Source organism: Streptomyces sp. NPDC053673, from assembly GCF_055585225.1.
Map to the genome: position 1 here is coordinate 229225 of NZ_JBVJKN010000006.1, position 55587 is coordinate 284811.

Here is a 55587-nt window from a genome sequence, read left to right on the forward strand (position 1 = left end):
ACGGTGTGCGTGGTGCGGGATCTGGTCAAGACGTACCCCGCCGCGCGCGCCCGGCGAGGGACCCCCGCGACCCCCGAGGTGCGTGCCAACGACGGTATCGGCCTCGAAGTGCGGCGCGGCGAGATCTTCGGGCTGCTCGGTCCCAACGGCGCCGGCAAGTCCACGCTCGTCCGCCAGCTGACCGGTCTGATGCGGCCGGATTCCGGCAGCGTCGACGTGCTCGGCCACGATCTCGTACGCCACCCCGAGCGGGCGGCGCGGCTCATCGGCTACCTCGGCCAGGAATCCACCGCCCTCGACGAGCTGACCGTCGCGCTCGCCGCCGAGACCACCGGCCGGCTGCGCGGCCTCGGGGTACGGGAGGCGCGGGCCGAGCGGGACGCCGTGCTGGAGGAGCTCGGCCTGACCGGGCTGGCCGGCCGGCCCCTGAAGAAGCTCTCCGGGGGCCAGCGAAGGCTCGCGTGCTTCGCCGCCACCCTCGTCGGCGAGCGGCCGGTCCTGGTGCTGGACGAGCCCACCACCGGGATGGACCCGGTCGCCCGGCGCGCGGTCTGGGCCGCGGTGGACCGCCGCCGCGCCGAGCACGACGTGACCGTGGTGCTCGTCACCCACAACGTCATCGAGGCCGAGACCGTCCTCGACCGCGTCGCCGTGCTGGAACGCGGCAAGGTCATCGCCTGCGACACGCCTGCCGGGCTCAAGGAGCGCATCGCGGGCGAGGTCCGCGTCGAGCTGGTCTGGCGCGAGCGGGCCCCGCTCGACGTCCCCGAGGTCGCGGCGCTGCGCCTCTCCGCCCAGGAGTCCGGACGCCGCTGGGTCCTCCGCCTCGCCCCGGAAGAGGCCCGCGCGGCCGTGGCCGCGGTGACCGGCGGTGCCGCCTTCGCCGCTCTCGACGACTTCACGCTGGCCACGCCGAGCCTGGAGGACGTGTACCTGGCGCTCGGCGGCCATGCGACGAAGGGACTGGTGAAGGCGTGAGCTGTGAGCCCTCGCACGTACTGAACTCGCCCATAGTGAACTCGTCCGTAGCGATCTCGTCCGTAGCGATCTCGTACGTACCGATCTTGCACGTACCGATCTTGCACGTACCGAACTTGCACGTATGGAACAGGAGCAGCGCCAGGTGAGCATCGTGCCTGCGGAGGCCGTGTCCGCGAGTGTGCGGGAGGCGTCCGGCGCACCGCCCGGGGCAGCGGCCGCGCCGCTCGCGCCCCGGGCCCGGCTGATGCCCGCGCTCGCCGCGGTGTACCGCGCCCAGCTGTCCCGGGCACGGGTCGCCAGGATCCCGTTGCTCTTCGTCGCGACGTTCCAGTCCGTCGGGATCATGGTGCTCATGCGCGGTGTGGTCGACGGCGGGGCCGAGGCGCGCGCCGTCGTCGCCGGGTCTGCGGTCCTTGTCGTCGCGTTCGTCGCGCTCAACCTTCTTGCCCAGTACTTCGGGCAACTCAGGGCCGGCGGCGGCCTCGACCACTACGCGACGCTGCCCGTGCCGCCCGCGGCGGTCGTTCTCGGCGCGGCCGGGGCGTACGCCTCCTTCACCGTGCCCGGGACGGTGGTGACCGCGGTCATCGGCTCGGTGCTCTTCGGGCTGCCGCTGACGCATCTATGGGTGCTGGCCGCTGTGATCCCGCTCGCGGGCGCCGCTCTCGCCGGGCTCGGCGCAGCCCTCGGACTGCTCGCCCCGCGCCAGGAACTCGCCACTCTGCTGGGGCAGTTGGGCATGTCCGCAGCGCTGCTCCTGGGCGTACTGCCGGCCGGCCGGCTCCCGGAGCCGATCACGTACGCGCGCGATCTTCTGCCGTCCACGTACGGCGTCGAGGCTCTCGCCCGCAGCTTCGACGCGCAGCCGCAGTGGCCGGCCGTCGCACTGGACCTCGCCGTCTGCGCGGCCGTCGGCGTGGTCTCGCTGGCCGTCGCGACCTGGGCGTACCGGCGGGCCGCGGTCCGGTGAGGCGTCCCACGGGGACGTTTGGCACGATGTCATGGTGACCGCACCCCTGACCCCGCCTCACCAGCCGCCGTCGCACGACGCGACCCCGTACCACCCGTATCCCGTCCCGCACCCGGACGGAGAAGGGCAGGACATGAAGAAGGAGGCCCGGCAGGCCGCTGTCGTGCTGCTGGCCGTGGCGCTCGCGGGGATCGTGCTCGGCCTGCTCTGGCTGTGGCTGGCGCCGCGGGTACAGCTGATCGCGACCGACAAGGCGGTCTTCGTCGCGGACACGGAGGGCGAGGAGGCCGCGGGCGCGGACGGCACGTTCGCCCTGCTGGCGCTCGGTCTGGGCGTGCTCAGCGCCGCCGTCGTCTTCTGGTTCCACCGCCGCGGAGGCATCGCGCTGGTCGCCGCGCTCGCCGTGGGCGGCGTGCTCGGCTCGGCCCTGGGCTGGGGCATCGGCTACTGGTTCGGCCCGGCCCACGACGTCGTCGCCCATGCCCGGGCGGTCGGCCCGGGTGTCCCCTTCGACGCCCCGCTCCAGCTCCGGGCGAAGGCCGCGCTGCTGGCGTGGCCGGTCGCCGCGATGGTGGTGCACCTGGCCCTGACCGCGCTCTTCGGCCCTCGCGACCCGGAGCCGGACTGGGCGCCCCCGCTGCCCTACGACGACCGGGGCTGACGCGCGGGCCCGGCCGGTCCGGGTCGGCCCCGACCGGCCCGGCCGTGTGGTTCGGGCCAGCCGCTGCGCCGTGTCCGGGTCCGCCCCTTGCCGCTGTGTCGATGTGCGACTCGGCCGCGTGGGGGGCTGCCCCCCGACCCCCCCGCCTCAGTCGCCGGACGGGCTCCACTGGAGGGGGCCGGGCCCCGCTCCTCGCTACGCCGGCCGGCGGCCGTGGTTCGCGCGGCGCTTCCGGAGCCGCCATTTGCGTTTGCGCGTGCGCTTCGACATACGGGCGCCCCCTCGGATCGGGATGTCCTTCGGTCGTAGCCGAGGAAGGGACCGCCGTCGAGGTCCCGCGCACGCCCTGTTACGCGCGACCGATCGGCGCCAGCACCGCGCCCGTGAGTGCCGCGAGGTCCGCGGGGGACAGCTCGACCTCCAGTCCACGGCGTCCGGCCGAGACGCAGATCGTCGGGTGGGCCGAGGCCGAGGTGTCCAGGACCGTCCGCAGACGCTTGCGCTGCCCGAGCGGGGAGATCCCCCCGCGCACGTATCCGGTGGTGCGCTCGGCGGCCGCCGGGTCGGCCATCGCGGCACGCTTGCCGCCGACCGCCGCGGCCAGGGCCTTCAGATCGAGCTGTCCGGCGACCGGGACGACCGCCACCGTCAGTTCGCCGTCCACGTCCGCGACGAGGGTCTTGAAGACCCGGTCGGGAGCGACACCAAGAGCCTCCGCGGCCTCCTCCCCGTACGAGGGAGTCGCCGGGTCGTGCTCGTACGCGTGGACGGTGAACGCCGTTCCCGCGGTCGTCAACGCCACCGTCGCCGGGGTGCCGCCCTGCTGCTTCCTGGACTTCTTCGCCAAGGTCTCGGTCCTCGAACTGGTCGGTGTGCACCGCACTCGTCGAAGCGCTTCCGGTTCATCGGTGCGCTTCGGGTTCATCGGTGCGCTTCGGACTGGTCGGACGGGTCAGACCAGTTGGGGCTAGTGCCCCTCCCGGCACTAGTTGGGGCTCGTCGGAGCGCGCGTCAGGTCGACTGCGGGCAGCGACGGAAGATGCCGTATCACCGCGGTCTCGGAACGCAGCAGCTTCAGCTCCTCGCGCAGCCGGGTCGCGGTGTCCGGGGCCTGCAGCAGTCGCTGCTTCGACGGGGTGTCCAGCACGGCCGCGGCGGCCACCAGGTACGACACCACGGACGGCTCGTCCGGCAGCTCCGCGCCCGTGGACAGCGAACGCTCGCGCGCGCCCGCCAGCCGCTTCTGGTAGTTGCGGAAAGCCCGCAGCACGCCTTCGGCGAGTGCGCCGGCGCCGTCCCCCGACTCCTCCGGGATCTCTTCGAGTTCGGCCGTGAGGAAGGGGCCGCTCGCGTCGACGGAAAGCAGTTTGACCCGGCTCGTGCCGGTGGCCAGCACCTCGTAGCTGCCGTCCGCGCGTTCGCGGATCGTCGCCGCATCCGCGATGCATCCGACCCGGTGGAACGCCTGGATCGGGTCGGTGCCGAAGCCGGCGGCGGGGCCCTTCTCGGGCAGCGCGGTCTGGTCGGGCAGCCCGGGAGCGGTCGGCGCGACCTCGCGGCCGTCGCGGATGGCGACCACGGCGAAGCGGCGCGGCTCGGACTCGTCGGTCTTCAGCAGCTCGCGCATCATGGCGCGATAGCGCTCCTCGAAGACGTTCAGCGGCAGGACGAGGCCCGGGAAAAGCACCGCGTTGAGCGGGAAGAGAGGCAGGCGAGCGGTGGTCACAGCGGTTAAGCGTAATGGCCGCCGGAGGGGCTGCGTCCGGCCGCCTGCCCGTGACCCGTACGGAGCTGTCCGATCCGGCGCCCGCGGCGGATCGGTACCGAGGACGCCACCTCGATCCGGACGCCGTCGCGAGCCTCCAGGAACTGGCCCAGCGGATCGTCCGTCAGACAGTTCCACGGGAACGACGTCGCACACGGGCCGATCGTCCGGAACTGCTCCAGAGCCTCGGCCCAGCGGCCGCGTGCGATCAGCACGTACACCAGCAGATTGCGGACCTCCGCGGGCCAGGGGTCGGCCTCCCGGTAGCGCTCGGACAGCGCGATCGCCCGGTCCGCGGCGGCGTCGATGCGGTCGGCCTGTACGGAGCTGAAGGCGCCGGCCAGCAGCAGTGTGAACGCGGCCCGCACCGGCAGGGCCTGCACGAGCGAGCCGGGGAGGGAGTCCTCGGCGGCACGCTCGGCGAAGTCGAAGCACTCGCGGTGCGAGCCGTACCAGTGGGCGGAGAGGTACTGGAGCGCCGCGACATGGCAGCCGTAGTGGTGCGAGGAGCGGCGCACGGCCTGCTCCCACAGCGACTCGAAGGCGGTGTGCGTGGCGTGGGTGCCGCGCGCGTGGTCGAGTGCGACCCGCCAGGGCACGGGGTCGCGCGGATCGCCCTCGGCCGCGGCGTCGATGAGCGGGCCGACCTCGCGCAGCCGCTCGGTGCGCGCGGGCGACTCCCAGGCTCTGCGGACCGCGAGTTCGGCCTTCACGAGCAGGGCGTCGGGATCACGGGGCGAGGCCGCGAGCCACCCGGTCAGCCAGTCGTCCCGGCTGTGGGCGAACGCCGCGAGGCGCATCACATAGCGGTCCCGGTTCTCCCACTCGGCCACGTCGCGCGAAGTGGCGAGCAGCTTGGCGGCGGGCTCGTGGTCGCCGACCGCGGCCGCGACGAGTGCGGGCCCGAGCCGCTCGTCGGGGGCGTCGAGCAGTACCGCGTCGTCCGGGGGCAGCCCGTCGGCGAGCCGCGGGGTGTGCCGGACCATGCGGGCGGTGCTGATCAGAGCACGGAGCAGAGACATGGTGCGGACCATTGAAAGCCGCAGGTCGAGGGCGCGCCAGAGGGCATCTGTGAAGTTTTGGTAGCAGGTGGAATGGTTGTCCTGAGTCAGGTCAAGAAACCGCAAAGGAGCGCGTAATCGGAAGCGCGCGGGGGCGCACACCGAGCCCGCCGGGCGGTTGTCTGCCCGACCGTCGTGCGCCCCGGCCACCGGCGCGAGCGACCGGCGCGGACGGTCGCGCAAGGGACGCCGGAGCGACGGCCGTGACCGTGGTGCCGTGGGCCGCCGATACCCGTCCGGCGGGCATCCGGCGTGAACCGGCCCACCCACGGGACGCTCGCGCCCACCCCCTCGGGACGCTCGCGCGCCCACCCACGGGACGCTCGCGCCCACCCCCTCGGGACGCCCTCGCGCGCGAGGGCGTCCCGAGGGCGACCTAGGCCGTGTTTGAGAACTCCCGCCTGGCTCGCGGCGTCTGGCACGCACTCCCCCGTAGCCCTTCGGGCACGGGAGGTGCCCCCACGCCGCGTTGTCGGAGTCATCCACGTACGTCCAGTACGAGGATGATCTCCCCCAGCTACCGCTGGGAGGTGCCCCCACCGCCTTGCGATTGCACGCACCAGACGCCGCGAGCCCCGCCCTACGGGCGGACGGCGCTGGTTCTCAAACACGGCCTAGCCGCGGCGCAGCAGCCGTGACGCACCCGCCGCGACCGTCGTCGCGAGGATCCAGCCGAGCAGGATCAGTGCGGCCGCGGCCCACTGCCAGCGGCCCTCCAGGCGCCAGTAGCCGTCCTGGCCGAGATTGATCACCGGGAGGAGCAGGTCCAGGGCGAACAAGGACGGGTTCCACTCCGGGTGTTCGTCGGGCTTGATCGCCGAGGGGTCGTAGCGCGAGAACGCCACCGCGCCCGCCGCCCAGAGCACCGCCATCCACAGCGCGGCCCGGCCCGGCCGGTAGCCGTACGCCACCGTCCAGTCCTGGAGATAGCCCCAGAGCTTCGCCGCGAGCGGCAGGGTCTCGCGGCGCCGGCGCTGCTTGGCGAGCAGCACCTCGCGCGCGTCCGCGTCCTCGCCGCTGTTGCGCAGGACGGTCGCCAGCCGCTCGTACGGCTCCGGGGCGTACTCGGGGGTTGCGGCCGCGATCCACTCCAGCCGCCGGGCCAGCGGGAAGCGGCTGTACGGGACGAGGTTCTCGTACACGAAGCCGCCCATCGCCAGCCCGCCGGGACCCGGCCAGCTCGTCGACAGATCGATCAGCGTGACGATCTTCGCGCCGTTCAGCACGACACGTCCCTGCTCCGGCCGCTCCCCGTTGAAGCGCAGCTCGGGTGTGACGATCCTGCGCAGCGACAGCTCCTCGCGCCGGGCGTCCGACAGCACGAAGCGGGCCTTGTGGAAGTCGACCGCGTCGCCGAAGCGCCCGTCGTCCAGCCGTACCCCGCCATGGCATTCGAAGCGCCGCTCCTGCGCGCCGGGCGCCCGTCCGCCGACGGCGTTGGTGATGCCGAACGGGGGAGTGGTCCCCTGGTCGCCCGCCACATTCACCCACGCTCGCGTCATGTAGAGCGTGCGCTCCACCGTCAGCTGTGGAGCGTTCAGCGCGCGGCGCCCCTCCACCGCCCGCAGCCGGCTGCCGCGCAGGCTCAGCGACACGCCGACCTTCGCGCCGCGCAGGCTGACTTCGCCGTACGTGTCGATCAGTTCGGCCTGGAGGTCCTGGGCCACCGACAGTCCGTCCGCGGCGATCGCCCGGCCCCGCCGGTCCGGCCGCACCTGGATCTGGTTGATCAGCAGATCCGTGCCGATCTGCGCGTCCGTGAGCCGCATCCCGCGCTCGATCCGGCAGCGCGGCAGATGCAGATCACCCTCCGTGTGCAGCCGGGCGGCCTCCAGCCGCGGTATCGCGCAGCCGACCATGCGCAGTGTCGTGAACCGTGCCTCGGGTAACGCCAGCTCGCTCTCGAAGCGGCAGCCGGTCAGCTCGACGTACGGCCCGATCGTTCCGCCGCCGAGGGCGAGCTTCCCGGTGATGTACGCGCCGCGCAGCTTCAGCGCGCAGACCCGCCCGGGGCGCGCGGCCGGACCGCTGAGCAGCAGCATCGCGATCACATCGGCGCGCACACTGCGGTCCGGGCCCCACTCACGGCCCGAGAAGGGATCGTTCAGCAGCGGATTGCTGTCACGCAGGTCGCAGGCCCTCCCGTGCTCGAACGCGGTCCACATGGTCCGCTCTGCGGTGGTGAGATCGTCGGGCACGTCGATGCCCTGCGGCTCGGTCAATGCCGCCCCCTTGCTTCCCCGGGTTTCGTACAGCCGTTCTTCCCGCTGCGTAACGGACTGAACGCTAGTGGTCATGAACGACTTCTGAAACCAGAGGGGCGGCGCGAGAGCGCCCCAGTGAGAAGTGGTGGTCGGGAGACGTGTGGGAGTGATCTGACGCGTATCAGTCAGTGATACGAGAGACCGGCTGTCGGTGACCGTCTGCGAGAATTGACCCGTGCTGCAATCAATTTCTCTGGCTCGTATCGACCTGCGCGGCGCCGCCCTCCCTCAGGGCGGGGCCCTGCGCGATCTGCTGCCCCGTGCCGACTTCGACGTGGAAGCCGCCCTGGAGAAGGTGCGGCCGATCTGCGAGGACGTGCATCATCGCGGCACAGCGGCGCTGATCGAGTACGCGGAGAAGTTCGACGGTGTGACGCTGGAGCGGGTGCGGGTGCCCGCGAAGGCTCTCACGGAGGCGCTCGAGCAGCTGGACCCCCAGGTCAGGGCAGCACTTGAGGAGTCGATCCGGCGCGCCAGGATCGTCCACCGCGAGCAGCGCCGGCAGACGCACACCACCCAGGTCGTGCCGGGCGGCACGGTGACCGAGAAGTGGGTTCCGGTCGAGCGCGTTGGGCTGTACGCGCCGGGCGGGCGTTCCGTCTACCCCTCGTCCGTGATCATGAATGCCGTACCGGCGCAGGAGGCCGGCGTCGAGTCCATCGCGCTCGCGTCACCGCCGCAGAAGCCCCGTTTTGAAGGAGATGCAGCGGGGGGACTGCCGCACCCGACGATCCTCGCCGCCTGCGCGCTGCTCGGCGTCGACGAGGTGTACGCGGCGGGAGGCGCCCAGGCCGTCGCGATGTTCGCGTACGGGACCTCCGGACCCGACGGGTGTGCTCCGGCGAACATGGTGACCGGCCCCGGCAACGTCTGGGTCGCCGCCGCCAAGCGCTACTTCACCGGCCGGATCGGCATCGACACCGAGGCCGGCCCGACCGAGATCGCGGTCCTCGCCGACGCCACCGCCGACCCGGCCCACGTCGCCGCCGACCTGATCAGCCAGGCCGAGCACGACCCGCTGGCCGCGGCCGTCCTGGTCACCGACTCGCCCGAGCTCGCGGACGCGGTCGAGCGCGAGCTGGAGCCGCAGATCGCCGCGACCAAGCACGTCGAGGACCGGATCCTCCCGGCCCTGTCCGGCAAGCAGTCCGCGATCGTCCTGGTCGACGGCATCGAGGAGGGCCTGCGCGTCGTCGACGCGTACGGCGCCGAGCACCTGGAGATCCAGACCGCCGACGCGGCGGCCGTCGCGAACCGGGTCCGCAACGCGGGCGCGATCTTCGTCGGCCCGTGGGCGCCGGTCTCCCTCGGCGACTACTGCGCCGGCTCCAACCACGTACTGCCCACCGGCGGCTGCGCCTGCCACTCCTCCGGTCTGTCCGTCCAGTCCTTCCTGCGCGGCATCCACATCGTGGACTACACGCGCGAGGCCCTGGCCGAGGTCACCCACCACGTGGTGACGCTGGCGGAGGCGGAGGACCTCCCGGCGCACGGCGCCGCGCTGAAGGCAAGGTTCGGCTGGAAGGTACCCGAGAGCAAGTGAGCACGAAGCAAGTGGGCACGGAGCAAGTGGGCGCGGAGCAAGTGGGCGCGGAGCAAGTGGGCACGGACCACGTGAGCACCGGCGACGTCGGCATCGACGATCTCCCCATCAGGGACGAGCTGCGCGGCAAGTCCCCCTATGGCGCGCCCCAGCTCGACGTCCCCGTACAGCTGAACACCAACGAGAACCCGTACCCGTTGCCCGAACCGCTGGTGGCGCGGATCGCCGAGCGGGTGCGGGAGGCCGCGCGCGGCCTCAACCGCTACCCCGACCGGGACGCGGTCGAGCTGCGTACCGAGCTCGCGAAGTACCTGACCCGCACCGGCAAGCACCCCATCGCCGTCGAGAACGTCTGGGCGGCCAACGGTTCCAACGAGGTCATCCAGCAGCTGCTGCAGACCTTCGGCGGGCCCGGCCGTACCGCCATCGGCTTCGAGCCCTCGTACTCGATGCACGGACTGATCTCCCGCGGCACCGGCACCGGCTGGATCTCCGGTCCGCGGCGTGACGACTTCACCCTGGACGCCGACGCCGCCGCTCAGGCCATCGCCGAGCACCGGCCCGACGTCGTCTTCATCACCTCGCCCAACAACCCCACCGGCACCGCCGTCGACGCCGAGACGGTCCTCGCGCTCTACGAGGCCGCGCAGGAGGCCAAGCCGTCGCTGGTGGTGGTCGACGAGGCGTACGTCGAATTCAGCCACCGCCCCTCCCTGCTGCCGCTGATCGAGGGCCGGCCGAACCTCGTCGTGTCGCGGACCATGTCGAAGGCCTTCGGCGCCGCCGGCCTGCGCCTGGGCTATCTCGCCGCGCACCGAGCCGTCGTGGACGCCGTCCAGCTCGTACGGCTGCCGTACCACCTCTCCGCCGTCACCCAGGCCACGGCCCTCGCCGCCCTGGAGCACACCGATACGCTGCTGAAGTACGTCGAGCAGCTCAAGGAGGAGCGGGACCGGCTGGTCACCGAGCTGCGCGCCATCGGTTACGACGTGACCGAGTCCGACGCCAACTTCGTCCAGTTCGGGCGGTTCGACGGCGAGGGCGGCGCCCACGCCATGTGGCAGAAGATCCTCGACCGGGGCGTCCTGGTCCGCGACAACGGCGTACCGGGCCGGCTGCGGGTCACCGCCGGCACCCCCGAAGAGAACGACGCGTTCCTCGATGCGGTTCGCGCACTGAAGAAGGAGCAGAGCTCATGAGCCGCGTAGGACGGGTCGAGCGCACCACCAAGGAGACGTCCGTCGTCGTCGAGATCAACCTCGACGGCACCGGAAAGGTCGATGTGTCGACCGGGGTCGGCTTCTACGACCACATGCTCGACCAGCTCGGCCGCCACGGTCTGTTCGACCTCACGGTCAAGACCGACGGCGATCTGCACATCGACAGCCACCACACCATAGAGGACACCGCCCTCGCGCTCGGCGCCGCCTTCAAGCAGGCCCTGGGCGACAAGGTGGGCATCTATCGGTTCGGCAACTGCACCGTCCCGCTGGACGAGTCGCTCGCCCAGGTGACCGTGGACCTCTCCGGCCGCCCGTACCTCGTGCACACCGAGCCGGAGAACATGGCGCCGATGATCGGCGCGTACGACACGACGATGACCCGGCACATCCTGGAGTCCTTCGTCGCCCAGGCGCAGATCGCTCTGCACGTCCACGTCCCGTACGGGCGCAACGCACACCACATCGTGGAGTGCCAGTTCAAGGCGCTGGCGCGAGCCCTGCGCTATGCCTCGGAGCGCGACCCGCGCGCCGCCGGAATTCTTCCCTCCACGAAGGGCGCCCTGTAGCCGTGACCGGTCTGTCCACGATTCTGATCGTCCTCGGGCTCTTCCTGCTCGGCGGCGTGTACTCCTTCGCCAAGCAGCAGATGCCCAAGGGTCTGATCGTGCTGCTCTCCGTCGGCGCCGGCATGTGCCTCGTCGCGGGCGTCCTGCGACTGGACGTGTGGTCATGAGCGAGCGGAAGAAGGTCGTCGTCTTCGACTACGGCTTCGGCAACGTCCGCTCCGCCGAGCGCGCCCTCGCCCGCGTCGGCGCCGATGTCGAGATCACCCGTGACTTCGACAAGGCCATGAACGCCGACGGACTGCTCGTCCCCGGCGTCGGCGCCTTCTCCGCCTGCATGACCGGACTCCAGGAGGCCCGCGGGCACTGGGTCATCGACCGCAGGCTCTCCGGCGGCCGGCCCGTCATGGGTATCTGCGTCGGCATGCAGATCCTCTTCGAGCGCGGCATCGAGCACGGCGTGGAGACCGAAGGCCTGGACGAGTGGCCCGGCGTCGTCGGGCCGTTGAAGGCCCCGGTCGTCCCCCACATGGGCTGGAACACCGTCAAGGCCCCCGAGGACTCCGAGCTGTTCGCCGGACTCGACGCCGACGCCCGCTTCTACTTCGTGCACTCGTACGCCGTGCACGAATGGGGCCTGGAGATCACCAACCCGGCCATGCGCGCCCCGAAGGTCACCTGGGCGACACACGGCGAGCCCTTCGTCGCGGCCGTCGAGAACGGCGCCCTGTGGGCCACCCAGTTCCACCCCGAGAAGTCCGGCGACGCCGGCGCCCAGCTCCTCACCAACTGGATCGAGACACTCTGATCATGGCTCAGAAGCTTGAACTCCTCCCCGCTGTCGACGTCCGCGACGGCCAGGCCGTCCGCCTCGTGCACGGCGAGTCCGGTACGGAGACCTCCTACGGGTCCCCGCTGGAGGCGGCCCTCACCTGGCAGCGGGCGGGCGCCGAGTGGCTGCATCTGGTCGACCTGGACGCGGCCTTCGGCACCGGCGACAACCGGAAGCTGATCGCCGAGGTGGCCGGCGCCATGGACCTCAAGGTCGAGCTGTCCGGCGGCATCCGCGACGACGCCTCGCTGGCCGCCGCCCTCGCCACCGGCTGCACCCGGGTCAACCTCGGCACCGCCGCGCTGGAGACCCCCGAGTGGGTCGCCAAGGTCATCGCCGAGCACGGCGACAAGATCGCGGTCGGTCTCGACGTACGCGGCACGACCCTGCGTGGCCGCGGCTGGACCCGCGACGGCGGAGACCTCTACGAGACCCTGGCACGCCTCGACTCCGAAGGCTGCGCGCGGTACGTCGTCACCGACATCGCCAAGGACGGCACCCTCCAGGGCCCCAACCTGGAGCTGCTGCGCAATGTCTGCGCCGCCACCGACAAGCCGGTCGTCGCCTCGGGCGGCGTCTCGTCGCTCGACGACCTGCGCGCGATCGCCGGGCTGGTCCCCCAGGGCGTGGAGGGCGCGATCGTCGGCAAGGCGCTCTACGCCAAGGCGTTCACCCTGGAAGAGGCGATCGCGGCGGTGTCACGATGAGCGGTGCCGTCCGCCGCGTCGCCGGCAGCAGCCCCTGGGAGGAGGCCCTCGGCTACTCCCGCGCGGTCGAGCTGCCGAACGGCATGGTGCTGGTCTCCGGCTGTACGTCGGTGATCGACGGCGCGATCGTCGACGGCGGCCCGTACGACCAGGCGGTCAACTCCTTCAACGTCGCCCTCGACGCGCTGAAGGAACTCGGGCTCGGCGCCGGGGACGTGGTCCGCACCCGGATGTACATCACGCACGCCCGGGACGTCGAAGAGGTCGGCCGCGCCCACAAGGAGCTGTTCGACGCCGTCCGCCCGGCAGCCTCGATGATCATCGTCTCCGGCTTCGTCGACCCGCGACTGGTCGTGGAGGTCGAGGTCGAGGCGGTCCGGCCCGCCGGAGAATCCGCCGGAGAGAACGGAGCTTCGGAGTCATGACGCTCGCTGTCCGAGTCATCCCCTGCCTGGACGTCGACAACGGCCGGGTGGTCAAGGGAGTCAACTTCCAGAACCTGCGGGACGCCGGCGACCCGGTCGAGATGGCCAAGCTGTACGACGCCGAGGGCGCCGACGAGCTGACCTTCCTCGACATCACGGCGTCGTCCGGCAACCGCGAGACGACGTACGACGTGGTGCGCCGCACCGCCGAGCAGGTCTTCATCCCGCTCACGGTGGGCGGCGGTGTCCGCTCGGCGGACGACGTCGACAAGCTGCTGCGCGCCGGGGCGGACAAGGTCGGCGTCAACACGGCGGCCATCGCCCGGCCCGAGCTGATCCGCGAGATCGCCGAGCGCTTCGGCCGCCAGGTGCTGGTGCTCTCCGTGGACGCCCGCCGCACCCCGGAAGGCACCACCACGCCGTCCGGCTACGAGGTGACCACGCACGGCGGCCGCCGCGGCACCGGCATCGACGCCGTCGAATGGGCCCACCGGGCCGCCGAGCTGGGCGCGGGCGAGATCCTGCTCAACTCGATGGACGCGGACGGCACGAAGGACGGCTACGACACCGAGATGATCGCGGCCGTCCGCAAGCACGTCACGGTCCCGGTGATCGCCTCCGGCGGCGCGGGCAAGCTCGCCGACTTCCCGCCGGCCGTCGCGGCCGGCGCGGACGCGGTGCTCGCCGCCTCCGTCTTCCACTTCGGCGACCTGCGGATCGGCCAGGTCAAGGAGACGCTGCGCGAGGCGGGGCATCCCGTCAGGTAGCTTCGCCGCGTCCACCCTTCGGGCACACCGCCCGAAGGGCGGACGCGAGCCCGGGTCCGCAGGCGCCTCACGGCGATCGCGCGCATAGTGCGGGTATGAGACCCACCAGGTCGGCGGCGTTGCTCGCCGTCGCGACACTCATCGCCGCGAGCACCCAGGCCACGGCCGTCGCCGCGGCCGCCCCGGGCGGGAGCGACGGCTCCTGCGTCAGCTCCCCGCCGCCCCGGGGCGGACCGGCCCGCCAGGTCCTGCGCATCGCCCAGCAGGCCAAGAGCGAACTGAAGCTCAATTCGGTGGTGCTGCGTGTCTCCAAGGGCGGCAAGGAAGTCTTCACGACCGCTCTGGGCGAGTCGATGACAGGCGTACCGGCCCGGCCGGACATGCACTTCCGCGCCGGATCGATGGCGATCGTCTACATGGGCGCGGTCCTGCTGCAACTGGTCGACGAGAAGAAGGCCGGACTCGACGACCCCGTCTCCCGATGGCTGCCCGACGCGCCGCACGCCGACCGGATCACCCTGCGCATGCTCGGCGACTCCACCTCGGGGCTCCATGACTACGTCACCGACCCGAAGTTCATCGCCGCGGTGGAGGCGGCGCCGTTCCGCCAGTGGACGCCCGAGGAGCTGGTGGGCTACTCGGCCGGCCACCCCCTCTGGTACGAGCCGGGCAAGAGCTGGAACTACTCCCACGCCAACTTCGTGCTCCTCGGCGCCGCCCTGGAGAAGATCACCGGAACCCCGCTCGACGTGCTGCTGAAACAGCGCGTCATGGATCCCCTGGGGCTGCGCGACACACGTAACAGCTTCACCCCCGAGATCCCGCAGCCCGTGCTGCACGCCTTCACCTCGGAACGGGGGCGCTACGAGGAATCCACCTTCTGGAACCCCTCGTGGACCACCGCCCCCGGCGCGGTCCTGACCACCCACGTCTGCGACCTGGCCCGCTCGGCGGAGGCCATCGGGTCGGGCGAGCTGCTCTCCGAGGCCGGGTTCAGGACGCAGCTCGACCCCGGCACGGTCGGACTCGGCGGCGCAACGAAGACCTGCCCCGCGACGGTCTGCCTGGTCAACACCGAGGCCACGCACTTCGGCCTCGGCGCGCTCGTGATCAACGACTGGATCATGACGAACCCGTCGTTCTCCGGATACGCCGCCGTCCAGGCCTATCTGCCCGCCGAAGAGCTGGCCATCGCGGTCGCCACGACCAAGGGCGCGAAAACCCCGGAGGGCAACACGGCGGAGACCATCACGAACCGGATCGCCGCGGCCCTCGCCCCCGGCCACCCGACCCCATCGGTCCCGGCGGCCCCTCCGGCGTCCCCGAGTCGCTGACAAGGGTCGTGATCAATACACCCAGGGCGCCGGCCGGACCCCTGCCGCATGTCCGATGTGGCCTACAGCACGGCCGGGAGGGGCTTGACGCTCATTGACTCGGAAGTAACCATTCCGCTTACCGTTCGGCATTGTCGAACCATGATCGGCACGCCGCCAGGGAAAGGTTCCACTTCCATGCGCCTGAGATTCCCCCGCCGGATTCTGGCCGCTGCCACCACCGCAGCGGCCCTCGCCTTCGCGGGCACCGCCGCTCCGGCCCATGCCGAGGTGACCGACCTCCCGCCGGCCGGGGCCAACGACTGGTCCTGCAAGCCCGACCCGGCGCACCCCCAGCCCGTGGTCCTGGTCAACGGCACCTTCAAGACCATGGCCGAGAACTGGGCCACGCTCTCGCCGCAGCTCGCACAGGCGGGCTACTGCGTGTTCGCCTTCAACTACGGCACTGCCGCCACCGAGCCGATCGCCGACTCGGCGGCCGAGCTCCGCGACTTCGTCGGTGCCGTACTCGGTGCCACCGGAGCCGGCAAAGTGGACCTCGTCGGCCACAGCCAGGGCGGCATGATGCCCCGCTACTACGTCAAGTTCCTCGGCGGCGCGACCAAGGTGGACGACCTGGTCGGCATCGTGCCGTCCAACCACGGCACCTCGAACCCGCTGGCCCTCGCCGCCGGGGCCACCGTCTGCCCATCGTGCGTCGACCAGACCGCCGGCTCCGATCTTCTCCAGGAGCTCAACGCCGACCCCGAAGCCCCGGCCGGTCCCCACTACACGCAGATCGCCACGAGGTACGACGAGGTCGTGATCCCGTACACGAGCTCATTCCTGACGGGACGTGCCACCCAGGTGACCAACGTTCTGCTCCAGGACACGTGCCCGCTCTGCGTGACCGAGCACGACCAGGCCCCCAAGGACCGGATCGTCGCGCAGTGGGTGGCCAACGCCCTCGCACGCAAGGGTCCCGCCGACCCGGGCTTCCAGCCGGACTGCGTGTGACCGAGCCGGCGGCACGACCGGCTCCCTGAGCTCCCCCGAGGGCCGCTCTCAGGTCCCACCCATCCCCAGCTGGGCCCTTCCCACCCGGTCGACCGCTTCCTTGTCACCCTCCAGCTCCACCTTGGCCGCGTCCTGCCGGCCGAAGACGAACATCGTCAGCTCACCCGGCTCCCCGGTCACCGTCACGACCGGGGTGCCGCGGTGCGCCACCGCCGTCTGCCCGTCCGGGCGGCGCAGCACCACACCCACCGGCGACTTGCGGCCCAGCACCCGGGCCGACTTCTCCAGCCTGGACCAGAGCGAGTCCGCGAAGACCGGGTCCAGCTCCCGGGGCGTCCAGTCCGGCTGCGCCCGGCGCACATCCTCGGCGTGCACATAGAACTCGACCGTGTTCGCCCCCTCGTCCACCGGCTTGATCGTGTACGGCGACAACTTCGGCGGGCCGGTACGGATCAGCTGGATCAGCTCCTCGTACGGCTTCGCCGCGAACTCGGCCTGTACCCGGTCGAGCCGGCTCTTCAGAAGACTCAGCAGAATTCCCGCGGCCGCGTCCGGGCGGCGCTCACGCACCACCACATGGGCCGCCAGATCCCGGGTGGTCCAGCCCTCGCACAGGGTCGGAGCATCAGGGCCCGCCGCCTCCAGAAGATCGGCGAGCAGAAGTCGTTCACGCTTGGCATGTGTCGACATGCCGGTCAGCCTACGACCGCCGCGCCGCGTCCGCCCAGTGGACGCATCGCCGTTCCCGTCCCGCGGGCGCGGCACAATGACCTCATGACAGGCACGCCCGGTACGCCCAGCGCACTCGACCCCGCCATCGCCGCCCGCCTCAAGCGCAGCGCCGACGGCCTGGTCCCGGCCATCGCCCAGCAGTACGACACCGGCGAGGTCCTGATGCTCGGCTGGATGGACGACGAGGCACTGCACCGCACGCTCACCACCGGCCGCGCCACCTACTGGTCCCGCAGCCGCCAGGAGTACTGGGTCAAGGGCGACACCTCGGGCCATGTCCAGCACGTCAAGTCGGTCGCCCTCGACTGCGACGCCGACACCGTCCTCGTCCAGGTCGACCAGATCGGCGCCGCCTGCCACACCGGCGCCCGCACCTGCTTCGACGCCGACGTGCTCAGCCCGGGCCAGTAGGGTCGGACGCCATGGACCTCGAGACCTTCCGCAAGCTGGCGGCCGACCGCCGCGTCATCCCCGTCAGCCGCCGTCTCCTCGCGGACGGCGACACCCCGGTCGGCCTCTACCGCAAGCTCGCGGCGGAGCGGCCCGGCACCTTCCTCCTCGAATCCGCCGAGAACGGCCGCTCCTGGTCCCGCTACTCCTTCATCGGCGTCCGGTCGGCCGCCACCCTCACCGTTCGCGACGGACAGGCCCACTGGCTCGGCACCCCGCCCGTCGGCGTCCCCACGGACGGCGACCCGCTGAAGGCGCTGCGCGCCACCGTCGAGGCCCTGCACACCCCCCGCGACCTCGCTGCGCTGCTCGGTGGCGGCATGCCGCCCTTCACCGGCGGCATGGTCGGCTACCTCGGCTACGACATCGTCCGCCGGCTGGAGAAGATCGGCGAGCACGGCCGGGACGACCTGAAGCTGCCCGAGCTGACCATGCTGCTCACCTCGGACCTCGCCGTCCTCGACCACTGGGACGGCTCCGTCCTGCTGATCGCCAACGCGATCAACCACAACGACCTCGACACGGGCGTCGACGAGGCGTACGCGGACGCGGTGGCCCGTCTCGACGCCATGGAGGCCGATCTGGCCCGGCCCGTCGACTACCAGCCGCACGCTCTGCCGCCGTCCGAGCTGCCCCCGTACACCGGGCCCATGTGGAGCGGCGAGCAGTTCCAGGAGGCCGTCGACGACATCAAGGAGCGCATCCGCGCGGGCGAGGCCTTCCAGGTCGTGCCCTCGCAGCGCTTCCAGACCCCGTGCGCGGCGAGCGCCCTCGACGTCTACCGGGTCCTGCGGGCCACCAACCCGAGCCCGTACATGTACCTGCTGCGCTTCCCCCACGAGGACGGCGGCTTCGACGTCGTCGGCTCCAGCCCCGAGGCGCTGGTCAAGGTCGAGGACGGGCGCGCCATGGTGCACCCGATCGCCGGCACCCGCCCGCGCGGCGCCACCCCGCAGGAGGACAACGACCTCGCCGAGGAACTGCTGGCGGACCCCAAGGAGCGTGCCGAGCACCTCATGCTCGTCGACCTCGGCCGCAACGACCTGGGACGGGTCTGCGAGCCCGGCTCGGTCGAGGTGGTCGACTTCATGTCGATCGAGCGGTACTCGCACGTCATGCACATCGTCTCGACCGTGACCGGCACGGTCGCCGAGGGCCGTACCGCCTTCGACGTACTGACCGCGTGCTTCCCCGCGGGGACGCTGTCCGGGGCCCCCAAGCCCCGCGCCATGCAGATCATCGAGGAGCTGGAGCCCTCGCGGCGAGGACTGTACGGCGGCTGCGTCGGCTATCTCGACTTCGCCGGCGACTCCGACACCGCGATCGCCATCCGTACCGCCCTGCTGCGTGACGGCACCGCGTATGTGCAGGCCGGCGCGGGCATCGTCGCCGACTCCGACCCGGTCGGCGAGGACACCGAATGCCGCAACAAGGCGGCCGCGGTGCTGCGCGCCGTGCACACGGCCAACCGGCTGAACGGCAACGGAACACGTAAGGGATAGTGGGGTACGTGAGCGCTGCATCCGTATCCCAGCCCAGTACCGAGACCGCACCCTCCGCCGCGGCTGCCGGCAACGGCCGGCGCAGCCTCGCCGCGGCCCTGTTCCTCGGCGCCGTCGGCGCCGCCATGGTGCTGCTCGCCTCGGGGCAGACCTGGGCCGAGGGCACGGCCGCGGCCGGCGGCGGCAGCGTGCCCCTCGACGCCGACGGCCGCCATGTCACCGGCGTCCCCGCCGCCCTCGCCGTCGTCGGTCTCGCCGCCCTCGTCGCCGTCTTCGCGGTCCGCCGCGCGGGCCGGATGGTGGTCTCCGCGCTGCTCGCCCTGAGCGGCGCGGGCGCGGCTCTCTCCGCCTTCCTCGGTGCCTCCGACAGTGCGGCCCTCGACGAGCAGGCCCGGCGGACGACGGGCGACTCGGCCGCCACGATCGACACCCTCACGCACACCGCCTGGCCCTATGTGACGGCCGCCGCAGGGCTCTTGATCCTGCTCGCCGGACTGCTCGCCCTGCGGTACGGGACGACCTGGCCCGCGATGTCCGGCCGCTACGAACGGGAGGGCGGGGGCCCTCGCAAGGCCCGCCCGGTGGCCGATCCGGACCGGCCCGAGGAGCTGTGGAAGGCCCTCGACCGCGGCGAGGACCCCACTCGCGATCAGTGACGACCCCCACGTCCCGGCACCCTCAGGCGTACGGGACAATGGGGGCAGGAGCCTCCGGCTCACCCCACAGCGCAACACCAACGAGGAGCAACTCATGGCGGGCAGCAGCCACGGACACACCCCGGCCGCCTGGACCGGCGTCACCATCAGCTTCATCGGCTTCTGCATCGCGGGAGTCTTCATGGTGGCGGCCAACCCGCTCGGCTTCTGGGCCGGAATGGCCGTGACCCTGCTCGGTGGCGTCGTCGGCGCCGCGATGAAGGCCGCCGGTCTCGGCATGCCGGAGCAGAAGCCCATCCGGGTCCAGGCCCCCGCCCAGGCCGCGCAGCCCGTCCCGGCCGAGGCCGCGGCGGCCTCCTGACCCCGTAGGGCCTGTCCGGCGGATGGTGCTGGGCTCGCGGATCCAGCCTGATCCGCCGGACAGGCACTGGACGCTCCGAACGAGGCGCGGCCCGGCGAGCCCGGGCTGCGCCTCTCGGCATGACCGGGGGACAATCGCGACGTGGATGCCATGTCTGCCGCCACCCCTGCCCAGGGGCCGTCCCGGGCACCAGGGCCCGCACCCGCGCCGCTTGCGCGCAGGCTCGGCCCGCCACTGGCCGCCCTGGCCGGTGTCGCCGCGGCCTTCGCCTATGTCGGCGCTGTCGACCCGAACGAACCGGGCCACTACCCCGTCTGCCCGCTGCTGCGGTTCACCGGGATCTACTGCCCGGGCTGCGGCGGGCTGCGCAGCGCCCACGCCTTCATCCACGGCGATCTCGGCGCTGCCTTCGGCTCCAACGCCCTCGCGGTCCTCGGGTACGGAGTCTTCGCCGTCCTGTGGACCGTCTGGCTGGTCCGCGCGGCCAGAGCCCTGCCGGTGCGGATCGGCTTCGGGGCCTCCTGGTGGTGGGCGCTCGGCGGGGTTCTGGTGGTCTTCACCGTCGTACGGAACCTGCCCTTCGGCTCGGTGCTCGCGCCATGACGCCCCCGGCGAAGTTCCAGGTAGTGGGACCGCCGTCAACCGGATGCGGGCCCTTCGCCCTCCTCCGGATACCATCGAGACAGCTGTCAGTGATCCACGATCAACCACCCGGAAGGGGGCCGCTCGCGTGAGTGTGCTCGACGAGATCATCGAAGGCGTGCGCGCCGACCTCGCAGAGCGGCAGGCGCGGGTCAGCCTCGACGAGCTCAAGGAGCGTGCCGCCAAGGCGCCCCAGGCCAAGGACGGCGTGGCCGCGCTGCGCGGAGACGGCGTCAAGGTCATCTGCGAGGTGAAGCGCTCCAGCCCCTCCAAGGGAGCGCTCGCCGCGATCGCCGACCCGGCGGGACTCGCCGCCGACTACGAGGCAGGCGGCGCTGCCGTCATCTCCGTCCTCACCGAGCAGCGCCGCTTCGGCGGCTCGCTCGCGGACCTGGAAGCCGTGCGGGCCCGGGTGGACATCCCGGTGCTCCGCAAGGACTTCATCGTCACGTCCTACCAGCTGTGGGAGGCCCGGGCGTACGGCGCGGACCTCGCCCTGCTGATCGTCGCCGCCCTCGACCAGGAGGCTCTGGTCTCGCTGATCGAGCGCGCCGAGTCGATCGGCCTCACCCCGCTCGTCGAGGTCCATGACGAGGAGGAGGTCGAGCGGGCCGTGGACGCCGGTGCCAAGATCATCGGTGTCAACGCGCGCGACCTCAAGACCCTCAAGGTCGACCGTTCCACCTTCGAACGCGTCGCCCCCGAGATCCCCGCGGGCATCGTCAAGATCGCCGAGTCCGGCGTCCGCGGCCCGCACGACCTGATCGCGTACGCCAACGCCGGCGCCGACGCGGTCCTGGTCGGCGAGTCCCTGGTCACCGGCCGCGACCCGAAGGCCGCAGTCGCCGATCTGGTCGCCGCCGGCGCCCACCCGGCCCTGCGGCACGGGAGGGACTGACCCTCCCATGACCGCCGTCGTCCGCCGCATACCGTCCGCCCACCGGCCGAGCGTCCGTCGCCCGGCCGGTGCGGCTGCGACGGCATGCGTGCCGCACGCGCCGCTGGCGCGCGGCTGCCGCCCGCGCGGCTGCCGTGCGCCGGCCCGGCGGGTGCACGGACGCCGCGTCCGGTACGTCATCGGGGACGAACCCGGCCAGGTCAACGGCATGCGATGGCGTCGCTGAGCGAACAGCTCAGCGATCCGAACGTCATCACATTCATTTCTCTTCGGCTTTCACGCCCACGAGGAGTTCTGGCATGCCCAGCGATTACTTCATTCCCGACCCCGAAGGCCAAGTGCCGAACGCGGCCGGCTACTTCGGCGACTTCGGCGGCAAGTTCATCCCCGAGGCGCTCGTCGCCGCGGTCGACGAGGTGGCTGTCGAGTACGACAAGGCCAAGTCCGACCCCGCCTTCGCCGCCGAGCTCGACGCGCTGCTCGTCCACTACACCGGCCGGCCCAGCGCCCTCACCGAGGTGCCCCGGTTCGCCGAACACGCCGGCGGCGCGCGGGTCTTCCTCAAGCGCGAGGACCTCAACCACACCGGCTCCCACAAGATCAACAATGTGCTGGGCCAGGCCCTGCTCACCAGGCGCATGGGCAAGACCCGCGTCATCGCCGAGACCGGCGCCGGCCAGCACGGCGTCGCCACCGCCACTGCCTGCGCGCTCTTCGGCCTCGACTGCACCATCTACATGGGCGAGATCGACACCCAGCGCCAGGCGCTGAACGTCGCCCGGATGCGCATGCTCGGCGCCGAGGTCGTCCCGGTGAAGTCCGGCAGTCGCACTCTGAAGGACGCCATCAACGAGGCATTCCGCGACTGGGTCGCCAATGTCGACCACACGCACTACCTCTTCGGTACGGTCGCGGGCCCGCACCCCTTCCCGGCCATGGTCCGCGACTTCCACCGGGTCATCGGCGTCGAGGCCCGCCGCCAGATCCTGGAGCGCGCGGGCCGTCTCCCGGACGCGGCCGTGGCGTGTGTCGGCGGCGGATCCAACGCCATCGGTCTGTTCCACGCGTTCATCCCCGACTCCGGCGTACGGCTGGTGGGCTGCGAGCCCGCGGGCCACGGCGTCGAGACCGGCGAGCACGCGGCCACGCTGACCGCCGGCGAGCCGGGCATCCTGCACGGCTCGCGCTCGTACGTCCTCCAGGACGACGAGGGCCAGATCACCGAGCCGTACTCGATCTCGGCCGGGCTCGACTACCCGGGCATCGGCCCGGAGCACTCGTATCTGAAGGACAGCGGGCGTGGCGAGTACCGGGCCGTGACCGACGACGCCGCGATGCAGGCGCTGCGGCTGCTGTCCCGTACGGAGGGCATCATTCCGGCGATCGAGTCCGCGCACGCGCTGGCGGGTGCGCTGGAGATCGGCAAGGAGCTGGGCAAGGACGGACTGATCCTGGTCAATCTGTCCGGCCGCGGCGACAAGGACATGGACACGGCTGCCCGCTACTTCGGGCTGTACGACGAGAACGGCACCGCCGCGACGGACGCGGTCGTCGAGGCGGACGCGGCGGGCGAGGTCGCGGAGATCGAGGGGGACGCCAAGTGAGCGGGAACATTCAGCTGCTGAGCGACACCCTGGCAGCCGCCAAGTCCGAGAACCGGTCCGCGCTCATCGCGTACCTCCCGGCCGGCTTCCCGACCGTCGACGGCGGGATCGAGGCGGTCAAGGCAGTGTTCGACGGCGGCGCGGACGTCGTGGAGGTGGGCCTGCCGCACTCCGACCCCGTCCTGGACGGACCGGTCATCCAGACCGCCGACGACATCGCACTGCGCGGCGGCGTCAGGATCGCCGACGTGATGCGTACAGTCCGCGAGGCACACGCGGCCACGGGCAAGCCGGTGCTCGTGATGACGTACTGGAACCCGATCGACCGCTATGGCATCGCGCGCTTCACCGCCGAGCTCGCCGAGGCGGGCGGCGCGGGCTGCATCCTGCCCGACCTGCCGGTCGAGGAGTCCGCCGTATGGCGCGAGCACGCCGAGAAGCACGGGCTCGCCACGGTCTTCGTGGTCGCACCGAGCAGCAAGGACGAGCGGCTCGCCACGATCACGGCGGCGGGCTCCGGCTTCGTCTACGCGGCCTCGCTGATGGGTGTCACGGGCACTCGTGAGTCGGTCGGCGAGCAGGCCCAGGATCTGGTCCGGCGCACCCGTGCCACTACGGACCTGCCCATCTGCGTGGGCCTGGGCGTCTCCAACGCCGACCAGGCCACGGAGGTCGCCGGCTTCGCCGACGGCGTCATCGTCGGCTCGGCCTTCGTCAAGCGGCTGCTCGACGCGGACGACCACGCGGCCGGGATCGCGGCGGTACGGGCGCTGGCGGGCGAACTCGCCGAGGGCGTACGCAAGCGCTGACGGATCGGCTGACGGACCCGTTGAGGGATCACGCTCACGGATCGGGCTCGAGGGTTCACCCCGACCGATCCGGCTGACCCGATCCGACTGACGGATCCGGTCATATCGGGTCACCCGTCCGGGTGGACCTCGGACCGGGGAGGCGCATACGTGCCTCCCCGGTTCGTTGCTGTGGGCGTGAGCGAGAAGAACCAAGACGGAAAGCGGGCCGCGCGAGAGCGGCTCCTGCAGGATCGTGAGCTGCAGAGGGCGCGCGAGAAGCGACGGCGCCTGTTGATCGTGTCCGCGGCGGTGGTGGGCGTGCTCGGCCTGGCCGCGGTGGTCGGCGTGATCGCGGCGAACACCGGAGGCAAGGGCGAAACCCCCACCTCCACCGCCGGCCCGGTCACCGCTCCCAGCGGAGCCCAGGGCGCGGGGGCGCTCGCGATCCCGGCGGGCGCGAGCGACGCACCGTCCACGCTCACGGTCTGGGAGGACTTCCGCTGCCCTGCCTGCGCCCAGTTCGAGAACGTGATGAGGGACACGATCCACGAGCTGACGGACTCCGGCCAGCTGAAGGTCGAGTACCACCTCGCCACGATCATCGACAGCGGCGTGGGAGGCAGCGGCTCGCAGCGTGCGGCGAACGCGGCGGCGTGCGCGCAGGACGCTGGGAAGTTCGTCCCGTACCACGACGTGCTGTACCAGAACCAGCCCCCGGAGACGGACGACGCCTTCGCGCAGAACAGCAGACTGATCGAGCTGGCGGGCAAGGTTCCCGGCCTCGACACGCCCGGGTTCCGCAGCTGTGTGGAGAAGGGCAAATACGACAGCTGGGTCGACAAGTCCAACGAGGCATTCCGCAGCGGCGGATTCAAGGGCACGCCGACGGTGCTGCTGAACGGGCAGTCGGCCTTTCCGCAGAAGGGCAGTGAGCCGCTCTCCCCGGCGAACCTGAAGAAGTGGGTCGCCGAGGCGAACGCGGGACTGAAGCCGGGGACGCCACAGCCGAGCCCCGCGGGTTCCTGACGGACGGACCGGTTCAGGGGCGCCCGGCCGGCGGATCCACGGCGGCCTCCCGGGGCGCCGCAGCGGCGTCGGCGCGCGGCTCCGAGCGGCGCGCCGACGTGTCCCCCGGGCGGCGTCCGGTGCCGGCGCTCGGTGTCGGCCGGATGACGCGGCTCGTTACCCAGACGTTGCCCGGTCGGTTGCCGTGGTGCGGGCCCGGCAAGGTAGCGTCGGGTCTGCCATGGACCTTGCCTACATTCCCAGCCCGTCGACCGGTGTGCTCCACCTCGGACCGCTCCCGCTGCGCGGCTACGCCTTCTGCATCATCATCGGTGTCTTCGTAGCCGTCTGGTACGGCAACAAGCGCTGGATCGCCCGCGGCGGCAAAGCCGGCACGGTGGCCGACATCGCCGTCTGGGCGGTTCCGTTCGGCCTCGTCGGCGGCCGTCTGTACCACGTGATCACCGACTACCAGCTGTACTTCAGCGAGGGTGAGAACTGGGTCGACGCGTTCAAGATCTGGCAGGGCGGCCTCGGCATCTGGGGCGCGATCGCGCTCGGCGCGGTCGGCGCCTGGATCGGCTGCCGCCGCCGCGGCATCCCGCTCCCCGCGTACGCCGACGCCATCGCTCCCGGAATCGCCTTCGCGCAGGCGATCGGCCGCTGGGGCAACTGGTTCAACCAGGAGCTGTACGGGAGACCGACCGACCTGCCGTGGGCCCTCAAGATCACCGAGGGCACGAACCGCGAGGCGGGCCTGTACCACCCGACGTTCCTGTACGAGTCGCTGTGGTGCATCGGCGTCGCGCTGCTGGTCATCTGGGCCGACCGGCGCTTCCGGCTCGGCCACGGGCGGGCGTTCGCGCTGTACGTCGCCGCCTACTGCGCCGGCCGCGGCTGGATCGAGTACATGCGCGTCGACGAGGCCCACCACGTCCTGGGCCTCCGCCTGAACGTCTGGACCGCGATCGTCGTCTTCGTCCTGGCCGTCGTGTACATCGTGGTCTCCGCCCGGCTCCGCCCGGGCCGCGAGGAGGTCGTCGAGCCTTCGGCCGTGGAGCCGCAGAAGAGCGACGCTCCCGATGCCGATGCCGATGCCGATGCCGATGCCGATGCCGATGCCGATGCCGGATCCGGGTCGTCGGACGCGGCGAGTGGCGAGTCCGGCGCCGGCGCCGATGCTGACGCCGAGCTCACGCCCGCCGACGTCACGCCCGCCGAGCTCACGTCCGCGGACGTCACGCCTGCCGAGCTCACGCCCGCGGACGTCACGCCCGCGGACAAGGACCGCGGGGACCACGCGGATTCGGAGTCCGCGAACAAGAGCTGATCCCGCAGCACCCCCAGCACCCGCAGTACCCGTGCCCCAGGGCCGCCCGACTGTCGCAGTCGGGCGGCCCTGCGGCGTTTCCGGAGCGTGCGGGGACCAGGGCCGTGCGCCCCTGCCGGTGCGTGCCCGGTCCGCCGCTGCCCGCGGTGGCGGCCGGGCGCTCCCGGCACCGGCCGCGCCGGGCCGTGGGGGGACACGTCCGGGGTCATGGCACGCCGCGGCCCGCGAGGGACAGGGTGCGGTGGGCGGCCGCCACCACGGCCGCGTCGACGAAGCGGCCGTCCGGGAGGGCCAGCGCACCCGCGTCCGTCGTCGCCGCCTTGATGATCTCCTCGGCCTCCTCCACCTCTTCCGGGCTGGGCAGGTACGCCCGCTCGATGACCTGGAGCTGCCGCGGGTGGATGGCTGCCCGGCCCATGAAGCCGAGAGCGCGGCCATGGGCGCAGGAGGCCGCGAGGCCGTCCAGGTCACGGATGTCGGGGTAGACCGACTGCGTCGGCGGGGCGAGTCCGGCCGCGCGGGCCGCGACCACGATGCGGCTGCGCGGCCAGTCGAGGCCGGTGTCGTTGCGTACCCCCAGGTCCGCGCGGAGATCCGCCTCGCCGAGCGCGATCCCGCGTACGGCGGGATCGGCGGTCGCAATGGCGTAGGCGTGCTCGACGCCCCCCGCCGATTCGAGCAGCGCGTACAGCGCCGTCCCCGGTGCCAGCTTCGCCGGACCCCGGATGTCAGTGGCGTGTGCCACCTTGGGGATACGCAGAGCCGACAGGCCGGGCAGGGGGGCCAGCGCGGTGATGTCCCGCTCTGCGTGGATGCGGACATGGACCGGTACGGGCTGGGGGGAGGCGAGCAGTTCGGCGGTCGCTTCGAGGGCGTACGCCTTGCGGTGCGGTGCGACCGCGTCCTCGAGGTCGACGATCACGATGTCGGCCCCGGAGGACAGGGCCTTCTGGACGACTTCGGGCCGGTCTCCGGGGGCGTACAGCCACGTGAGCGGAAGGCCTCGGGGGTGGATGCCCCGGGGGGTGACAGCAAGGGGGGTCATAGCGCGCCTTCGCTGCGCAGGGCGGCGATGCGGGCAGTCGTGAGCCCGAGTTCGGTGAGGACGGCTTCCGTGTCCGCGCCGTGCGGCCGGCCGGCCCAGCGGATGCCACCAGGAGTCTCGGAGAGGCGGAAGAGGATGTTCTGCATACGGATCGGACCGAGTTCCGCGTCGGGGACCTCGGTGACGCTGTCCAGCGCGCGGTACTGGGGATCGTCCATGACGTCGCGGATGTCGTAGACGGGGGCGACCGCGGCCTCCGCCTTGTCGAACGCGGCGAGCACCTCGTCACGGCTGTGGCGGGCGATCCAGTCGCCCACCGCCTCGTCGAGTACGTCGGCGTGCTCCGCCCGGCCGCTGCCGGACCCGAACCACGGCTCGCGGGCCAGCTCGGGCCGGCCGACCAGCCGCACGACGCGTTCGGCGACGGACTGCGCGGAGGTGGAGACGGCGAGCCAGGTGCCGTCGGCCGCGCGATAGGTGTTGCGCGGGGCGTTGTTGCCGGAGCGGTTGCCGGTGCGCGGCTGGACGTAGCCGAGCTGGTCGTACCAGATGGGCTGCGGGCCGAGGACGGTGAGGATGGGTTCGATGATGGCCATGTCGACGACCTGGCCGCGGTCGGTGGCGGCGCGGGCGGTCAGCGCGGTCATGACGGCGTAGGAGGTGGCGAGTGCGGCGATCGAGTCGGCGAGGCCGAAGGGAGGGAGTGTGGGCGGACCGTCGGGTTCGCCGGTGATGGCGGCGAATCCGCTCATCGCCTCGGCGAGGGTGCCGAAGCCGGGACGGTGGCAGTACGGGCCGAACTGACCGAAGCCGGTGACCCTGGCCAGGACGAGACGGGGGTTGGCCGAGGAGAGCTCCTCCCAGCCGAGCTGCCACTTCTCCAGCGTGCCGGGGCGGAAGTTCTCGATGACGACATCGGCGGTGGCGGCGAGCCGGAGCAGGGTCTCGCGGCCGCCCGGCGTGGACAGATCCAGCGTGATGGTGCGCTTGTTGCGGCCGAGCAGCTTCCACCACAGGCCGACACCGTCCTTGTCGGGACCGTGACCGCGTGACGGGTCCGGTCTACGGGGGTGCTCGACCTTGATGACGTCGGCGCCGAAGTCACCGAGCATCGTCGCGGCGAGCGGACCGGCGAAGAGAGTGGCGAGATCGAGGACGCGCAGTCCGGCGAGCGGACCGTCTCCGGCGTGCTGGCGGGCGGCGACACCGTCGGCGTCGGGGTCGTGCATGGGGGCTCCTTGCGAGGCTCCTGCGGGGCTTTGCGTGGGCTCGGGGTCCGGTGCTCGTTGCTCGTGATTCGTACGGGGACAGCGGTATGGGGACAGCGGTACGGCGACCGCGGTACGGGGACCGCGGCTACCGGCCGGTCGTCACGCCCTCCGTTCCCGCGTCGATCTCGCCGCGGGTCGGCATGGAGGACGAGGCGCCCGGGCGCTGGACGGAGAGCGCGGCGGCCGCGGAGGCCCAGGCCATCGCGGCGGGCATCGGCCTGCCCTCGACGATGGCCACCGCGAGGGCTCCGACGAAGGTGTCGCCCGCGGCGGTCGTGTCGACGGCGCGGACGCGCGGGGCCGGGACCGTGACGGGTTCCGCGCCGCGGGCGGCGTAGAGACTGCCCGCGGCACCGAGGGTGATCACCACCTCGGGCACCTGGCGGAGCAGTGCCGCGGCGGCGGCGTGCGGATCGGTGGTGCCGGCGAGAGCGGCGGCCTCGTGCTCGTTCGGCACCAACAGGTCGGTGGCGGCGAGCAGTTCGGGCGGCAAGGGCTGCGCGGGCGCCGGGGTGAGGATGGTCCGCACCCCGTGGCGGCGGGCGGCCTCGGCACCGGCGATCACGCCGCTGAGGGGGAGTTCGAGCTGGAGGAGGAGGGCGTCGGCGCCGGCGATGAGGGTCTCGTCGCCGGGGCCCAGACGGGTGACGGTGCCATTGGCGCCGGGGACGACGACGATCGCGTTGCCGCCCTCGTCGTCCACGACGATGTGCGCGGTTCCGGAAGGGCCTTCGGCGGTGCGCAGCAGATCGGTGTCGACTCCGGAGTGCTGGAGCGTGTCCCGCAGACGGGCGCCGAAGTCGTCCGAGCCGACGGCGCCGATCATCGACACGTCGCCGCCGGCCCGGGCGGCTGCGACGGCCTGGTTGGCGCCCTTGCCGCCGGGGACCGTACGGAACTCGCGCCCCGTGACGGTCTCACCGCGCTGCGGGGCCTTCGCGACGTACGCGACGAGGTCCATGTTGGTGCTGCCGAGCACGACGATGCCGCTCATGGGCGCGAGTCCTCCCGCAAGGTGGTGTGGGCGAGGGTGAGGTGGGCGAGCGAGTCGAAGCCGATGCCGTCGAAGCCGCCGACGGTGCTGGCGAGGCGGTTCTTGAGCGGGGCGGTCCAGCGCTCGGGCAGCCGGTCCGGGTGGCCGGCGAGCAGCCCCGCGAGGGAGCCGGCGGTGGCGCCGTTGGAGTCGGTGTCCCAGCCGCCGGACACGGCACGGCAGATGGAGCCGGCGAAGTCGCCGTCGGCATGGGTGAGGGCGGCGCAGAGGAGGGCGGTGTTGGGGACGGTGTGCACCCAGTGGTACGAGCCGTAGGCGGAGTGCAGACGGTCCACGACGGTGTCGAAGCCGGCGTGCGCGGTGGCCGTCTCGATGCCCGAACGGATGGCCGCGGCGAGGCGGGAGCGGGGCGGTACGACGCGGAGGCCGCTGCGCAGGCACTCGTGGACGTCCGCGGTGCCCGTCGCCGCCTCGGCGAGCGCCGCCGCGATGAACATGGCCCCGTACACGCCGTTCGCGGTGTGTGTGAGCACCGCGTCCCGATGGGCCTGCTCGGCGGCGGCGGCCGGGTCGCCGGGGTGGGTCCAGCCGTGGACATCGGCCCGGATCGCGGCGCCGATCCACTCACGGAAGGGGTTGTGGTGGCGGGCGGTGAGCGGCGGCTCAAGACCGGCCAGGAGGTTGCGGTAGGCGATGCGCTCGGCGGTGAAGGTACGGCCGGCGGGGAGTTCGTCCAGCCAGAGCCGTGCGACGTCGGCAGTGCGGAAGGTCCGTCCGTACCGCTTGAGGAGCAGCAGGTTGAGGAGGGGGTAGTTGAGGTCGTCGTCCTCGGGCATGCCGTCGATGTTCTCGGCAAGAGAGGTGTTTGCGGAACGGCGGTTCCAGGGATGCGCCCGCAGGAGTTCGGGCGGGACGCCCTTCGCGGTGAACCAGGTGCCGAGGGGCCAGTTGCCGGCGGCGCGGGCGAGTGCACGGAGGGCGTGGAGGGGGAGCTTCTCGACGGGCTTGCCCAGGAGACACCCGGCGGCCCGGCCCAGCCAGGCGGCGTGGAGCCGGTGGAGGAGAGCGTCGCCGCTCACGTCTCGCGGCGAGGAGCCGCCGGGACCCGGACGGGGCCAGTCGGTGCACGTCGCCCTGACGGCCCGGAGGTCCGTCGGCTCACAGTCCGACAAAGGGCTGGGCAGCTCGGCCAGTTCGTCCAGCAGAAGGGTTGCCAGGGTGCGCAGTCGTGGGGACGCGCACGCGGGGGAGGCGCCCGCCGACGGCGGGGCGGGAGTACCGCCCGCCCTCCGCCAGCGGCGGGCGATCTGCGAGGCGTCGCGTCCGTCCTCCTCGGCCTGACGGAGTTCATGGCCGACCAGGTCCTCGGGCTGGACCCAGGTGAGGCGGAGGTTCATCGGGCGTCCGTCAGCCGGGCGAAGGCCGACTCGTGTGCCCGGCGGCGTTCCTTGTCCCGGGCGAAGACCTCGTACGTGACGTCCGTGAGTGCCCGTGCCGGGGCGTGCAGATCGAGTCGGCTGGCCTCCGCGACCGTCTTCACCCAGTCGGGCGGGATCGGCTCCTCGCCGTACAGCGCGCCTGCGATCGCTCCGGACATCGTGGCGATCGAGTCGCAGTCACGGCCGTAGTTGACGGAGCCGAGGACCGTACGGCGATAGTCGCCCTCGCCGATGAGCAGCATGCCGAGGGCGACCGGCAGTTCCTCGATGGCGTGCAGCCGGGAGGGGCGGCGGGCGCCCAGGGAAGGGGCGCGGTAGTCGGGGCCGACGGTGTCGAAGGGGGCGACGGCCTCGCGCAGCGGGCGCAGGGCGGGTTCGAAGTCGGTGTACCGGCAGGCGACTTCGGTGACCGCCTCGATCGCCGAGTGCGTGCCGTCCTTCGCGGCGGCGAGGCAGGCGTCGACGACGGTGGCGGGGGTGGCGCCGGGGGTGCAGGCCGTGGCGACCGCCACGGCGAGCACACCGGCAGCCTCGCGGCCGTACGAGGACTGGTGGGCGCCCGCGACGTCGAGGGCCTCGGCATACGCGGCGGCCGGGTTCGCGGCGTTGACCAGGCCGACGGGCGCCATGTACATCGCGGCGCCGCAGTTGACGATGTTCCCGGTGCCCGCCTCGCGCGGGTCGACATGGCCGTAGTGGAGGCGAGCGGCGAGCCACTTCTCGGCGAGGAAGACCCGCTGGAGCGGGAGCGCCTCGGCCTCCAGCTCCGGGATCCAGCGGGGGTTGGAGATCAGGTCGGGGACGAGATGGTCGGCCACGGCGTAGGCGTCGAGGTGGTCGCGCACGGTCTCGTAGACGCGGACGAGGGCGTGGGCCATCAGGGTGTCGTCGGTGACGTGGCCGTCGCCCTTGTGGTACGGGGCGATGGGGCGGGCGGTGCGCCAGTCGTCGCCGTGCCACGGGCCGACGATGCCGTGGACGCGGCCGCCGTGCCGTTCCACGATCTGCTCCGGGGTGTACCCCTCGACCGGGCCGCCGAGGGCGTCGCCGACCGCCGCGCCGACGAGGCAGCCCGTGATCCGGTCGCCGAGTGTCGTGACCGTCGGGAGCGCTGAGAGTGTCATGTCGGAATTGTCCACCCGGGGTGGGTGCGGGCGGGGAAGGCTCAGTCGGGGATTCGTATCCGGATTCGCAGGGGTCCGCGTCGGGATCCGTGTCGTGCTGCGTGTCGGGATCCGTGCCTCGGCCTGTGTCCCGATACGGGCCCGACGGGGGCGAGTTACGGGCGCACGGTGTGGGCGAGAAGACCGGCGAGTTCCACGAGATCGGTGCCGGCGAGGCGGGGGAGGGCACAGCCGGCGAGGGTGCGGCAGGCGTCGCGCCAGGCCGTGGGTACGGCCGTGCCACCGCCGAGCGCGCCGGTCAGCGCCCCGGCGAGGGCGGGTGCGGAGTCGGCGACGCGGGACAGGCACGCGGCGGCGGGGATCGCGCCGGACACCTCGCCGCGGGCGGCGGTGGCGAGGGCGAGGGCGACGGGAACGGTCTCGGCGGCGGCGATGCCGTAGCTGTAGACGTGGTCGACGATCTGATGCTCCAGGAGGGGGACGAGGGAGAAGGCGTCGGCTCCGCTGTGGACGCAGTCCCTGGCGAGCTTGACGGCGTGCCGGGCGTTGCGGCCGATCTCGGTGGCGTCCGGGAGCTGGGCGAGGGCGGCGTCGACGGCGGTGTCGACGTGCGCGCCGCCTAGGGCAGTGGCGATGGCCGCCGCCATGGCCCGGGCGCCGTGCACGCCGTCGCCGTCCTGGGTGTAGCGGGCGTCGAACTCGGCGAGGTCGGCGGCGGCCTGTGGATGCCCGGGGTGGACGACGGCGAGTACGGCGGCGCGGACGCAGGCGGCGTCGTCGAAGTAGTGCGGGTTGTCGTGACCGGTGGCGGGTGGGCGCAGGCCGGTGGCGAGGTTGCCGAGGCCGGCGCGTACGGAGATACGGGCGCGGAGGGGGAGTACGGCGGACTCGACCTCGGGGGCGCGGGCGGCGGCTGCGGCGACCTTGCCGGCCAGGGAGTTCCAGGCGAGGTCGACCGCGGCGCGCATACGGCGGCCGAGGTCGAGGCCGTCGAAGTGCTCACCGGCGCCGGTGAGCACGGTCTCGGCGGCGAAGGCGGCCCACTCGGCGTCGTCGGAGGGACCGAGGCGGAGGGGTTCGGGTGGCTGGTTGAGGGCGATGGGGACGGGGAGGGTGGTCGTCGCGTTCTGCTCGGCGAACGTGTCGAGCTCGCGCGTGAGCCGCCGCGTCCACTCGGGCATCCGCGCGGCTCGGTGCCGCGCGGCGGGCCACCCCGCGGCGTCTCCGGCGGCGAGCCCGAGAAGCAGCCCCTCGATCCGGGCGCCGGCGCGGGCGCGGGTGCGCTGGGGGCGCGGCGCCTTGCGGGCGGTGGCCGTGGCGATCGGGCTCCCGAGGGCCGCGGTGTCGGCACGAGCCTCGACCGGGTCGCGCGGCGTCCCCGGGGTGAGGTCCGGTGGGGAGTCGGGGGGTGTCTCGGTGGTGAGGTCGGGAGGGGAGTCCGGCGGCGTCGCGAGGGTCAGGTCCGGTGGGGAGCCGGGGGGTGTCTCGGTGGTGAGGTCGGGAGGGGAGTCCGGCGGCGTCGCGAGGGTCAGGTCCGGTGGGGAGTCGGGGGGCGTCTCGGTGGTGAGGTCCGGGGGGTCGGGGGTGGGGTCGAGGGGGCGGGGGGTCATGACGGGGCCTCGGTGTCGTCGTACGGGGTGAGGAGGTCCGCGATGTCGAGGACGTGGTAGCCGCGCATCGAGGGCAGGCAGCTGCCGCGGACGGGGCCGATCGCGGCTGCCCAGTCCGGGGGGATGGCGGAGGCGCCGGACATCGCGCCGGCGAGGGCGCCCGCGACCGCCGCCGTGGTGTCGGCGTCGCGGCCCATGTTGACCGCGGTGAGGACGGACGTACGGAAGTCGCCGCGGGCCGCCGCGAAGGCACCGAAGGCGAGGCCGACCGCCTCGGGCGCGAGGTCCGTCCAGGGATAGCCGCCGATGACGACGGCGGAGCGGACCGTGCGTTCGCGGCCGAGGGGGTCGGGCTCCGCCCGTTCCGCGGCGACGACCGCGCGCCGCATGGAGCGTGCGGTCCACGAGTCCATCGGGACGACGGACAGCGCCGCGCCGATGACCCCGGCGGGCCCGGCACCCGCCATCGCCGCGGCCACCCCCGCCGCCACGGCCTGGCCACCGTAGATGCCCTCGCCGTCGTGGCTCACGCAGCCGTCGATGGCGACCAGCCGCGCGGCTTCGTCGGGGCGGCCCGCCGCGAAGACGCCGAAGGGAGCCGCCCGCATGGCGAGCCCGTCGCTCCAGGCGTGCCGGTGCTGGGCCGTGATGGGGGCCGCCAGACCGCGGCGGAGGTTCTCCAGCGTCCCCCGCTCGCTGAAGCCCGCCCCCCGGAACGGTCCCTCGTCGAGGTCGGCGATCCAGTGGTGCCATGCCTTCTCGACATGCGCGACGGCCAGGGCGGACCCGTGCCGGGCGAGCAACAGCCCGGAGAAGATCGCGTACTCCGTGTCGTCCGTACCGGCCGGACTCTCGGTCACGAAGCCCTCGATCCGGCCCCACCGGCGGCGGATCTCGGACGGCCGCATGTTCTCCGCGGGCGCCCCGAGCGCATCTCCCACCGCCAGTCCGAGAAGCGCGCCGCGGGCCCGATCGCATGCAATCCACTCCAACGCGTCACCCCTTTATGAGGCTTCATGCGGCACTGGGCCTGTTCCTGGATCTCTGCCACGCGGGGCGCCGGGTGCGGCGCGGTGAACCTCCGTGTCACCCGCCTGCCATCAGGTAAGTAAAGCCTGCCTTGCTGGCGCGCCCCTTACATCGCGCGTACTTTCGAGGTGTTGAGGGGGAGCGGGGCGTATGTACGAACCCGCCCTGGGAGCAAGGGGAGAGCTGTGTCCATCATCGAGACCGAGGCGACACTTCACGCGGCGCACCGCGACAACCACACACACCGCGATGTGAACGGCGGCTGGCTGCGTCCCGCGGTGTTCGGCGCGATGGACGGTCTCGTCTCCAACCTCGCCCTGATGACCGGTGTCGCGGGCGGCGCCGTGTCCCAGCAGACCATCGTCATCACCGGGCTCGCCGGTCTTGCGGCCGGAGCCTTCTCCATGGCGGCCGGCGAGTACACCTCCGTGGCCTCGCAGCGCGAGCTCGTCCAGGCCGAACTGGACGTCGAACGTCGCGAATTGCGCAAGCACCCGGTCGACGAGATGGAGGAGCTGGCCGCGCTGTACGTGGCCCGTGGCGTCGAGCCCGCGCTCGCCCGCGAGGTGGCCATGCAGCTGTCCCGGGACCCCGAGCAAGCGCTCGAGATCCACGCCCGCGAGGAGCTCGGCATCGACCCGGACGATCTGCCGTCGCCGGCCGTCGCCGCCGTCTCGTCCTTCGCCTCGTTCGCGCTGGGCGCGCTGGTGCCCGTGCTGCCGTATCTGCTCGGCGCCACCGCGCTGTGGCCCGCGGTCCTGCTGGCGCTCCTCGGGCTCTTCGCCTGCGGTGCGCTGGTCGCCAGGGTGACCGTCCGTGGCTGGTGGTTCAGCGGGCTGCGGCAGCTCGCGCTGGGCGGTGCCGCGGCCGCCGTGACGTACGGAATCGGGTCACTCATCGGCGCGGCGGTCTGACCCCGGCGGGACCTGCGGCGACCTGCGCGGAGTCCGGTCCTGACGGTTCGGGCCCGCGCCCGGTACCCTGTGAGGTACGTCCCGGTGCCAAACCCCGGCACTCGGTGGGACACTATACGTGGCTCCACATAAGTAGCCGTTACGTTGCGGTTTCGAGTCCCTGACAACCGGGCATGAGCCGTAAGCGCCGTGGGCAATGAAGCCTGCTCTGCATCCGGGATCGCGGACACCGATCTGACGTCGACCTGTCCGTCCCGCCCCATCTGCACCGCTACCAGACCCAAGATCGCGGTGTCCGCATGTTGGAATGGGCTATCCGGTACCCGAGATTCACTCCATCATGTAACCTGCACGAAATTTCAGCGGAGGGCCAACGTCGTCCCTCGGCACCACCACATGCCACGACGACGACGGGAGAGCCGATGCGTTCCTACGCCTGGTCGCCCATGGACGGTCGCCCCGCCCCGCAGGGGATGTACGACCCCCGTAACGAACACGACGCCTGCGGTGTCGGGTTCGTGGCCACCCTCACCGGTGTTGCCAGCTATGAGCTGGTCGAGCAGGCGTTGACCGTTCTGCGCAACCTGGAGCACCGAGGCGCCACCGGGTCCGAGCCCGACTCGGGCGACGGCGCCGGCATCCTTCTCCAGGTCCCGGACGCGTTCCTGCGCGAGGTCACCGCATTCGAGCTTCCCGAGGCCGGTTCGTACGCCGTCGGTATCGCCTTCATCCCCGAGGGCGCCCAGGACCAGGCCGTCTCACAGATCGAGACGATCGCCGCGGAGGAGGGCCTGAACGTCCTCGGCTGGCGCGAGGTCCCCATCGCCCCCGAGCTCCTCGGCGCCACCGCCCGCTCGACGATGCCGGTCTTCCGCCAGCTCTTCGTCGCGGACGCGGACGGCACGGCCACGGGCATCGTCCTCGACCGCAAGGCGTTCGTGCTGCGCAAGCGCGCCGAGCGCGAGGCCGGGGTGTACTTCCCGTCGCTCTCCGCCCGCACCATCGTCTACAAGGGCATGCTGACCACCGGACAGCTGGAGCCCTTCTTCCCGGACCTGTCCGACCGCCGCTTCGCCACCGCCGTCGCGCTCGTCCACTCCCGGTTCTCCACGAACACCTTCCCGAGCTGGCCGCTGGCCCACCCGTACCGCTTCGTCGCGCACAACGGCGAGATCAACACGGTCAAGGGCAACCGCAACTGGATGCGCGCCCGTGAGTCGCAGCTGGTCAGCGACGCGTTCGGCGCTGCCGACAATGGACACAGCGAGGCGGAGAAGCTGGAGCGGATCTTCCCCATCTGCACGCCGGACGCCTCCGACTCCGCCTCCTTCGACGAGGTCCTGGAGCTGCTCCACCTCGGCGGCCGCTCCCTGCCCCACAGCGTCCTGATGATGGTCCCCGAGGCGTGGGAGAACCACGACTCCATGGACCTCGCCCGGCGCGCCTTCTACCAGTACCACTCCACGATGATGGAGCCCTGGGACGGCCCGGCCTGCGTCACCTTCACCGACGGCACCCAGGTCGGCGCGGTCCTCGACCGCAACGGTCTGCGCCCCGGCCGCTACTGGGTCACCGACGACGGCCTCGTCGTCCTCTCCTCCGAGGTCGGTGTCCTGGACATCGACCCCGCCAAGGTCGTCCGCAAGGGCCGCCTCCAGCCCGGCAAGATGTTCCTCGTCGACACCGCCGAGCACCGCATCATCGAGGACGACGAGATCAAGGCCGCCCTGGCCGCCGAGCAGCCGTACCAGGACTGGCTGGAGGCCGGGATCATCGAGCTCGGTGATCTGCCCGAGCGCGAGCACATCGTCCACACCCACGCCTCGGTCACCCGCCGCCAGCAGACCTTCGGCTACACCGAGGAAGAGCTGCGTGTCCTCCTCGCGCCGATGGCCCGCGCCGGCATGGAGCCGATCGGCTCCATGGGCACGGACTCGCCGATCGCGGCGCTGTCCGAGCGCCCGCGGCTGCTCTTCGACTACTTCACCCAGCTGTTCGCGCAGGTCACCAACCCGCCGCTGGACGCCATCCGCGAGGAGCTCGTCACCTCGCTGCACTCGTCCCTCGGCCCGCAGGGCAACCTCCTGGAGCCGACCGCCGCGTCGTGCCGCAGCGTCACCCTGCCCTTCCCGGTGATCGACAACGACGAGCTGGCCAAGCTCATCCACATCAACGCCGACGGCGACATGCCCGGCATGACGGCCGTGACGCTCTCCGGCCTCTACCGGGTCTCCGGCGGCGGCGACACGCTGGCCGCCCGGATCGAGGAGATCTGCGCCGAGGCCGACGCCGCCATCGAGGACGGCGCCCGGCTGATCGTGCTCTCCGACCGGCACTCCGACGCCGAGCACGCCCCGATCCCGTCGCTGCTGCTCACCGCCGCCGTGCACCACCACCTCATCCGCACCAAGCAGCGCACCCACGTGGGCCTGCTGGTCGAGGCCGGTGACGTCCGCGAGGTGCACCACGTCGCACTGCTCATCGGCTACGGCGCCGCCGCCGTCAACCCGTACCTCGCGATGGAGTCCGTCGAGGACCTGCTGCGCGCCGGTACGTTCATCGAGGGCATCGAGCCCGAGAAGGCCATCCGCAACCTGATCTACGCCCTCGGCAAGGGCGTCCTCAAGGTCATGTCCAAGATGGGCATCTCGACCGTCGCCTCCTACCGCGGCGCGCAGGTCTTCGAGGCCGTGGGTCTCGACGAGGCCTTCGTCGACAAGTACTTCAACGGCACCGCCACCAAGATCGGCGGCGCGGGCCTCGACGTCATCGCCAAGGAGGTCGCCGCCCGGCACGCCAAGGCGTACCCGGCCAGCGGCATCGCCCCGGCGCACCGCGCGCTGGAGATCGGCGGCGAGTACCAGTGGCGCCGCGAGGGCGAGCCGCACCTCTTCGACCCGGAGACGGTCTTCCGCCTGCAGCACGCCACGCGCAGCAAGCGGTACGACATCTTCAAGAAGTACACGGACCGGGTGAACGAGCAGGCCGAGCGGCTCATGACGCTCCGCGGCCTCTTCAGCCTCAACAGCGGACGCGAGCCGATCTCCATCGACGAGGTCGAGCCCGCCAGCGAGATCGTCAAGCGCTTCTCCACCGGCGCCATGTCGTACGGCTCCATCTCCAGGGAGGCGCACGAGACCCTCGCCATCGCCATGAACCAGCTGGGCGGCAAGTCCAACACCGGTGAGGGCGGCGAGGACCCGGAGCGCCTGTACGACCCGGCGCGGCGTTCGTCGATCAAGCAGGTCGCCTCCGGCCGCTTCGGTGTCACGTCCGAGTACCTGGTCAACGCCGACGACATCCAGATCAAGATGGCCCAGGGCGCCAAGCCCGGTGAGGGCGGCCAGCTGCCCGGCCAGAAGGTCTACCCGTGGATCGCCAAGACCCGGCACAGCACGCCCGGTGTCGGTCTGATCTCCCCGCCGCCGCACCACGACATCTACTCCATCGAGGACCTGGCTCAGCTGATCCACGACCTCAAGAACGCCAACCCGGTCGCCCGCATCCACGTGAAGCTGGTGTCGGAGGTCGGTGTCGGCACGGTCGCCGCGGGTGTCTCCAAGGCCCACGCGGACGTCGTCCTCATCTCCGGCCACGACGGCGGCACCGGCGCCTCGCCGCTGACCTCGCTGAAGCACGCGGGCGGTCCCTGGGAGCTCGGCCTCGCCGAGACCCAGCAGACGCTGCTGCTCAACGGCCTGCGCGACCGCATCGTCGTGCAGACCGATGGCCAGCTGAAGACCGGCCGTGACGTCGTCATCGCCGCGCTGCTCGGCGCCGAGGAGTTCGGTTTCGCGACCGCGCCGCTCGTCGTCTCCGGCTGCGTGATGATGCGCGTCTGCCACCTGGACACCTGCCCGGTCGGCATCGCCACCCAGAACCCGGTCCTGCGGGAACGCTTCTCCGGCAAGGCCGAATTCGTCGTGAACTTCTTCGAGTTCATCGCCGAAGAGGTCCGCGAGCTCCTCGCCGAGCTGGGCTTCCGCACGCTGCAGGAGGCCGTCGGCCACGCCGAGATGCTCGACACCGCCCGGGCCGTGAACCACTGGAAGGCACAGGGCCTCGACCTCGAGCCCCTCTTCCACGTTCCTGAGCTGCCCGACGGCGCCGCACGCCACCAGCTCGTCGAGCAGGACCACGGCCTGGCGAAGGCCCTGGACAACGAGCTGATCGAGCTGGCCGCCGACGCGCTGGCCGCTTCCTCCGCCGAGGAGGCCCAGCCGGTCCGCGCCCAGGTCGCGATCCGGAACATCAACCGGACCGTGGGCACGATGCTCGGTCACGAGGTGACCAAGAAGTTCGGCGGTGCGGGCCTGCCCGACGACACCATCGACATCACCTTCACCGGCTCGGCCGGCCAGTCCTTCGGCGCGTTCCTGCCGCGCGGTGTCACGCTGCGCCTGGAGGGCGACGCCAACGACTACGTCGGCAAGGGCCTCTCCGGTGGCCGCGTCGTCGTCCGCCCGGACCGCGGTGCCGACCACCTCGCCGAGTACTCGACGATCGCGGGCAACACCATCGCGTACGGTGCGACCGGCGGCGAGCTGTTCCTGCGCGGCCGCACCGGCGAACGCTTCTGCGTCCGCAACTCCGGCGCGCTGGTGGTCTCCGAGGGCGTGGGCGACCACGGCTGCGAGTACATGACCGGCGGCCACGCCGTCGTCCTCGGCGAGACGGGCCGCAACTTCGCGGCCGGTATGTCCGGCGGCATCGCGTACGTCATCGACCTCGACCGGGACAACGTCAACGTCGGCAACGTGAACGCCGTCGAGGCGCTGAGCGACACCGACAAGCAGTGGCTGCACGACGTCGTGCGCCGCCACCACGAGGAGACGGGCTCCACCGTCGCCGAGAAGCTGCTTGCCGACTGGTCCGCGGCCGTGGACCGGTTCAGCAAGATCATCCCGACCACGTACAAGGCAGTGCTCGCCGCCAAGGACGCCGCTGAGCTCGCCGGTCTCTCCGAGCAGGAGACCACCGAGAAGATGATGGAGGCGGCGACCAATGGCTGACCCCAAGGGCTTCCTGACCACCGGACGCGAGGTCGCCACGACCCGTCCGGTGGGCGAGCGAGTCAAGGACTGGAACGAGGTCTACGTTCCCGGCTCCCTGCTGCCGATCATCAGCAAGCAGGCCGGGCGTTGCATGGACTGCGGCATCCCGTTCTGCCACAACGGCTGTCCGCTCGGGAACCTGATCCCCGAGTGGAACGACTACGCGTACCGCGAGGACTGGCAGGCCGCCAGCGAGCGGCTGCACGCCACCAACAACTTCCCGGAGTTCACGGGCCGGCTCTGCCCCGCCCCGTGCGAGGCGGCCTGCGTCCTCGGCATCAACCAGCCGGCCGTCACCATCAAGAACGTCGAAGTCTCCATCATCGACAAGGCGTGGGACGCCAACGACGTCAAGCCGCAGCCGCCCGAGCGGCTGTCCGGCAAGACGGTCGCGGTCATCGGCTCGGGCCCCGCGGGCCTGGCCGCCGCCCAGCAGCTGACCCGGGCGGGCCACACCGTCGCCGTGTACGAGCGCGCCGACCGCATCGGCGGACTGCTCCGCTACGGCATCCCCGAGTTCAAGATGGAGAAGCGGCACATCAACCGCCGTATCGAGCAGATGCGCGCGGAGGGCACCAAGTTCCGCACGGGCGTGGAGATCGGCCGTGACATCGACGCGACGAAGCTGCGCCGCCGGTACGACGCCGTCGTCATCGCCGCCGGTGCCACGACCGCCCGCGATCTGCCGGTGCCGGGCCGTGAGCTGAACGGCATCCACCAGGCGATGGAGTACCTGCCGCTCGCCAACAAGGTCGTCGAGGGCGACTACGTGGCCCCGCCCATCACCGCCGAGGGCAAGCACGTCGTGGTCATCGGCGGCGGCGACACCGGCGCCGACTGTGTCGGCACGGCCCACCGCCAGGGCGCGGCCTCCGTCACCCAGCTGGAGATCATGCCGCGTCCGGGCGACGACCGTCCGGGCCACCAGCCCTGGCCGACGTTCCCGATGCTCTACAAGGTCACGTCCGCGCACGAGGAGGGCGGCGAGCGGGTCTACTCCGTCTCCACCACCCACTTCGAGGGCGACGAGGACGGCAACGTCCAGTCCCTGCACCTCGTCGAGGTCGAGTTCGTCGACGGCAAGCTCACCCAGAAGCCGGGCACGGAGCGGAAGATCCCGGCCCAGCTGGTCACCCTGGCCATGGGCTTCACCGGCACGGACGTCCAGAACGGTCTGGTCTCGCAGTTCGGCCTGGAGCTGGACGAGCGCGGCAACGTCGCGCGCGACGCGGACTTCGCCACCAACGTGGACGGCGTCTACGTCGCCGGCGACGCGGGCCGTGGCCAGTCGCTCATCGTCTGGGCGATCGCCGAGGGCCGCTCGGCGGCGCGCGGTGTGGACCGCTTCCTGACGGGTGCGAGCGAGCTGCCCGCGCCGATCCGCCCGACGGACCGCGCGCTGATGGTCTGAGCCCCACCCCCGAATACTGCCCGTACAACGGCGTACGGAACAGACGCGGCGCCTGCCCAGTCCCCGACCGGACAAGGGCAGGCGCCGCGGCGTGTCAGCAGTGCGGCTGCGACTCGTCACTGCGGCTGTGACGACGGCTCCGAGAGAGCCGGTTTCCTTGCGTTCGGCCGCAGCCGCCGTCCGCGGTGGCTACGCTCTGTGTGGCAGGCAAGTGCGTTGCGTGAAAGGGGCCTTGGTGATGACCGAGCCCAGGAACACCGATCCGTACACCGACCCGAGGGCCTTCTACGGCTCGGAGCTGCGACGCTTGCGCGAGACCGCGCGACTCTCGCAAGAGCAGTTGGGGGAGCGGGTGTTCTGCTCTGCCACGTACATCGGTCAGTTCGAGAACGCGACGAGACGCCCGCAGTTGGAGATGTCGAGGCACCTGGACGAGGTGCTGGGCAGTGGGGAGCACCTCCAGCGTCTGTGCCGCCTGGCCAGGACGACGAAGGTCGCCGACTACTTCGCCGACGCGGCGGAGTTGGAGCGACAGGCCAAGATGATCTGCGAGTACGCACCGGTGCTGGTGCCGGGGCTGCTTCAGACGGAGGCCTACGCGCGGGCGATCACGCGGACGGCGACGCCCTTCGCGTCACAGGCGACCGTCGAGGACCACGTCCGGGGCAGGATGGACCGGCAGCGGGTTCTGGAAGATCCAGCCAGGCCCGTCCTGTGGGCGATTCTTCATGAGGCGCTCCTCCGGACGCCGATGGGCGGACCCGGGAGCATGTGCGAGCAGCTCCTGCACATCGCCGAACGGGCCCGAAACCGGCGCGTGGTGGTTCAGGTACTGCCCTTCGCCGCGATGAACGAGGCGTTCATCGGCAGCATGGTGTCGCTGATGTCCTTCGATGACGGACCGACGGTCGTCTATACAGAGGGCGCGGGCAGTGGGCAGCTCATCGACGATCCCGCTCTGGTCGAGCACTGCCAGAGGTCATACGATCTCGCAAGGGCCGCCGCACTATCGCCGATGGCGACCCTCGAACTGCTGGAATCGGTGGCGGAGGACTACGGGAACACATGAACACCGCATCACAGGAGTTGAGTCACGTCGTCTGGCGCAAGTCGTCCTACAGCGACGGCACGGGTGGCAGTTGCGTCGAGGTCGCCGGTCTTCCCGGGATCGTTCCCGTCCGCGACAGCAAGAACCCGGACGGCCCCGCGCTCGTCTTCAAGGCTGCGGGCTGGGCGGCCTTCGTGACCGCCGTCAAGGACAGCGCCTTCGCGGGCTGACAGCCCCGGCCCTCACGTCCATCAGCACGGCGAACGGAGTTGCACCATGGCGGCCATCAGCCTGCGCAAGATGGAGGAGACCGCCCCGGCCCTCGTCAGCCTCTACAAGAGCGCGGGCGTCTCGCTGGAGAAGCACGGTCTGAGCGGTCAGCGCGCGGCCGTCTATCTGGTGGTGGACTACTCCGGCTCGATGAAGCCGTACTACAAGGACGGCAGCGTCCAGGCTCTGGCCGACCGCGTGCTCGGGCTGTCCGCGAACCTCGATGACGACGGACGTGTCCCGGTCGTGTTCTTCTCCACGGACATCGACGCGGAGACCGAGATCGCGCTCGCCGGACACGAGGGCTGCATCGACCGGATCGTCGCCGGTCTCGGGCACATGGGCAAGACGAGCTACCACCTGGCGATGGACGCCGTCATCGACCACTACCTGGACAGCGGCGCCACGGCGCCGGCGCTCGTCGTCTTCCAGACCGACGGTGGGCCCATCAACAAGCTCGCCGCCGAACGCTATCTGTGCAAGGCGGCCGAACTGTCGATGTTCTGGCAGTTCATCGGCTTCGGCGACCCAGGCAGCAAGCAGTTCGACTTCCTGCGCAAGCTGGACGAACTTGCGGTCCCCGCGAAACGGTCCATCGACAACGCAGGCTTCTTCCACGCGGGCCAGGACCCGCGCCGGGTGCCGGACGCGGAGCTGTACGACCGGCTGGTGTCCGAGTTCCCGGTGTGGCTGGAGAACGCCCGAAGGATCGGCATCGTACGGTCCTGACCGTCGGGACGAGGCCGGAATCCAGGTGCGGCGGTCCGGTCCTCCGTGCGAGCGTGGCGCGTATGGCTACCTTGGTGCGGCATGTGACGATCGACAGCTCCGACGCGTACGCGCTGGCCGTCTTCTGGGCCGGGGTCCTGGAGTGCCCGGTGAGCGACGAGGACCAGCCGGGCGACCCCGAGGCGCTGGTGGAGGCACCCGGAGTCGGCATCCTCTTTGTGACCGTGCCCGAGAAGAAGACCCAGAAGAACCGGGTCCACCTCGACCTGCAGCCGCAGGACCGTAGCCGCGACGAGGAGGTCGAGCGGCTGCTGAAGCTCGGCGCCACGCTCGTGGGTGACCGGCGCAACCCGGACGGCACCGGGTGGGTGACGCTCGCGGACCCCGAGGGCAACGAGTTCTGTGTGGAGCGCAGCGCGGCCGAGCGGGCCGGGACGGCGAACGTGCCGGGCGCTGAACCGACGGAGCAACCCTGACACTTGGTGGACCGAGAAGATCCTCGGTGTCCCGGGAGCCGCCTCCCGGAATGCCACGGCCCGGCGCTGCGCGGCTCGGAGGCGGTCGAGGGGGCGCGCACGCAGGAGGCCCTCGTCGCGCGGGTGGATCGCAGTCCGCGAGACCGCAGTCCGCGAGGACACGGGTAGTAGCCACAGCTCCGCATTTCCACGACACGACCTCAGCAACGAGAAGTGAGCCCCGTCCGCCTGCCACGGGGGAACGACAGACAGACGGGGCGTTGGTAGGCGGACGGGCTCAGTCCCAGGTGAGGTGCTGTCCGCCCGGCCCAACGTGGAGCCGTAGGCGTTCAGAGGGTGGGGAGCCCGCTTCTTTCCAACGGGTCACTCTCGCCGCAATGTCGTCCCACAGCCGTACCGAGCCTCCCTGTCGGGCGTACCACGTCCCGTCTTCCTCGTAGACGGCAGCCCATGCGCCTGCGTCCACGTCGATGACGACATGTTCGTCACGGCCGTTGCGCGGGAACGTGAAGCGCTGGGCACGTGGAGCCGCAAACTGCGCGACGAACCGCGTGGTCCAGTCGTCAAGCGCGTTGCCGCCTACCTTCGTCGGTGACGCCTCCGCAGTGTCGAAATCCGGCAGCATGCCCAGCGGAGGAGGCATCTGGGGACGGGCAAGCATGAACGAGACCTTCCCTCCCAGTACCGGGCCGCTTGCGGTCCCGTCGTCGGCCACGGTCAGCCGGACGAGTTCGGAGGCGTTCATCCAGCCGCACACGGTTACGAGGATCTTGCCGCCGGGACGGGTCTGTTCGATCCATTCGGATGGGACCGTACGAACTCCACAGGTGACGATCACGCGGTCGTAGGGGGCGCCGGCTCTGTGCCCGGCCAGACCGTCACCAGCCACGAGCGTGGGCCAGTAGTCCAGCCCCGCGAGTGCCACACCGGCACGCGCGGAGACGTCGGCGTCCACCTCCACGGACGTCACGTTGTCGTCTCCCACAACGTGGGAGAGCAACCCTGTGGAGTAGCCCGTCCCGGTGCCGATTTCCAGCACCTGGGCGCCCTGGGTGACCTGAAGCTCTTCGAGCATCCGGATGACAAGCCCCGGCAGCGTCGAAGACGAAGTAGGGGTATGGGAAATGCGGCCCTCTACCTGCCGCGGGAACACCTCTCCCGCCACCTGCGTGACAAGCGTGTCATCCTCGTACACCCGCCTGAGACGGGCCGGATCGTCAGCGAGGGACGCGGGGCGGTACCACCCGCCGTCTTCGTACTCGAACCATCCCTCGTTGAGGAACGCTTCACGGGGTACCGCCATGATGGCGGCTTCCCACTCCGGGCTTCGCAGATCACCCGACGCGCGAAGGCGCTGGACAAGGTCCGCCCGTAGCGCCTCCGAAGAAACCTTGTCACTCATCCGTTCTCTCCGTGTTGCAACAGGTCAGCGAGGGCCGCTGTCAGCGGAAGCCCGGCTTCGTGCTCCAGCCATGCCCACTGCCCATTTGGGTTGCATTCCAGGAACCACCACTCGTCTTCGGCGGTCAACGCGAAGTCGAAGGCACCGAACCTCAGCCCGAAGCCGGCGAGAAAGCGCAAGAGCGTCCCACGTATCCCGCCCGGGCACTTGATCGGCTCGTACTTCAGATGCCGGTACTCCGCACGCCAGTCCAGAACCCCGGCCGGGGCAGTGATCCGGGCACAGAAGACCTGATCACCGATGACGACCGCGCGCACATCCGAAGTCTTTGGAACCCGGGCTTGAAACAGGTGCGCGCAGACGCTCACACGCTCGTCAATCTCATCGGGCTCGACCGGGGCCGCCCAGATACCGGCGGGCTCCCCATCAACATCGTAGTCGGCGGCGTGAAGCGGCTTGTAGATCGTTGGCTGTTCAGCTGTGAAGGCTCTGGCTTCGGCCGGGTCGTTGGTGATCACGGTGACCGGAACGTTCAGCCCTTCCCGGATTGCCGCGGTGAGCTGAGCTGGTTTGTACTCCGCCCGCGCGATGGCCTGGGGGTGGCTGAGATAGAGACAGTCGGGGAGAGCCCCCAGCACGCCACCGAGCCCGCGCCGGTTCTCCTGAGCGGCGAACCTGGCCGCCTGCCCCTCAGTCCGTGCGGCATAGACGGAGGGCCGCCGGTGGTAGAGGGCGCGGATGCTCCCAAGATCCGCCGTTCGGTTGCCTGTCGTGAGGCGACCACCCCAGCCCTCCGGGTTTGTGCGGGCCGACAATAAGACGTTGGCCGGGAAGTCCTCTCCAGGGTCGAAGCGGAGAACGGGCACCCGGCGCCGGTTCAGTTCCGCAATGACCAGATCAGCGGTTGCGTCTTCGAATCCAGTTGCAACCAGCACCGGGCGTCCGTTCACGCGGCTTCCCCTAGTCCTGGGACGCGTCGTGGCCGGAGTCGCTGTCCTGCTTCCCGTCCTTGCTGACCTGCGTGGCCGGGTACGTGTTGACGGACGTGCCGTGTTTGCCCAGCTCCGCCGGGGTCATCTGCCCGTCCGCGCCGGTCCAGCGGCCCGTCTGGGTCTCCGGGTCGATGCCCGCGTACTGCCACGGGGAAGGGGTGCCGTTGTTGAGCGGAGTCATGCGCCGCATGCCCCACGGTGCCGGGGCCGGCTGAGTGATGGTGCTTTGCAAGGTGTCTCCTTGGTCGTGGTGAACACTGCACTTACGACCCGCCCCGGTAGGCACTCGACCTGTCCAGGGTTGAAGTGGATTCTTCCACCGGGGCGGGAGCTGTGGGCCGTCCCTGCCGAAGGCTCTGACCGAAACGAGGGAGCCGCGATCCACCACGTCCGGCAGGGACGGAGTCCTGCCTTCACGCTGACGCGTACGCCCCGGCGAACCGCCGCCACGCGGTCACGAAGCTCAAGGGCATGGGCCGAGCCGACAGGCTCACGCCGGTCTGTCCGTCATTCGTGTAGATGCGAATGAGGTTGCCGTGTGCGAGCAGGGCCATAGCGACCGCGTGGTCATTCAGGTCTTCGGCCCAGGCCCTCAGCTCTTCCGGTGCATCCCGCTCTTCGTCCGTGGATACCACGAGCGAGACACCGTGCCCGGTACCGGAGAGCCATGGCGTGTCAAGGGGCGGATCCATGAGGTCCGCAAGGCGCCTCGCCTCGCTTCGGAGCCACCGCACGGCAAGACGTGGCGAAGTCGTGTGGCTCCCACGTAACAGGGTGTCGCGCCCTTGGGCCGATAAGACGATCTCGCACCAGTAGAAGTCGGCAGTCATTACCTCGCCCGCCCTGCTCTCGCCAGCTCGAGACCGGCCGGACGCTTCTGTGCTGGGACGAGTTCCGCGAAGTCCACGAAGGAGCGGCGGAACTGCCGGTGACCGGTCTCCTTCATGTGAGCACGCATCCAGTCATCAACGGAGTCCGCGTCATGCCGGGTCCCGACTTACCTGCACAGGGCTCTTCGTCGCCGGCAGCGCACTCCGAGCTGTACTGCGGCTCAAGGGTCGGGTCCTGCTGCGTGGTGAACGGCTGATACCTGAAGACTCTTCGTGTCATGCCACACCCCGGTCTCGAGTCGCCGACTTCGGCGCCTCATCCGGTTCAGCACTCTCTTCAGAGTCGGCAAGCTCTTCAGGGTCAGGGAGGTACCAGCTGAGGCGCCCTCCACGGCTGTCGGCGACTCGAAGCGCGTCGTACAGGCATTCGCTCAGGCGGGCCACAGTGAACCGCAACTCACGTGTGCTCGCCTTCCGGTCGCTGATCACGTCCCGCGCGTGTCCGAGCATGTCAGCGCCTATGGCGAGCTGGGCGGTTTCCATGTCGTCCGCCAGCCGGGACAGGAACCCATGTGGTTCCTCCGTGCTGAGGTAGCACGGGCGCCCGTCTGCCGTAGGCCACGGCAGCAATCTGAGCTGCGTGACGCGTGGTGCGGTTCTTTCCGTGTGCTCTGCCATGCCGACCCCCGGCGTATCCGGTCGCTGCCGTCTTCGGTGACGAAGCTATGAGTCGGTGCAGAATCCAACCAGAGGCGCACCACAGTAGTTTGACGGAGCGTCACTACCAACTGACACGAACCGTAATAGTTACTCTGTGACACCCAGGTGAGCCGCCATGTCTCGCATGGCACGTGTGAGGGTTCTGGGCCGCTTCTTCAGGATGTCGCTCATGAGGTACCGGGCCATGGCTTGGTGCTTCAGCCACTCTCCAGACGTGGACTTGAGTCCGGTGAGTTCGTCCATGGCGTCTTGGTAGGACCCAACGGCTACGTGAGCCTTCGCCACGTCCAACCGGTGGCGGTCCCAGTTGTTGGCACTGGGCTTTCCGAAGTTGCGCACGGCCTTTTGACTGAGAAGCCCGTCATCGGCACGACGAAGAACCCCGCGAGCGTCCCCCATAATGGATAGGTCTTCCACGGCCTTCAGCTCAGCGGTCACCGGTCCAAAGGACGTCCAGTGCGTCCGATAGTCGATGTGCTCAGTGTTCAGCGCGCTCGCTGCCGTGCTCGCCATGCGTCGCGCTTCGGTGGCTACGTCTGGCCGGTTGTTCCGAAGGGCAGCGGAGGCCACGCGGAGAGACAGTTCCCCCCAGACTGCAAGCTGGCCTGGGGGTGCCTTCGAGATCACCGGTTCCATGTCGCCAGCGGTGAGCGTGGCCAGTCGCTCACTCTCGTCAAAGCGGTCTTGCCTCAGCAAGAGCCAGCACATGCCGACCACGCCCGTCGCGGCGCTCAGCGTATGGCCGGTCTCCCGGGCAAGCCGGATCCCTTCGGACAACGCGTAGTAGGCCAGGTCGTATTGGCGGATCTGAACGAGGTACTTGCCGGCGAGCATGAGCGCTTGCCCTCGGACGATCATGGCGCGCTGTTGGTCCTCGCCTTCTGTGGTAGCCACGGTGGCTTCGGCCCGCCGGAGGAGATTTGGCAGCATCTTGGCCACAGACCCGTACCGGTCGGCGTGGTAGAGCGCGTGCCCATCTCCGATGCCTCGTTGCAGGGTGTCCAGGTCATCGCCCGGCCCCAGCTCGTTGAGGGTGGCAGCCAACCCCACGGGAGGCATGAGCGCCCTACGGAGTTCGGCCAGGTGCTGACGGCTGGACTCGTCCCCAATCACTGGTGTCGGGCTCTCCGTGGTGAAGAGCGCCGAAGTCGGTACGTCAAGCGCGCGAGCGAGCACGTGAAGGGTCTCAACTCGGACGCTGCCGCCCTGTTCAACCTTGCGGATCGTGGCAACGCTCAAGTCGGATTCGTGGGCAAGGTCTTCTTGGCTCCACCCCTTCGAGCGGCGGAGCTTCTTGACGTTCTGACTCTCATCGGTGGTCATGCGTCACCATCCCCTCACACCCAGCGTATGCCCGCACGAGGGCCGCGCGAGACGGGTAGCTCCCGGTCACAATGACCTGGGCACCCTTCTTAGTTGGGGTGATCGGTTTTGCGAGAACGAGAAGGTTCGCTGCATGGCGTCGGAGTCGGAGCGGTTCATAGTCCTGACCGGGGGTCCCGGGTCAGGGAAGAGCACCTTGATCGACCACCTGCACGGGATGGGCTACGCGCGGTCCCACGAGGCAGGGCGCGGGATCATCCAGGACCAGGTCGCAATCGCCGGACGAGCGCTGCCTTGGACAGATCCAGCCCTGTTCGCCGAACTGATGCTTTGCTGGGAACTGCGCTCATACCGCATCGCCGCAGCACAGACGGCACCCGTCTTCTTCGACCGAGGAGTCCCTGACATCGTGGGCTATCTGAAACTGGAAGGGCTGCCTGTACCGGATCACGTTCACGCTGCCGCGCAGCGGTTTCGGTACCGCCGCCGTGTGTTCATCGCACCCCCCTGGCCGGAGATCTACGAACAGGACAGCGAGCGCAAGCAGTCCTACGACGAAGCCGAACGTACCTATGAGTCAATGGTCACCGCCTACACCGCCTACGAACTAGTACACCTTCCGATCGCCTCCGTTGCCGAGCGGGCGCGCTTCGTTACCGACTCCCTTCGCTGACCACTTCGGAGCCACTCGTCCAGGCAGACGCGTCGTCCGAGCCGGCAAGGACCGGTCCGGACACGGTGGGGACCCCGGGGCCGACGCCTCCATGGAGGACGGTGACGTCCGCATCGGCGGCCGGGCGGTCGAGGTGACCGACCCGGGGGTGCTGGCCACGTTCGTGGAGGACGCGGGAGCGCCGCAGCCCTTCCATCTGTTCCGGGTGGAGCTTTCCGAGGTGGTGCGGACGGCGGTCGAGGGCGACGAACTCGTCGTCCGGACCTGGCAGCCCGGCCGGGCGCTGCGGACCGTCCGGCGCGGCAACGACGACAGCGCGCCGCGCACGGACTCCGCCCGAGCCGGGGGCTGAGGCCGAGCGGCTCGCGTGGTGACGTGCCGCGTGCCCGCGTTCCGGCCCATCGGTGCGCTCCGGACGTGGACCGAGCGTTTCCCTCGGCCGTACTTGGACCGTAGGACCTGAAGCGCGGTCCAGGTCAAGGCCAGGGTCAGCGCTCCAGCACCGCGGCCCGGCACTGCGAGGGCGTGCCCCACGCGTCCCGCAGCGGCCGGGCCCTGCGCAGCCAGAGGGACAGGTCCAGCTCCTCGGTGTAGCCGACCGCGCCGTGCAGTTGGAGGGCGGTGCGGGCGGCGGTGTATGCGGCCTCGCCAGCTGCCACCTTCGCCGCGGCGACATCGGCGGGCGCCATGGACAGTGCCGCCCCGAACAGCAGCGGCCGGGCGAACTCGAGGGCGATCAGGGTGTCCGCCAGCCGGTGCTTGACCGCCTGGAACGACCCGATCGGCGCGCCGAACTGGGTGCGTTGCCCGGCGTACGCGACGGTCCGCTCCAGCAGGGCGAGCCCGGTGCCGAGCGCCTGCGCGGCCGTGGCGAGCCGCGCCCAGTCCGCCGCGCGCGCGGCGGCTGCCGCCACGTCCGGCCCGGCGGCCAGGACCTCCCCGCCGTCGTCCGGTACGGCCAGTCGCCGCGCCGGGTCGGCCGAGGCCCGCACCGGCCCGTGCCCGGGTGCGATGCACAGCCGGAACGGCTCGCCGTCCTTCCCCTGTTCGGCCACGAGGACGCAGGTCGCCGTATCGGCGTCCAGGGCGTGCGGTCCCGAGCCCGGCAGCTTCAGTGTCGCCGTCACCTCGCCCGCCGCGATGCCCGGCAGCAGCCGCTTGGCCGGCCCGGAGTCACCCAGCCCGGCGACCAGCGCCGCCGCGGCGGCTGTTTCCACCACCGGTCCCGGCACCGCATGGCGCCCCAGCTCCACGAAGGCGACGGCGAGTTCGACAGGGAGCGGGCCGACGCCCTCGTACGCCTCCGGCACGGCCAGTGCGAAGACCCCTGCCTCGGCGAGCCGGGCCCACAGCGCACGCCCGGGCGAGGCGTTCCCGGCGGCCCAGGCGCGAGCCGCCGCAGGGGTGTCCGCGGCTTTCAGCATGGCATCCAGCGAACGGGCGAAGGCCTGTTGCTCGTCGGTCAGCAGGAACCTCACGGGGTGCCTCCTCGCGGATCGGTCGGGACACGGGCACAGCCACAGCCATGGGCACAGCCACAGGCACAGCCGCGCCAGGGCGCGCCGGCCGGGGGCCCGGGGGCGTCCTCCCGGACAACCCCCGCATCAGCGGCGCCCCTTCGGCAGCCCGAGCAGCCGCTCGGCGATGATGTCGCGCTGGATCTCGTTCGTCCCGGCGTAGATGGGGCCGGCCAGCGAGAACACGTACCCCTCCGCCCACTCGCCCGGCCCGTCCGCGAGTTCGCCCTCCCCGCCCAGCAGATCGAGCGCGGTCTCGTGCAGGGCTATGTCGTACTCGGACCAGAAGACCTTGTTCAGGCTCGACTCGGCGCCGATGACCGCGCTCGCCGCGAACCGTGCGGCATTGGCACAGGTGAACAGCTGATACGCCCGTGCGCCGATCACCGCGTCCGCGACCCGGTCGCGCAGCGCGGTGTCGGCCGGGTCGGCGGCCGAGCGCCACAGCTCCACCAGCCGGTCGGCGGCGGCCAGGAAACGGCCGGGGGAGCGGAGCGTGAGGCCGCGTTCGTTGCCGGTTGTCGACATGGCGATACGCCAGCCCTGCCCCGGCTCGCCGATCACGTCCTCGTCCGGTACGAACACCTCGTCCAGGAACAGCTCGGCGAAGGCCGGCTTGCCGTCGAGCCGGCGGACCGGGCGGACCGTCACACCCGGCGCCCGCAGGTCGAACATCAGATACGTCAGACCCCGGTGGGGTTTGCCGGCGTCGGGGTCGGTCCGGAAGATGCCGAACGCCCGGTCCGCGAAGGCCGCCCGTGACGACCATGTCTTCTGGCCCGACAGCAGCCAGCCGCCGTCCGTCCGTACCGCCCGGGACGTCAGCGACGCGAGGTCCGAGCCCGACTCCGGCTCCGACCACGCCTGGGCCCAGATCACCTCGCCGCTCGCCATCGACGGCAGCACCCGGGCCCGCTGCTCCTCCGTGCCGTGGTCGAAGAGGGTCGGGGCGAGGAGGTTGATGCCGTTCTGGGAGACCCGGCCGGGCGCGCCCGCCGCGTAGTACTCCTCCTCGAAGACCAGCCACTGGAAGATGTCGACGCCCCGGCCCCCGTACCGCTGTGGCCAGGACACCACCGACCAGCGGTCGGCGTACAGCTCCGCCTCCCACTCCCGGTGCGCGGCGAAGCCCTCCTCCGTCTCCAGCGACGGCAGGGGCCGGTCGGGGACGTGCGCGCGCAGCCACTCCCGGGCCTGTGAGCGGAGCGCGTCCTCGTCCGCCGTGTGCGTCAGGTCCATGGAGTGCCGTCCCTCCTCGGAACACCTTCCCTAACAAGTGTTTGGTAGGTTAACGTGCCGGTGTGACGGACAACAAGGCTCAGTACGTGCCGGGGCACGCGCTGCTGGACGGCCGTACCGCCGTCATCACCGCGGCAGCCGGGGCCGGGATCGGCGGTGCCACCGCCCGCAGGTTCCTGGAGGAGGGCGCGCGAGTCCTCATCAGCGACGCGCACGCACGCCGGCTCAAGGAGACCGAGGAGACGCTCGCCGGGGAGTTCGGGGCCGAAGCGGTCGCCTCGCTGCCGTGCGACGTCACCGACGAGGCCCAGGTGCAGGACCTCTTCGGACACGCGGTCCGGATCCACGGCGGGCTCGACATCGTCGTCAACAACGCGGGCCTCGGCGGGACGGCCACGCTCGTCGACATGACCGACGAGCAGTGGACCCGCGTCCTCGACGTCACCCTGGGCGGCACCTTCCGCTGCACGCGAGCGGCCCTGCGCGCCTTCCGTGAAGCCTTCCGTGACGCCGACCGCGACTCCGGCCGCGGCGGCGGGGTCGTCGTCAACAACGCCTCCGTCATCGGCTGGCGCGCCCAGGCCGGACAGGCCCACTACGCCGCCGCCAAGGCCGGCGTCATGGCGCTCACCCGGTGCGCGGCCCTCGAGGCGGCCGAGTACGGGGTCCGGGTCAACGCGGTCTCACCGAGCCTCGCCATGCACCCGCATCTGGTGAAGGTCACCTCGGCCGAGCTGCTCACCGAGCTCACCGGGAAGGAGGCCTTCGGCCGGTACGCGGAGCCCTGGGAGGTCGCCAACGTCATCGTCTTCCTGGCCAGCGGCTACTCCTCGTACATGACCGGCGAGACCGTGTCCGTCAGCTCCCAGCACGCGTAGGACCAGAATGGGCACGTGCCTACGACCAAGAAGAAGACCCAGGTGACCGCCTCGCCCGAGCGGCGACGCGAGCTGCTCGACACCGCGGCCGAGGTGTTCGCGGCCCAGGGCTACAACGCCACCACGGTCCGCAAGATCGCGGACGCGGCGGGGATGCTCGCGGGCAGCCTCTACTACCACTTCGATTCCAAGGAATCGATGCTCGACGAGATCCTCTCCACCTTCCTCGACGAACTGTGGGAGGGCTACGACGCGGTCCTCGCGGCCGGGCTCGGGCCGCGGGAGACGATCGAGGCGCTCGTCACCGAGTCGTTCCGCGAGATCGACCGGCACCGCGCCGCCGTCGCGATCTACCAGAAGGAGTCCCGGCACCTGTCCGCGCAGCCCCGCTTCCACTATCTCGCCGACTCGCAGCAGAAGTTCGAGAAGGCGTGGCTCGGGACGCTGGAGCGCGGGGTCGCCACCCGCGTCTTCCGCGAGGACCTGGACATCCGGCTCACCTACCGGTTCGTCCGCGACACGGTGTGGGTCGCGGCGTCCTGGTACCGGCCGGGCGGACAGCACAGCCCGGACGAGATCGCCCGCCAGTACCTGTCGATGGTGCTGGACGGCATCTCCGTACGAGAGACATCACCACAACCGTAGGAGTTGTCATGGCCGAGGCCTACATAGTCGAAGCGGTACGCACCCCGGTCGGCCGGCGAAAGGGCGGCCTCGCGGCCGTGCACCCCGCCGACCTCGGCGCACACGTCCTGAAGGCCCTGGTCACACGGTCCGGTATCGACCCGGTCGCCGTGGAGGACGTCGTCTTCGGCTGCCTGGACACGGTCGGTCCGCAGGCCGGTGACATCGCCCGCACGTGCTGGCTGGCGGCCGGACTCCCCGAGGAGGTGCCCGGCGTCACCGTCGACCGCCAGTGCGGTTCCTCCCAGCAGGCGGTGCACTTCGCGGCCCAGGGCGTCATGTCCGGCACCCAGGACCTCGTGGTCGCCGGCGGTGTGCAGAACATGACACAGATCCCGATCGCCTTCGCGTCCCGGCAGGCCGCCGAACCGCTCGGGCTGGCCGACGGCCCCTTCCACAGCTCGCAGGGCTGGCGGGCACGGTACGGCGACGCACCCGTCAACCAGTTCCACGGCGCGGAGCTCATCGCACGGAAGTGGGGCATCTCCCGGGTCGACATGGAGGAGTTCGCCCTCCGCTCCCACCGGCGGGCCATCCGCGCGATCGACGAGGGCCGCTTCGAGCGGGAGACGGTGGCCTACGGCGACGTCACCGTGGACGAGGGCCCGCGCCGCGACACCTCCCTGGAGAAGATGGCCGCCCTCCAGCCGGTCATGGAAGGCGGCACGATCACCGCCGCCTGCTCCTCCCAGGTCTCGGACGGCGCCGCGGCCATGCTGCTCGCGAGCGAACGCGCGGTGCGGGAGCACGGCCTGACCCCGCGCGCCCGCGTCCACCACCTCTCGGTCCGCGGCGAGGACCCGATCCGTATGCTCTCCGCGCCCATCCCGGCGACCGCCCACGCGCTGAAGA

Annotated in this window: 55 protein-coding genes and 1 pseudogene (1 of these 56 only partly in view); 36 read left to right on the forward strand and 20 right to left on the reverse strand. The window is 71.2% G+C overall.

What is annotated here, in order from left to right:
- Positions 1–3: 3 nt before the first annotated feature.
- From ACZ6ZQ_RS12225 to ACZ6ZQ_RS12235, 3 genes are all read left to right on the forward strand, one after another.
- The gene (locus ACZ6ZQ_RS12225) at positions 4–978 is read left to right on the forward strand and encodes an ABC transporter ATP-binding protein (RefSeq protein WP_469768531.1); all 975 of its coding nucleotides are present in this window, start codon (positions 4–6) and stop codon (positions 976–978) included.
- 124 nt (positions 979–1102) lie between these two features.
- The gene (locus ACZ6ZQ_RS12230; RefSeq protein ID WP_469768446.1) at positions 1103–1951 is read left to right on the forward strand and encodes an ABC transporter permease; all 849 of its coding nucleotides are present in this window, start codon (positions 1103–1105) and stop codon (positions 1949–1951) included.
- A 31-nt stretch (positions 1952–1982) separates the two neighbouring features.
- Positions 1983–2612: a hypothetical protein gene (locus ACZ6ZQ_RS12235; protein WP_469768447.1), complete on the forward strand. Its 630-nt coding sequence runs from the start codon at positions 1983–1985 to the stop codon at positions 2610–2612.
- Between the two features lie 349 nt (positions 2613–2961).
- On the opposite strand, the gene ybaK is transcribed toward ACZ6ZQ_RS12235, so the two are convergent.
- The 4 genes from ybaK to ACZ6ZQ_RS12255 all read right to left on the reverse strand — a co-directional run bounded on the left by ybaK (position 2962) and on the right by ACZ6ZQ_RS12255 (position 7660).
- Positions 2962–3459 carry a Cys-tRNA(Pro) deacylase gene (gene ybaK / locus ACZ6ZQ_RS12240; RefSeq protein ID WP_469768448.1) on the reverse strand — a complete coding sequence of 166 codons (498 nt, stop codon included), beginning with the start codon at positions 3457–3459 and terminating at the stop codon, positions 2962–2964.
- Between the two features lie 138 nt (positions 3460–3597).
- Positions 3598–4338, reverse strand: coding sequence for an LON peptidase substrate-binding domain-containing protein (locus ACZ6ZQ_RS12245; RefSeq protein WP_469768449.1), 741 nt, complete (start codon positions 4336–4338; stop codon positions 3598–3600).
- A gap of 5 nt (positions 4339–4343) precedes the next feature.
- Complete coding sequence (locus tag ACZ6ZQ_RS12250) at positions 4344–5411, reverse strand: hypothetical protein (RefSeq protein ID WP_469768450.1); 1068 nt, start codon at positions 5409–5411, stop codon at positions 4344–4346.
- 641 nt (positions 5412–6052) lie between these two features.
- Positions 6053–7660, reverse strand: a complete 1608-nt coding sequence (locus tag ACZ6ZQ_RS12255) for an oxidoreductase (RefSeq protein WP_469768532.1) — start codon at positions 7658–7660, stop codon at positions 6053–6055.
- Between the two features lie 220 nt (positions 7661–7880).
- Here ACZ6ZQ_RS12255 and hisD point away from each other — a divergent pair, with 220 nt between their 5' ends.
- The 10 genes from hisD to ACZ6ZQ_RS12305 all read left to right on the forward strand — a co-directional run bounded on the left by hisD (position 7881) and on the right by ACZ6ZQ_RS12305 (position 16092).
- Positions 7881–9245, forward strand: coding sequence for a histidinol dehydrogenase (gene hisD, locus ACZ6ZQ_RS12260; protein ID WP_469768533.1), 1365 nt, complete (start codon positions 7881–7883; stop codon positions 9243–9245).
- 71 nt (positions 9246–9316) lie between these two features.
- On the forward strand, positions 9317–10444 hold the full coding sequence (locus ACZ6ZQ_RS12265) for a histidinol-phosphate transaminase (protein ID WP_469768534.1): 1128 nt from the start codon (positions 9317–9319) through the stop codon (positions 10442–10444).
- A complete protein-coding gene (hisB, locus tag ACZ6ZQ_RS12270; protein ID WP_351570561.1) occupies positions 10441–11034 on the forward strand; it encodes an imidazoleglycerol-phosphate dehydratase HisB in 594 nt (197 codons plus the stop codon). The genes ACZ6ZQ_RS12265 and hisB overlap by 4 nt, the downstream gene beginning before the upstream one ends.
- Before the next feature lie 2 nt (positions 11035–11036).
- A complete protein-coding gene (locus tag ACZ6ZQ_RS12275; RefSeq protein WP_469768451.1) occupies positions 11037–11201 on the forward strand; it encodes a hypothetical protein in 165 nt (54 codons plus the stop codon).
- On the forward strand, positions 11198–11839 hold the full coding sequence (gene hisH / locus ACZ6ZQ_RS12280) for an imidazole glycerol phosphate synthase subunit HisH (protein ID WP_453663635.1): 642 nt from the start codon (positions 11198–11200) through the stop codon (positions 11837–11839). Before ACZ6ZQ_RS12275 ends, hisH begins: the two co-directional genes overlap by 4 nt.
- Before the next feature lie 2 nt (positions 11840–11841).
- Positions 11842–12570, forward strand: coding sequence for a bifunctional 1-(5-phosphoribosyl)-5-((5-phosphoribosylamino)methylideneamino)imidazole-4-carboxamide isomerase/phosphoribosylanthranilate isomerase PriA (gene priA / locus ACZ6ZQ_RS12285; RefSeq protein WP_469768452.1), 729 nt, complete (start codon positions 11842–11844; stop codon positions 12568–12570).
- Entirely contained in the window at positions 12567–12995 is a 429-nt protein-coding gene (locus ACZ6ZQ_RS12290; RefSeq protein WP_469768453.1) for a Rid family hydrolase, read from the forward strand. The genes priA and ACZ6ZQ_RS12290 overlap by 4 nt, the downstream gene beginning before the upstream one ends.
- Entirely contained in the window at positions 12992–13762 is a 771-nt protein-coding gene (gene hisF / locus ACZ6ZQ_RS12295) for an imidazole glycerol phosphate synthase subunit HisF (protein WP_469768454.1), read from the forward strand. Before ACZ6ZQ_RS12290 ends, hisF begins: the two co-directional genes overlap by 4 nt.
- Before the next feature lie 95 nt (positions 13763–13857).
- A complete protein-coding gene (locus ACZ6ZQ_RS12300; RefSeq protein ID WP_469768455.1) occupies positions 13858–15096 on the forward strand; it encodes a serine hydrolase domain-containing protein in 1239 nt (412 codons plus the stop codon).
- Positions 15097–15273: 177 nt separating this feature from the next.
- A complete protein-coding gene (locus ACZ6ZQ_RS12305) occupies positions 15274–16092 on the forward strand; it encodes an alpha/beta fold hydrolase (RefSeq protein ID WP_469768456.1) in 819 nt (272 codons plus the stop codon).
- A 48-nt stretch (positions 16093–16140) separates the two neighbouring features.
- Here ACZ6ZQ_RS12305 and ACZ6ZQ_RS12310 read toward each other — a convergent pair whose 3' ends face one another.
- A complete protein-coding gene (locus ACZ6ZQ_RS12310; RefSeq protein ID WP_469768457.1) occupies positions 16141–16782 on the reverse strand; it encodes a TIGR03085 family metal-binding protein in 642 nt (213 codons plus the stop codon).
- 84 nt (positions 16783–16866) lie between these two features.
- Here ACZ6ZQ_RS12310 and hisI point away from each other — a divergent pair, with 84 nt between their 5' ends.
- From hisI to lgt, 11 genes are all read left to right on the forward strand, one after another.
- Positions 16867–17235, forward strand: a complete 369-nt coding sequence (gene hisI / locus ACZ6ZQ_RS12315) for a phosphoribosyl-AMP cyclohydrolase (RefSeq protein ID WP_469768458.1) — start codon at positions 16867–16869, stop codon at positions 17233–17235.
- An 11-nt stretch (positions 17236–17246) separates the two neighbouring features.
- Complete coding sequence (locus tag ACZ6ZQ_RS12320) at positions 17247–18776, forward strand: anthranilate synthase component I (protein ID WP_469768459.1); 1530 nt, start codon at positions 17247–17249, stop codon at positions 18774–18776.
- Positions 18776–19432, forward strand: coding sequence for a TIGR02234 family membrane protein (locus tag ACZ6ZQ_RS12325; protein WP_469768460.1), 657 nt, complete (start codon positions 18776–18778; stop codon positions 19430–19432). The genes ACZ6ZQ_RS12320 and ACZ6ZQ_RS12325 overlap by 1 nt, the downstream gene beginning before the upstream one ends.
- A 94-nt stretch (positions 19433–19526) precedes the next feature.
- On the forward strand, positions 19527–19793 hold the full coding sequence (locus ACZ6ZQ_RS12330) for an HGxxPAAW family protein (protein WP_469768461.1): 267 nt from the start codon (positions 19527–19529) through the stop codon (positions 19791–19793).
- A 150-nt stretch (positions 19794–19943) separates the two neighbouring features.
- Entirely contained in the window at positions 19944–20396 is a 453-nt protein-coding gene (locus ACZ6ZQ_RS12335; RefSeq protein WP_469768535.1) for a DUF2752 domain-containing protein, read from the forward strand.
- Positions 20397–20523: 127 nt separating this feature from the next.
- The gene (gene trpC, locus ACZ6ZQ_RS12340; protein ID WP_453667195.1) at positions 20524–21333 is read left to right on the forward strand and encodes an indole-3-glycerol phosphate synthase TrpC; all 810 of its coding nucleotides are present in this window, start codon (positions 20524–20526) and stop codon (positions 21331–21333) included.
- A 7-nt stretch (positions 21334–21340) separates the two neighbouring features.
- Positions 21341–21559 carry a tryptophan biosynthesis modulator TrpM gene (gene trpM, locus ACZ6ZQ_RS12345; protein WP_453667196.1) on the forward strand — a complete coding sequence of 73 codons (219 nt, stop codon included), beginning with the start codon at positions 21341–21343 and terminating at the stop codon, positions 21557–21559.
- Positions 21560–21632: 73 nt separating this feature from the next.
- Entirely contained in the window at positions 21633–22937 is a 1305-nt protein-coding gene (trpB, locus tag ACZ6ZQ_RS12350) for a tryptophan synthase subunit beta (RefSeq protein ID WP_469768462.1), read from the forward strand.
- Positions 22934–23746 carry a tryptophan synthase subunit alpha gene (gene trpA, locus ACZ6ZQ_RS12355; RefSeq protein WP_469768463.1) on the forward strand — a complete coding sequence of 271 codons (813 nt, stop codon included), beginning with the start codon at positions 22934–22936 and terminating at the stop codon, positions 23744–23746. Before trpB ends, trpA begins: the two co-directional genes overlap by 4 nt.
- Before the next feature lie 177 nt (positions 23747–23923).
- On the forward strand, positions 23924–24754 hold the full coding sequence (locus ACZ6ZQ_RS12360; protein WP_469768464.1) for a DsbA family protein: 831 nt from the start codon (positions 23924–23926) through the stop codon (positions 24752–24754).
- A 220-nt stretch (positions 24755–24974) separates the two neighbouring features.
- Positions 24975–26063: a prolipoprotein diacylglyceryl transferase gene (gene lgt / locus ACZ6ZQ_RS12365; protein WP_469768465.1), complete on the forward strand. Its 1089-nt coding sequence runs from the start codon at positions 24975–24977 to the stop codon at positions 26061–26063.
- A gap of 205 nt (positions 26064–26268) precedes the next feature.
- Here the strand turns inward: lgt and ACZ6ZQ_RS12370 are convergent, their stop codons facing one another.
- The 7 genes from ACZ6ZQ_RS12370 to ACZ6ZQ_RS12400 all read right to left on the reverse strand — a co-directional run bounded on the left by ACZ6ZQ_RS12370 (position 26269) and on the right by ACZ6ZQ_RS12400 (position 34538).
- Complete coding sequence (locus tag ACZ6ZQ_RS12370) at positions 26269–27108, reverse strand: HpcH/HpaI aldolase/citrate lyase family protein (RefSeq protein WP_469768466.1); 840 nt, start codon at positions 27106–27108, stop codon at positions 26269–26271.
- Positions 27105–28337: a CaiB/BaiF CoA transferase family protein gene (locus ACZ6ZQ_RS12375; protein WP_469768467.1), complete on the reverse strand. Its 1233-nt coding sequence runs from the start codon at positions 28335–28337 to the stop codon at positions 27105–27107. The genes ACZ6ZQ_RS12370 and ACZ6ZQ_RS12375 overlap by 4 nt, the downstream gene beginning before the upstream one ends.
- A gap of 127 nt (positions 28338–28464) precedes the next feature.
- Entirely contained in the window at positions 28465–29373 is a 909-nt protein-coding gene (gene rbsK, locus ACZ6ZQ_RS12380; protein ID WP_469768468.1) for a ribokinase, read from the reverse strand.
- Positions 29370–30770, reverse strand: coding sequence for an ADP-ribosylglycohydrolase family protein (locus ACZ6ZQ_RS12385; protein ID WP_469768469.1), 1401 nt, complete (start codon positions 30768–30770; stop codon positions 29370–29372). The genes rbsK and ACZ6ZQ_RS12385 overlap by 4 nt, the downstream gene beginning before the upstream one ends.
- Positions 30767–31936, reverse strand: coding sequence for an ADP-ribosylglycohydrolase family protein (locus ACZ6ZQ_RS12390; RefSeq protein ID WP_469768470.1), 1170 nt, complete (start codon positions 31934–31936; stop codon positions 30767–30769). Before ACZ6ZQ_RS12390 ends, ACZ6ZQ_RS12385 begins: the two co-directional genes overlap by 4 nt.
- A 155-nt stretch (positions 31937–32091) precedes the next feature.
- A complete protein-coding gene (locus ACZ6ZQ_RS12395; RefSeq protein ID WP_469768471.1) occupies positions 32092–33546 on the reverse strand; it encodes an ADP-ribosylglycohydrolase family protein in 1455 nt (484 codons plus the stop codon).
- Positions 33543–34538, reverse strand: a complete 996-nt coding sequence (locus ACZ6ZQ_RS12400; RefSeq protein WP_469768472.1) for an ADP-ribosylglycohydrolase family protein — start codon at positions 34536–34538, stop codon at positions 33543–33545. The genes ACZ6ZQ_RS12395 and ACZ6ZQ_RS12400 overlap by 4 nt, the downstream gene beginning before the upstream one ends.
- Positions 34539–34760: 222 nt before the next feature.
- Here ACZ6ZQ_RS12400 and ACZ6ZQ_RS12405 point away from each other — a divergent pair, with 222 nt between their 5' ends.
- The 7 genes from ACZ6ZQ_RS12405 to ACZ6ZQ_RS12435 all read left to right on the forward strand — a co-directional run bounded on the left by ACZ6ZQ_RS12405 (position 34761) and on the right by ACZ6ZQ_RS12435 (position 44477).
- Entirely contained in the window at positions 34761–35489 is a 729-nt protein-coding gene (locus ACZ6ZQ_RS12405; RefSeq protein WP_469768473.1) for a VIT1/CCC1 transporter family protein, read from the forward strand.
- A 422-nt stretch (positions 35490–35911) separates the two neighbouring features.
- The gene (gene gltB / locus ACZ6ZQ_RS12410; RefSeq protein WP_469768474.1) at positions 35912–40501 is read left to right on the forward strand and encodes a glutamate synthase large subunit; all 4590 of its coding nucleotides are present in this window, start codon (positions 35912–35914) and stop codon (positions 40499–40501) included.
- Positions 40494–41954: a glutamate synthase subunit beta gene (locus tag ACZ6ZQ_RS12415; protein ID WP_469768475.1), complete on the forward strand. Its 1461-nt coding sequence runs from the start codon at positions 40494–40496 to the stop codon at positions 41952–41954. Before gltB ends, ACZ6ZQ_RS12415 begins: the two co-directional genes overlap by 8 nt.
- Positions 41955–42192: 238 nt before the next feature.
- Positions 42193–43023: a helix-turn-helix domain-containing protein gene (locus tag ACZ6ZQ_RS12420; RefSeq protein ID WP_469768476.1), complete on the forward strand. Its 831-nt coding sequence runs from the start codon at positions 42193–42195 to the stop codon at positions 43021–43023.
- Positions 43020–43232 carry a DUF397 domain-containing protein gene (locus tag ACZ6ZQ_RS12425; protein WP_469768477.1) on the forward strand — a complete coding sequence of 71 codons (213 nt, stop codon included), beginning with the start codon at positions 43020–43022 and terminating at the stop codon, positions 43230–43232. Before ACZ6ZQ_RS12420 ends, ACZ6ZQ_RS12425 begins: the two co-directional genes overlap by 4 nt.
- A 46-nt stretch (positions 43233–43278) precedes the next feature.
- Entirely contained in the window at positions 43279–44001 is a 723-nt protein-coding gene (locus ACZ6ZQ_RS12430; protein ID WP_469768478.1) for a VWA domain-containing protein, read from the forward strand.
- Positions 44002–44063: 62 nt separating this feature from the next.
- The gene (locus tag ACZ6ZQ_RS12435; protein ID WP_469768479.1) at positions 44064–44477 is read left to right on the forward strand and encodes a VOC family protein; all 414 of its coding nucleotides are present in this window, start codon (positions 44064–44066) and stop codon (positions 44475–44477) included.
- A 277-nt stretch (positions 44478–44754) separates the two neighbouring features.
- Here the strand turns inward: ACZ6ZQ_RS12435 and tgmC are convergent, their stop codons facing one another.
- From tgmC to ACZ6ZQ_RS12465, 6 genes are all read right to left on the reverse strand, one after another.
- The gene (tgmC, locus tag ACZ6ZQ_RS12440) at positions 44755–45879 is read right to left on the reverse strand and encodes an ATP-grasp peptide maturase system methyltransferase (RefSeq protein ID WP_469768480.1); all 1125 of its coding nucleotides are present in this window, start codon (positions 45877–45879) and stop codon (positions 44755–44757) included.
- Positions 45876–46829: an ATP-grasp ribosomal peptide maturase gene (tgmB, locus tag ACZ6ZQ_RS12445; protein WP_469768481.1), complete on the reverse strand. Its 954-nt coding sequence runs from the start codon at positions 46827–46829 to the stop codon at positions 45876–45878. The genes tgmC and tgmB overlap by 4 nt, the downstream gene beginning before the upstream one ends.
- 10 nt (positions 46830–46839) lie before the next feature.
- Positions 46840–47103, reverse strand: coding sequence for a putative ATP-grasp-modified RiPP (gene tgmA, locus ACZ6ZQ_RS12450; protein WP_469768482.1), 264 nt, complete (start codon positions 47101–47103; stop codon positions 46840–46842).
- A 181-nt stretch (positions 47104–47284) separates the two neighbouring features.
- Positions 47285–47506: a hypothetical protein gene (locus tag ACZ6ZQ_RS12455; RefSeq protein WP_469768483.1), complete on the reverse strand. Its 222-nt coding sequence runs from the start codon at positions 47504–47506 to the stop codon at positions 47285–47287.
- Between the two features lie 194 nt (positions 47507–47700).
- Positions 47701–47829, reverse strand: coding sequence for a hypothetical protein (locus tag ACZ6ZQ_RS12460; RefSeq protein ID WP_469768484.1), 129 nt, complete (start codon positions 47827–47829; stop codon positions 47701–47703).
- A gap of 679 nt (positions 47830–48508) precedes the next feature.
- Positions 48509–49744 (reverse strand): helix-turn-helix domain-containing protein, encoded by a 1236-nt coding sequence (locus ACZ6ZQ_RS12465; protein ID WP_469768485.1) that lies wholly within the window; start codon positions 49742–49744, stop codon positions 48509–48511.
- Positions 49745–49877: 133 nt separating this feature from the next.
- Here ACZ6ZQ_RS12465 and ACZ6ZQ_RS12470 point away from each other — a divergent pair, with 133 nt between their 5' ends.
- Both ACZ6ZQ_RS12470 and ACZ6ZQ_RS12475 read left to right on the forward strand, forming a co-directional pair.
- The gene (locus ACZ6ZQ_RS12470) at positions 49878–50417 is read left to right on the forward strand and encodes an AAA family ATPase (protein WP_469768486.1); all 540 of its coding nucleotides are present in this window, start codon (positions 49878–49880) and stop codon (positions 50415–50417) included.
- A gap of 73 nt (positions 50418–50490) precedes the next feature.
- Positions 50491–50769, forward strand: a pseudogene (locus ACZ6ZQ_RS12475) (pyridoxamine 5'-phosphate oxidase family protein); the annotation flags it as partial.
- Between the two features lie 136 nt (positions 50770–50905).
- Here the strand turns inward: ACZ6ZQ_RS12475 and ACZ6ZQ_RS12480 are convergent.
- Both ACZ6ZQ_RS12480 and ACZ6ZQ_RS12485 read right to left on the reverse strand, forming a co-directional pair.
- Positions 50906–51895 (reverse strand): acyl-CoA dehydrogenase family protein, encoded by a 990-nt coding sequence (locus tag ACZ6ZQ_RS12480; RefSeq protein ID WP_469768487.1) that lies wholly within the window; start codon positions 51893–51895, stop codon positions 50906–50908.
- 126 nt (positions 51896–52021) lie between these two features.
- Positions 52022–53173: an acyl-CoA dehydrogenase family protein gene (locus ACZ6ZQ_RS12485; RefSeq protein WP_469768488.1), complete on the reverse strand. Its 1152-nt coding sequence runs from the start codon at positions 53171–53173 to the stop codon at positions 52022–52024.
- Positions 53174–53235: 62 nt separating this feature from the next.
- On the opposite strand from ACZ6ZQ_RS12485, the gene ACZ6ZQ_RS12490 reads away from it, so the two are divergent.
- The 3 genes in view from ACZ6ZQ_RS12490 to ACZ6ZQ_RS12500 are tightly spaced (at most 15 nt apart) and all read left to right on the forward strand, a layout consistent with a single transcriptional unit that may run on beyond the window.
- On the forward strand, positions 53236–54051 hold the full coding sequence (locus tag ACZ6ZQ_RS12490; protein ID WP_469768489.1) for an SDR family oxidoreductase: 816 nt from the start codon (positions 53236–53238) through the stop codon (positions 54049–54051).
- A gap of 15 nt (positions 54052–54066) precedes the next feature.
- Positions 54067–54696 (forward strand): TetR/AcrR family transcriptional regulator, encoded by a 630-nt coding sequence (locus tag ACZ6ZQ_RS12495; protein ID WP_469768490.1) that lies wholly within the window; start codon positions 54067–54069, stop codon positions 54694–54696.
- A gap of 8 nt (positions 54697–54704) precedes the next feature.
- Positions 54705–55587, forward strand: partial view of an acetyl-CoA C-acetyltransferase gene (locus tag ACZ6ZQ_RS12500; protein ID WP_469768491.1) — the 5' portion only. The gene runs 275 nt beyond the window's last position; 883 of the gene's 1158 nt are visible here — the first part of the coding sequence; the start codon lies at positions 54705–54707; its stop codon lies beyond the right edge, outside the window.

Coding starts and splice junctions, on each gene's coding strand:
- gltB (WP_469768474.1), top strand. CDS start 35,912: ATGCGTTCCTACGCCTGGTCGCCCATGGACGGTCGCCCCGCCCCGCAG.
- hisI (WP_469768458.1), top strand. CDS start 16,867: ATGACAGGCACGCCCGGTACGCCCAGCGCACTCGACCCCGCCATCGCC.
- rbsK (WP_469768468.1), bottom strand. CDS start 29,373: ATGAGCGGCATCGTCGTGCTCGGCAGCACCAACATGGACCTCGTCGCG.
- ACZ6ZQ_RS12425 (WP_469768477.1), top strand. CDS start 43,020: ATGAACACCGCATCACAGGAGTTGAGTCACGTCGTCTGGCGCAAGTCG.
- hisF (WP_469768454.1), top strand. CDS start 12,992: ATGACGCTCGCTGTCCGAGTCATCCCCTGCCTGGACGTCGACAACGGC.
- ACZ6ZQ_RS12230 (WP_469768446.1), top strand. CDS start 1,103: ATGGAACAGGAGCAGCGCCAGGTGAGCATCGTGCCTGCGGAGGCCGTG.
- ACZ6ZQ_RS12485 (WP_469768488.1), bottom strand. CDS start 53,173: ATGGACCTGACGCACACGGCGGACGAGGACGCGCTCCGCTCACAGGCC.
- priA (WP_469768452.1), top strand. CDS start 11,842: ATGGCTCAGAAGCTTGAACTCCTCCCCGCTGTCGACGTCCGCGACGGC.
- ACZ6ZQ_RS12300 (WP_469768455.1), top strand. CDS start 13,858: ATGAGACCCACCAGGTCGGCGGCGTTGCTCGCCGTCGCGACACTCATC.
- ACZ6ZQ_RS12460 (WP_469768484.1), bottom strand. CDS start 47,829: ATGCGTGCTCACATGAAGGAGACCGGTCACCGGCAGTTCCGCCGCTCC.
- ACZ6ZQ_RS12470 (WP_469768486.1), top strand. CDS start 49,878: ATGGCGTCGGAGTCGGAGCGGTTCATAGTCCTGACCGGGGGTCCCGGG.
- ACZ6ZQ_RS12305 (WP_469768456.1), top strand. CDS start 15,274: ATGCGCCTGAGATTCCCCCGCCGGATTCTGGCCGCTGCCACCACCGCA.
- trpB (WP_469768462.1), top strand. CDS start 21,633: ATGCCCAGCGATTACTTCATTCCCGACCCCGAAGGCCAAGTGCCGAAC.
- tgmC (WP_469768480.1), bottom strand. CDS start 45,879: ATGAGTGACAAGGTTTCTTCGGAGGCGCTACGGGCGGACCTTGTCCAG.
- ACZ6ZQ_RS12290 (WP_469768453.1), top strand. CDS start 12,567: ATGAGCGGTGCCGTCCGCCGCGTCGCCGGCAGCAGCCCCTGGGAGGAG.
- ACZ6ZQ_RS12390 (WP_469768470.1), bottom strand. CDS start 31,936: ATGACACTCTCAGCGCTCCCGACGGTCACGACACTCGGCGACCGGATC.
- ACZ6ZQ_RS12395 (WP_469768471.1), bottom strand. CDS start 33,546: ATGACCCCCCGCCCCCTCGACCCCACCCCCGACCCCCCGGACCTCACC.
- ACZ6ZQ_RS12430 (WP_469768478.1), top strand. CDS start 43,279: ATGGCGGCCATCAGCCTGCGCAAGATGGAGGAGACCGCCCCGGCCCTC.
- ACZ6ZQ_RS12435 (WP_469768479.1), top strand. CDS start 44,064: ATGGCTACCTTGGTGCGGCATGTGACGATCGACAGCTCCGACGCGTAC.
- ACZ6ZQ_RS12330 (WP_469768461.1), top strand. CDS start 19,527: ATGGCGGGCAGCAGCCACGGACACACCCCGGCCGCCTGGACCGGCGTC.
- ACZ6ZQ_RS12465 (WP_469768485.1), bottom strand. CDS start 49,744: ATGACCACCGATGAGAGTCAGAACGTCAAGAAGCTCCGCCGCTCGAAG.
- ACZ6ZQ_RS12370 (WP_469768466.1), bottom strand. CDS start 27,108: ATGACCCCCCTTGCTGTCACCCCCCGGGGCATCCACCCCCGAGGCCTT.
- ACZ6ZQ_RS12320 (WP_469768459.1), top strand. CDS start 17,247: ATGGACCTCGAGACCTTCCGCAAGCTGGCGGCCGACCGCCGCGTCATC.
- ACZ6ZQ_RS12235 (WP_469768447.1), top strand. CDS start 1,983: ATGGTGACCGCACCCCTGACCCCGCCTCACCAGCCGCCGTCGCACGAC.
- hisH (WP_453663635.1), top strand. CDS start 11,198: ATGAGCGAGCGGAAGAAGGTCGTCGTCTTCGACTACGGCTTCGGCAAC.
- ACZ6ZQ_RS12375 (WP_469768467.1), bottom strand. CDS start 28,337: ATGCACGACCCCGACGCCGACGGTGTCGCCGCCCGCCAGCACGCCGGA.
- ACZ6ZQ_RS12385 (WP_469768469.1), bottom strand. CDS start 30,770: ATGAACCTCCGCCTCACCTGGGTCCAGCCCGAGGACCTGGTCGGCCAT.
- hisB (WP_351570561.1), top strand. CDS start 10,441: ATGAGCCGCGTAGGACGGGTCGAGCGCACCACCAAGGAGACGTCCGTC.
- ACZ6ZQ_RS12250 (WP_469768450.1), bottom strand. CDS start 5,411: ATGGTCCGCACCATGTCTCTGCTCCGTGCTCTGATCAGCACCGCCCGC.
- ACZ6ZQ_RS12310 (WP_469768457.1), bottom strand. CDS start 16,782: ATGTCGACACATGCCAAGCGTGAACGACTTCTGCTCGCCGATCTTCTG.
- ACZ6ZQ_RS12415 (WP_469768475.1), top strand. CDS start 40,494: ATGGCTGACCCCAAGGGCTTCCTGACCACCGGACGCGAGGTCGCCACG.
- trpM (WP_453667196.1), top strand. CDS start 21,341: ATGACCGCCGTCGTCCGCCGCATACCGTCCGCCCACCGGCCGAGCGTC.
- ACZ6ZQ_RS12420 (WP_469768476.1), top strand. CDS start 42,193: ATGACCGAGCCCAGGAACACCGATCCGTACACCGACCCGAGGGCCTTC.
- ACZ6ZQ_RS12335 (WP_469768535.1), top strand. CDS start 19,944: ATGTCTGCCGCCACCCCTGCCCAGGGGCCGTCCCGGGCACCAGGGCCC.
- lgt (WP_469768465.1), top strand. CDS start 24,975: ATGGACCTTGCCTACATTCCCAGCCCGTCGACCGGTGTGCTCCACCTC.